Consider the following 55,153-nt stretch of genomic DNA (forward strand, 5'->3'; position numbering starts at 1 on the left):
GCTGGCGGAGAGAGAGGGATTCGAACCCTCGATACGGAGAAGACCCGTATACCGGATTTCGAGTCCGGCGCATTCGACCACTCTGCCATCTCTCCGCGGTCGAAAGCCCGCATTGTAGCAGGCGCCAGGCCGCCGACGGGCCCGCCAGAGGCACACCTCGCGCATCCCGTTGGCGGTGTCGGCGAGGACCCGTCGGCTCGCGCTACTGCCCATGCAGGGCCCGGACCGCAGCGGCGCGTCGATGGTGTCGGGGCCACCCGCGGTGTCGCGTTTGCTGAGGGTTTCAGTCTGCCTTGCGCAGCGCGGCCAGCGCGGCTTCGAGCGTGTCGGCGTCGGTGTGGGGGGTCACCTGAGGGTGCAGATCGGTGCAGGCAGCCCAGCCGTGGACCTTCAGGCGGGCCACCGCCTGGCCGGCTTCGCGCCCGCTGGCAAAGCCGTGGCTTTGCAGCAGCACGTGGCCCTTGGCGTCGGTGAGCTTGAAGTAAAAGCGCCCGTCGGTTTCCCGGTATTGCTTGAACAACGGGGGCGCGCTTGGGGCGCCGGTCACCGTTGAGGCGCTGGCCGGCGCGGGTAGCGTGTCCAGCGGGCGCAGGCCCACAGCATGGCGCAGCCGCGCCATGAACGGGGTGGCCAGCGCCCGCGCCTTGGCCGCCCCTTCACGCAGATACGCCTCCACGCGCTCGGGCTGCGCCATCAGCGCATCGTAGGTGGCGCGCAGCGGGGCGATTTCGCGGTCGATGCGCTCGAACAGGCGTTCTTTGGCCTCGCTCCAGGCGATGCCGGCGCCAAAGTCGCGCGCCAACGCTGCGGTTTCCTGTGCCGTGGCAAAGGCCTGATAGAGCTGAAAGACAGCTGAGCCGTCGGTGTCCTTGGGTTCGCCCGGTGCGCGTGAGTCGGTGACGATACCCATGATGAGCTTGCGCAACTGCTCGCGCGGCGCAAACAACGGGATGACGTTGTCGTAGCTCTTGCTCATCTTGCGCCCGTCCAGGCCAGGCAGGGTGGCCACCTGCTCGTCGATCACCGCTTCGGGCAGCGTAAAGTGCTCGCCGTAGAGGTGGTTGAAGCTGGCGCCCAGGTCGCGCGCCATTTCGATGTGCTGGATCTGGTCGCGCCCCACCGGCACGCGGTGCGCGTTGAACATCAGGATGTCGGCCGCCATCAGCACCGGGTACATGAACAGGCCCATGGTGACGCCGTCGTCGGGGTCGCGGCCATCGGCGGTATTTTTGTCCACTGCGGCCTTGTAGGCATGGGCGCGGTTGAGCAGACCCTTGCCACAGACGCACGCCAGCAGCCAGGTCAGCTCGGGGATTTCGGGGATGTCCGACTGGCGGTAGAAGGTGACGCGCTCGGGGTCCAGTCCGCAGGCGATCCAGGTGGCGGCAATTTCCAGTGTGGAGCGTTGCACGCGCGCCGGATCGCGCGTGGAGATGAGGGCGTGGTAGTCGGCCAGGAACAGGAAGCTGTCGATGCCGGGTTCGCGGCTGGCGCGCACCGTGGGCCGGATGGCGCCGACGTAGTTGCCCAGGTGCGGGGTACCAGAGGGTTTGATGCCGGTGAGGACGCGCAGAGCAGTCATGGTTGCACAGGGTAGCCGAAAGGATAGAAAAGTGGGATGATGTTTGGCGACACGGCCACAGCGTCAGGAGCCAGCGTCGGTGCGCGGTGCCGCGCGGCGCGCGAGCTGCCCCAGGGTGGTTCGGGCTTGCATGGGTGGGCCAGCCCGTGGGGGCGGGCAGCGAGTGCGCACTGCGGTCAGAACAGCAGCCAGCGCAGCGGCGCAAGCAGCCATTCGATGCCCTGGGCGGTCAGGCGCATCAGCGGCTGCAGCCACAGCGTGCTGACGATGCCGGTGAGCACCAGCGCCAGCACGATAAAAAACCCGTACGGCTCCACACGCGCCAGCGTCAGCGCCGGGCGCGGCGGCAGCAGGCCCACCAGGATGCGCCCACCATCGAGCGGCGGCAATGGAAACAGGTTGAAGACGAACATCACGATGTTGACCAAGACGCCAGCGCGCGCCATGCCATTGAAAAACGGCTCTTGAATGTCAGCGGCCACCAGCAGATAGCCCAGCGCTGCCCAGGCGATGGCCTGCGCCAGGTTGGCCGCCGGCCCGGCCAGCGCCACCCACACCATGTCGCGCTTGGGGTGGCGCAGGCGCCCGAAGTCCACCGGCACCGGCTTGGCGTAGCCGAACAGAAAGGCGCCGGCGGTGGCCACGTACAGCAACAGCGGCATGGCGATGGTGCCGATGGGGTCGATATGCCGCATCGGGTTGAGCGTGATGCGACCTAGCCGCTCGGCCGTGGGGTCGCCAAAGTGGCGCGCGGCGTAGCCGTGTGCGGCCTCGTGCACGGTGATGGCAAACAGCACCGGCAGCGCGTACAGGGCCACGGTCTGGATGATGTCGGCGATATCCATGGGGCGATTGTCGCAGGTGGCGCCGCCGTGCGCGGCTGGCCGGTGCCGTCAGAGGCCAAGCGGCGACAGCGGGCCGCGCCCGGCGCGTAGCACGGCCGGGGTGCCGCCGCTGCCCATTGGGGTCAGGTCCACCACCGTGGTGGGCTCGCGCGGGCAGGCACCGGCATCGATGACGATCGCCACCTCGTGCTGCAGGCGTTCGCGGATGGCGTCGGGGTCGTTCAGCGGCAAGTCGTCGCCGGGCAGTATCAGCGTGGTGCCCAGCAGCGGGGCGTCGTGCAGCGCCAGCAGCGCGCGCAGCACGTGGTGCTCGGGCACGCGCAGACCGATGGTTTTGCGCGACGGGTGACTGACGCGGCGTGGTACCTCTTTGGTGGCTTCCAAAATAAAGGTATAGGGTCCAGGGGTGGCGGCTTTGAGCAGCCGATACTGCCGATTGTCCACCCGCGCCAGCGTGGCCACCTCCGACAGGTCGCGGCACAGCAGCGTCAGGTGGTGGCGGTCGTCCACGCCGCGGATGCGGCGCAGCCGCTGCACGGCCGCCCTGTCGTCCAGATGGCAAACCAGCGCGTAGCTGGAGTCGGTGGGCACGGCCAGCACGGCGCCGTCTTGCAGCGCCTGCACGGCCTGCCGCAGCAGCCGGGGCTGGGGGTTGAGCGGATGGACTTCGAAGCGCTGCGCCACGGCCGCCGCTCAATGGATGATACGGTCGGCCAGCAGCTCCCACACCGGCGTCAGCCGCCCTTCCAGCAGCGGCAGGGCACCCAGATCGGTGTGTGATTCGTCGGGGCTGTGGAAATCGCTGCCGCGCGAGGCGGCCAACCCGAACTCCAGCGCCAGGTCGGCGTAGCGCAGTGCTTCGGCGGCGCTGTGGCTGCCGCTGACCACCTCCACCGCCTGCCCGCCGTGCGCTTTAAATTCGGCAAACAGCGCGTACTCGTGCGTCGGGCTGGGGTGGGCATAGCGCGCCGGATGGGCGATGACCGCTACCCCCCCGGCCTCACGGATCCATCGCACCGCATCGCCCAGCGCGGCCCAGCGGTGCGCCACGAAGCCGGGCTTGCCTTCGGTGAGGAAGCGACGAAATACGTCGTGCGTGTCATGGCAGATGCCCGCCTCGACCAGAAAGCGCGCAAAGTGGGTGCGGGAGATCAACTCCGGGTTGCCGACGTACTTCAGCGCGCCTTCGAAGGCGCCTGGTATGCCCACCGCGGCCAGCTGCTCGGCCATCTCGCGCGCGCGCTGCTCGCGCCCGCTGCGAGTGCGCGCCAGCCCGTCGCCCAGCTGTGCATCGTCGGGATCGATGCCCAGGCCCACGATGTGCACCGTCAGCCCGGCGAAGGTGACCGAGATCTCCACCCCGGTGAGATAAGGCAGACCGAGCGCGCGCGCCGCATGCAGGGCGCGCTGCTGACCGCCCAGTTCGTCATGGTCGGTCAGCGCCCACAGCTCCACCCCGTTGGCGTGCGCACGCGCCGCCAGTGCTTCGGGTTCCAGGGTGCCGTCGGAGACGGTGGAGTGGCAGTGCAGATCGGCGTTGAGGATGGCCATGACTCGCCCATTGTAGGCGCGCGGCTACACTCGTGCCGTGTCGCTGTTCAAATCCGCTTCGATCGTGTCGCTGCTGACGCTGGCGTCGCGCATCACCGGGCTGGTGCGCGAGCTGCTGATCGCCGCCACGTTCGGGGCCAGCGCCGTCACCGACGCCTTCAATGTCGCGTTTCGCATCCCGAACCTGCTGCGGCGCCTGTTTGCAGAAGGGGCGTTTTCGCAGGCCTTCGTGCCGGTGCTGGCGGCCACGCGCCAGCAGCAGGGTGATGCGGCCACGCGCGCGCTGATCGACCACGTGGCCACGGTGCTGACGGCCGCGCTGTTGCTGACCTGTGTGCTGGGCGTGGTAGGGGCGCCATTGCTGGTGTGGGCAATGGCCTCGGGCTTGCGCCAGACCCCGGGGGGGTTCGAGACGGCGGTGGCGCTGACGCGCTGGATGTTTCCCTACATCGGCTTCATGTCGCTGGTGGCGCTCAGCGCCGGGATTCTGAATACCTGGAGGCGCTATGCGGTGCCGGCGGCCACTCCGGTGTTGCTCAATGTGGCGATGATCGCCGCTGCGGCGTGGGGCGCCCCGGCGCTGGCGCGGCTGGGCGTCGAGCCGATTTACGCGCTGGCCGGCGGGGTGATGCTGGGCGGCGTGCTGCAGCTGGCGGTGCAGGCGCCGGCGCTGGCGCGCGTCGGCGCGCTGCCCAGGCTGCGGCTGACGGTGGCCGGCGTGCGCGCCGGCTGGCGCCACCCGGGCACGCAGCGCATCTTGGCGCTGATGGGGCCAGCGGTGCTGGGGGTGAGCGTTGCGCAGCTGTCGCTGCTGATCAACACGCAGATCGCCTCGCACCTAAGTCCGGGCAGTGTGTCGTGGCTGACCTACGCCGACCGGCTGATGGAGTTTCCAACCGCCCTGCTGGGGGTGGCGCTGGGCGTGGTGCTGCTGCCCCAGCTGGCCGCTGCCCAGGCGGCCGGGGACGAGGCGCGCTACAGCCAGCTGCTGGACTGGGGGCTGCGCTGGGTGGTGCTGCTGGCGGTGCCCAGTGCTCTGGCGCTGCTGACATTTGCGACTCCGCTGGTGGCGGTGCTGTACCACTACGGGGCCTTCACGGCCGCCGATGTGCGGCAGACGGCGCTGGCGCTGATGGGCTACGGGGTGGGCCTGCTGGGGCTGATCGGCGTCAAGGTGCTGGCGCCCGGCTTTTATGCACGGCAGGATATCCGCACCCCGGTGCGCATCGCCATCGTCGTGTTGGGCTTTACGCAGGTCATGAACGCGCTGCTGGTACCACACCTGGCGCATGCCGGGCTGGCACTGGCCATCGGGCTGGGGGCCTTGCTCAACGCAGGCTGGCTGCTGGTGGGGCTGCGGCGGCGCGGGGCCTATGCGCCGCAGCCCGGCTGGTGGCGCTTTGCGCGGCAGGTGGTGCTGGCCGCTGCGGTGATGACGGCCTGGCTGCTGGCGTGGGCGCTGGGCCTGGACTGGGTGGGGATGGAGCGGCCGTTGCGCGTGGCCGCGCTGGCAGGCGCGGCGCTGGGTGCCATCCTGCTGTACTTCGGGACGCTGTACGCGGCGGGTTTGCCGCTGCGCCAATTTGTGCGAAAGTAGCACCATGAAATGGGCCACGCGCGCGCCCTCGGCGCTCGACTACTTTGCCACCTTGGTGGGGCAGGACGAGGGTCTGCCTCTGCTGGAGGCGGTGGCAGCGGTGGCGCTGGATGACTACCCCGAGCTGGACGTACAGAGCGTGCTCGACGGCGTCGACCGCCTGCTGGAGCGGCTGCGTCGGCGTCTGCCAGCCGACGCCGCGCCGCTGCACCGACTGCGCCTACTCAACCACTTTTTCTTCCGCGAGCTGGGCTTTGGCGGCAACGTCAACGACTACTACGACCCGGACAACAGCTACTTGCACGCGGTGCTGCGCACGCGGCGCGGCATCCCCATCAGCTTGGCAGTGCTGTGGCTGGAGCTGGCGCAGGGCATCGGACTGCGCGCTGCGGGCGTCAACTTTCCCGGTCACTTCCTGGTGAAGGTGCAACTGGCGCGCGGGCAGGTGATCATCGACCCCTTCACCGGTCAGTCGCTCAGCCGCGAAGACCTCATCGAGCGGCTGGAGCCGTACAAGCGGCGTCAGGGCCTGGTGGATGAGTTCGACATTCCGGTGGAGCTGTTTCTGCAGCCGGCGGCGCCGCGCGAAATCGTGGCGCGCGTGCTGCGCAACCTCAAAGAGATCCATCGCGCGCAGCGCGACTGGGCGCGTTTGGTGGCGGTGCTGGACCGCCTGATCGTGCTGCAGCCCGACGCCTGGGATGAGGTGCGCGAGCGCGGTCTGGCGCTGGCCGAGTTGGGCCAGACGGCGCGCGCGTTGGCCGATTTAGAGGCCTATCTGGCCCACGCCGACGACCCGCTGCAGGTGCAGGCGGTGCAGCAGCGCGTGCGCGCGTTGCGCGCCGCGTAGGCGCGCCGTCGTGTGCAGCCCCGCGGGCGTGGCGAACGATTTAGACGAGGCGCACGGGTGCGCCGGCGCCGCGCGGCACGATGGCGCCGATACGGTGCACGGTCTCGCCCAGTTCGCGCAACGTGGCGGCCACCGCCTCGGCGTGCCCGGCCCCCACCACCACCACCATGCCGATGCCGTTGTTGAAGGTGCGGTTCATTTCATGGTCGTCGATGGCGGCGGTGCGCTGCAGCCAGGCGAACAGCTCGGATTGCGGCCAGCTGCCGCGCACCAGCTCGGCCGCCAGCCCGTGCGGCAGTACGCGCGGAATGTTTTCCAGCAGCCCGCCGCCGGTGATGTGCGCCAGCGCCTTGATGCCGTCGGCCTCGGCCGGGTGGCGCTGCAGCGCCGCAAGCACCGGGCGCACGTACAGGCGCGTCGGCGCCATCACCGCCGCTCGAAACGGTTGTCCGTCCAGCGTCGCCGGCAGGCTGGCGGCGGCGCGTTCGATGCACTTGCGCACCAGGCTGAAGCCGTTGGAGTGCACGCCGTTGGACGCCAGGCCCAGCACCACGTCGCCGGCCTGCACGGCCGCACCGGTGAGGATGCGCGACTTCTCGACCACACCGACGCAAAAGCCGGCCAGGTCATATTCGCCGGGCGGGTACATACCCGGCATCTCGGCGGTTTCGCCGCCGATGAGTGCGCAGCCCGAGGCCTCGCAGCCGCGCGCGATGCCCGCCACCACGCGCTCGGCGGTGTCCACATCCAGCTTGCCGCAGGCAAAGTAATCCAGGAAAAACAGCGGTTCGGCGCCCTGCACCAGCACGTCGTTGACGCTCATAGCCACCAGGTCGATGCCGACGGTGTCGTGCATGTTCCACTCGAAGGCCAGCTTGAGCTTGGTGCCGACGCCATCGGTGCCGCTGACCAGCACCGGTTCGCGGTAGCGCTTCGGGATCTCGAACAGCGCGCCGAAGCCGCCAATGCCGGCCAGCACCCCCTCGCGCAACGTGCGCCGCGCCAGTGGCTTGATGCGCTCGACCAGCGCGTCCCCGGCGTCGATGTCGACACCGGCATCTTTGTAGGAAAGGGCAGGCGTATTCATGGGCTCGATACAATGCCACCGATTGTACGGGGCCGCCCGCTGCCGTGCTGGCGGTGTCGGCCGCGGCTTGCGATTTTTCCGTGTTGTCTCCATGACTCTTACCGAATCCCAGCGACACGCGCTATTGTGGGCTGCGCTGGCGGTGCTGGGCTGGTGGGGGCTGGTGCAGCTGGCGCCGGTGCTGCTGCCGTTCGTGCTGGCGTTCGTGCTGGCCTACGCGCTGCAGCCGCTGGTGGCGTGGCTGGCGGCGCATCGCGTGCCGCGCTGGCTGGGGGCGGCGCTGGCGCTGGCGGCGCTGCTGGTGCTGCTGCTGGCCGTGGTGCTCATCATTTTGCCCGTGGTCACGCGCCAGTGGCCGCTGCTGCGCGAGCAAATTCCGGTGCTGCTGGAGCGGCTCAACGCCTGGATGCAGCCGCTGGCGCAGCGCTTCGGCCTGGTGCTGGCGGTGGACGTGGATGCGGTGCGCGATTTGCTGCGGCGTCTGATCAGTGGGCACGAAAGCGCCCTGCTGGCGGGTCTGCTGACGTCGCTGCACATCGGTGGCAGCGCCGTGTTGGCGTTGCTGGGCAACCTGATGCTGATGCCGGTGGTGGCCTACTATCTGCTGCTCGACTGGGGGCGCGTGGTGGCGCAGGCGCGCCGTCTGGTGCCGCCGCGCTGGCGCGAGCGGGTCGAGGACTTCGTGGGCGAAGCCGACGCCGTGCTGGGCCAGTACCTGCGTGGGCAGCTGCTGGTCATGGGGGTGCTGGCGGTGTATTACGCGGCGGCGCTGGCGTTGGTGGGGCTGGAGTTGGCGCTGCCCATTGGCGTCTTTACCGGACTGGCGGTGTTCGTGCCTTATTTGGGCTTCGGGCTGGGGCTGGCGCTGGCGCTGCTGGCGGCGTTGCTGCAGTTTCAGGCCCTGTGGGGTGTGCTGCTGGTGGCAGCCGTCTACGGGCTGGGGCAGGTGATCGAGAGCTTTTTCCTGACGCCGCGACTGGTGGGCGAGCGCATCGGCCTGCATCCGATCGCCGTCATTTTCGCGCTGATGGCGTTTGGGCATCTGCTGGGATTCGTGGGTGTGTTGATCGCGCTGCCGGTGTCGGCGGTGCTGCTGGTGGCGCTGCGGCGGCTGCAGCGGCTGTACGTGCACAGCCCGCTGTTTCGCCGTGCCGATGGCGCGGCTGCGCAGCGGGAGTGAGCATGCGGCAACTGGTGCTCGACCTGGGGCTGGCGCCGGCGCCGTCGCTGGATAATTTCGTGGTGCAGGGCAACGAGGCGGTGTGTGCCCACCTGCGCGCGTGGCTGCACGAGCGCCCCCGCTCGCCGCTGCCCGTCTACCTGTGGGGGCCAGCGGGCAGTGGCAAGACCCATCTGCTGCGCGCGCTGGCGCAAGCACTGGCCGACGCGGGCGAGGCCGTGGGCTGGCTGGATGCGCGCGTGGCGGCGCCGCAGCCGTTCGATGAGCGCTGGTCGGCGGTGTTGCTGGACGATGTGCATGCCTTCGGTGCGCCGCAGCAGGCCGCCGCCTTCAACTGGTTCGTCAACGCGCAGTCGCCCGTTGCTGGACCGCAGCGCGCGGTGCTGGCCACCGGCGACCGTCCGCCGGCCGATCTGCCGCTGCGCGATGATCTGCGCTCTCGGTTGGGCTGGGGGCTTGTGTTCCAATTGCAGCCGCTGAATGAAGCTGCGCGCCGCGCGGTGCTGCAGCGCGCCGCCGCCGCGCGCGGGCTGACGCTGTCCGAGGAGCTGGTCGAGTATCTGCTGGCGCGCTTTGCGCGCGACCTCTCCAGCCTGATGACGCTGCTTGAGCGGCTCGACGACTATGCGCTGCGCACCCAGCGCGCGCTCACCACGGCGTTGGTGCGGGACATGCTGTCCGAGGACTGAGGGCGGCTTGCCGCAGGACGCGATCACTGAGGAGGTTCATGGGCGTATCCGATTCTTCCGCTGTGCCTTTGTCGGCGATGGTCGCCGGGTCGGCCCCCCCCGAGGGCCGCATTGGCGTGACCCTGTTCGATCTCGATCACACGCTGCTGCCGCTGGACTCCGATCACGAGTGGGGCGTGTTCACCACCCGCATCGGCTGGACCGATGCCGAGGAGCACACGCGCCGCAACGACGCCTTCTATGCCGACTACCTGGCGGGGCGGCTCGACATCCATGCCTATGCGCGCTTTGCCATCGATGCCGTGCGCCAGCGCAGCCCCGAAGAGGCCGCCGCGGCGCACGCGCGCTTCATGGACGAGGTGATCCGCCCGGCGCTGCATCCGCAGGCCCTGGCGCTGGTGCGGGCGCATCAGGCTCGGGGGGACCGCGTCGCCATCGTCACCGCCACCAACGAGTTCATCACCCGACCGATTGCCGAGGCCTTTGGTGTGCCCGACCTGATCGCGGTGGAGCTGGAGCGTGACGCCAGCGGCTGGTTCACCGGGGCCATCCGCGGCGTGCCGTCGTACCGCGAGGGCAAGGTGGTGCGTGTGCGGCAGTGGTTGCAGGCCCAGGGGCTGGAGTGGGACGAGCGCGTGCACGTGACCGTCTACTCCGACTCGGACAACGACCTGCCGCTGCTGGAGCGCGCCGATGTGCCGGTGGCGACCAACCCTAGCGACAGTCTGCGCCAGCGAGCCCGGCAGCTCGGCTGGCGTATCCTCGACCTGTTCGAGCCACATCCATGATCAAGACCCTGATCACCAAGCTGCTGGACAAGGCGGTGCGACCGACGCTGCGGCGGCCGCGTTGGGGCAAGCGGGAGGACGTGCCGGTGAGCGTGCACGGCATCGACCCGGCGCTGGTCGACCCGCGTGCGGTGGAGGTGGTGCGCACCCTCAAGCGCGCCGGCTACGAGGCCTACATCGTGGGCGGCGCCGTGCGCGACCTGCTGCTGGGCCTGCGTCCGAAGGACTTCGACGTCGCCACCAACGCCACGCCTGAGCAGGTCAAGGCGCTGTTTCGGCGCGCCTTCATCATCGGGCGGCGCTTCCGCATCGTGCACGTGGTGTTCGGGCGCGGGCGCGAGCACGACGTCATCGAGGTGTCCACCTTCCGCGCCTACCTCGACTCCACGGCCGCCGAGCCGGTGGTGGGGGATGAGCGCTGCCGGCGTGCGCTGGCGGGGGTGGCGCTGGCGGTGGACGCCAGCGGCCGCGTGCTGCGCGACAACGTCTGGGGGCCGATCGAGCAAGACGCGGCACGGCGCGACTTCACCATCAACGCGATGTACTACGACCCGGAGACCGAAACCGTGGTCGATTTCCACCACGGCATCCGCGACGCGCGCCGACGGGTGCTGCGCATGATCGGTGATCCGGCGACCCGCTACCGTGAAGACCCGGTGCGCGTCATCCGCGCGGTGCGTTTCGCGGCCAAGCTCAGCGGGCTGGGCTTCAAGCTCGATGACAAGACCCGCGCGCCGATGGCAGCCGCCTTGCCCCTGCTGGCCGACGTGCCGCCCAGCCGCCTGTTCGACGAGATGCTCAAGCTGCTGCAGACCGGGCACGCGCTGGCCAGTCTGCAGGCGCTCAAGGCCAATGGGCTGGCGCGCGGTATCTACCCGCTGCTGGACGTGGTGGTGGAGCGCGGCGACGACCCGTTCGTGCGCATGGCGCTGCAGGACACCGACCGGCGCGTGGCCGAAGGCAAGCCGGTGGCGCCCAGCTTTTTGCTGGCCTGCGTGCTGTGGCAGGACGTGCGCAGCGCCTGGCAGCGGCGGCTGGGCGACGGCGTGCCGCCGTTTCCGGCGCTGGCCGAGGCGGTCGATGAGGTGTTCGACGCGCGCGTCGGCGACGTCTCGGGCCGGGGCAAGCTCGGCGCGGACATGCGCGAGATCTGGATGATGCAGCCGCGTTTTGACAAGCGCACCGGCCAGGGACCGTTCACGCTGGTGGAGCAGCCGCGCTTTCGTGCCGGCTTCGACTTTCTGCGCCTGCGCGCGCAGGTGGGCGAGGTGGAGGAAGAGCTGGCGCACTGGTGGGAGACATTCAGTCTGGCGGGCGAGGCGGTGCGGCGCGACATGATCGAGGCCGTGCGCCTGGAGCAGCAGCGCGCCAAGTCGGCGGGCAAGGCGCCGCGCAGCCGCCGGCGCCACCCGGACGGCAACGGCGGCTCGCCGCCTGAGGCCGCCGCACCGGCTGTCCCGGCAGCGCCCGAGGCGGCAACAGTGGCGCCAGACGGCGCAGCCGATGCACCGGCTGCCCCACGCAAGCGCCGCCGGCGCCGCCGCAAGCCCGCTGCCGGGGACAACAGCGGCACCCCGGCCGACGGTGGTGCAGCCGATGCGTGAGGCCGTCACCGCCTACATCGGCGTCGGCGCCAACCTGGGCGACGCGGCGGCGCAGGTGCGCGCGGCACTGCAGTGGCTCAACGACTTGCCCCAGACGCAGCGCCTGTCCGCTTCCAGCCTGTGGCGCAGCGCGCCGGTGGACGCCGACGGACCGGACTACTGCAACGCGGTGGCGGCGCTGTCCACCCGGCTGACCGCGCCCGTGTTGCTGCAGGCGCTGCAGGGGCTGGAGACCCGCGCCGGGCGCCAGCGCCCCTACCACAACGCCCCGCGCACGCTCGACCTGGACTTGCTGCTTTACGGCAGTGCGCGCATTCAGTCGCCGCTGCTGACCGTGCCGCACCCGCGGCTGTGGGAGCGGGCGTTCGTGCTGGTGCCGCTGAACGAAGTGGCGCCGACGCTGGTCGACGCAGCGGCGCTGCAGGCGGTGGCCGGTCAGCGCATCGAGCGTCTGGAGGCTGTCCCGCTGCCGGCCTAACCGCAGTCGCGCCGCGCCTACGGGGCCAGCCGTTCACGGATCCAGCGACCATCGGCCAGTCGGTAGCGCAGCCGGTCGTGCAGTCGGCTCTTGCGACCTTGCCAGAACTCCCACGTATCCGGCTTGAGGCGGTAGCCCCCCCAGTGCGGCGGGCGGGGCGGATTCATCAGAAATTGCGCGGCGTATTTGGCGGCGTTGGCCAACAGCACGCTGCGGCTGTCGATCACCTGGCTTTGCGGGCTGGCCCAGGCGCCGATGCGGTGGTCCAGCGGTCGGCTGGCGAAGTAGGCGTCGCTTTCGGCGGCGCTGACTTTTTCCACTACCCCTTCGATGCGCACCACCCGCTCCAGTTCCACCCAGTGAAACTGCAGCGCCGCGTAGGGGTTGCCCGCCAGTTCGCGGCCCTTGCGGCTGTCGTAGTTGGTGTACCAGACGATGCCACGCTCGTCATAGCCCTTGATCAGCACCACGCGGGTGCTGGGGCGCAGGTCGCTGCCCACGGTGGCCAGCGTCATCGCGTTGGGCTCGGGCAGCTCCGCGCGGATGGCCTCGTGCAGCCACTGGTCGAACTGCTGCAGCGGATCGGCGTGCGAGGCTTCCTCGCTCAACTCGGCCTTTTCGTAGCTCTTGCGCAAATCGGCGATGGACGACTTCATGGGCGCAGTATGGCACGCCGGCTTGGTCGGATAATTGCCCCATGGCTTTGCACCCCCCCACCCCCGCCTCCATCGAATGGATCGACCTCGAGGCGCTGGCGCGCCAGGCGACGGCGCTCAGCGGCACCTATGGGCTGGCGCAGCTGCCGCGGGTGCTGATCGACGCTCCGCCGCTGGCTGGGCAGGACGAGGCCACGGTGCAGTGGACGGTGCAGGCCGAGTGGCGCGACCCGCCGCCCGCCGTTCAGGCGGCCTGGCGTGCGCTGGGCCAGGGGCGGGTCGTGCCGCGTCAGCTCTGGCTGCGCCTGCAGGTGCACGGTGCGTTGCCGCTGGTGTGCCAGCGCTGCCTGGAGCCCTACTGGCAGCCGCTGTCGCTGGATCGCTGGTTTCGCTTCGTGGCCGACGAGGCCACCGCGCTGGCCGAGGACGATGCCTGCGAGGAGGATTTGCTGGTGTACACGGGCACCCGCTTTCACCTGCGTGAGCTGGTGGAGGACGAGCTGCTGCTGGCCGCGCCCCTGGTGCCGCGCCACGACGCGGCCTGCCCGCATCCGTTGCCGCTGGCGGCTGGCGATGTGCTGCGGCCCAAGGCCGAGCCGCTCGCAACCGCCAACGACGACGAGCCGCAGACCCGCCGGCAGCCCTTTGCCGCGCTGGCGGCGCTCAAGCACCCCAGGGGATGAGGGGGACGCGACGTCGGCGGGCTGTGCGCTGTGGGTGGGTTGGCTGTGCAACGCGGCCTGCGCCATCGCGCGCAGCCGACTATAATGCGGAGTTTTCGTCTGATCCGCTTACCAGGAACCGATCATGGCCGTTCAGCAAAATAAAAAGTCGCCGTCGAAGCGCGGCATGCACCGTTCGCATCAGGCGCTGTCGGTGCCGGGCATTGCCGTGGAGCCGACGACCGGCGAGACGCATCTGCGCCACCACATCAGCCCCAACGGCTTCTACCGCGGCCGTCAGGTGCTCAAGAGCAAGTCCGGGGCGTAATCGCTGCGCTGGTCAGGGCGGCTCGGCGGCGCCGGGCCTGTGCTTGCGCGTCGCGTGTCCGTGATCCGCATTGCCGTCGATTGCATGGGGGGCGACTTCGGCCCTCCGGTAACCTTGCCGGCCTGTGCCGCATTCGCGGCGGCCTGTCCGCAGGCCGAGCTGCTGCTGGTGGGGCATCCGGATGCCCTGGCGTCGCTGCCTGCGCCGCTGGCGTCAGCGCGCTGCCGCGTGGTGCCCGCCGCCGAAGTGGTGGCGATGGACGACCCGGTGGAAGTGGCGCTGCGGCGTAAAAAAGACTCGTCGATGCGCGTGGCTATCGCGCAAGTCAAGGACGGCGCGGCCGACGTGGCGGTGTCGGCGGGCAACACCGGCGCGCTGATGGCGATTGCCCGCTTCGTACTCAAGACGCTGGACGGGATCGACCGCCCGGCGATCGCCACCCAGCTGCCCAACGCCACGGGCGGCGCCACCACGGTGCTCGACCTGGGGGCTAATGTCGACTGCGAGGCCGAGCACCTGCTGCAGTTTGCGCTGATGGGGTCGGCGCTGGTGGCCGCTGCCGGCCGCGACAGCCCCAGCGTCGGTCTGCTCAACGTCGGCGAGGAAATCATCAAGGGCAACGACGTCATCAAGCGCGCTGGGCAGCTGCTGCGCGAGGCGGCGGCGCGCGGGCTGCTCAACTTCCACGGTAACGTGGAAGGCAACGACATCTTCAAGGGCACAACAGACATCGTGGTGTGCGATGGCTTTGTCGGCAACGTGGCGCTGAAGACCAGCGAGGGACTGGCCGCCATGATCGGCAGCTTTTTGCGCGAGGAGTTCAGCCGCGGCTGGTATGCGCGGCTGGCTGCCGCGGCGGCGTGGCCGGTGCTGATGCGGCTCAAGCGTCGCCTCGATCACCGACGCTACAACGGTGCTGCGTTGCTGGGCCTGCGCGGTTTGGTGTTTAAAAGCCACGGTTCGGCGGACGCGTTGGCGTTCGAGCACGCGCTGCGGCGCGCGTATGATGCGGCCCAAGCGGGGCTGCTCGACCGGGTGCAGCGCCGCATCGCGCAGACCACGGCGTGGCTTGAGTCCGCCGCGTCGTCTGCGTCGTCCCCTGCACCGACCTGAAGGGCGCTTGCGCCCCGCTGCGACCGAAAGAACGATTGCCGATGAGCCTGTACGCCCGCATCACGGGAACCGGCAGCGCGCTGCCGCCCAAACGCCTGACCAACGACGACATGGTGACGCTGCTGGCAGCACGCGGGCTGCAGACCAGCGACGCCTGGATCGTCGAGCGCACCGGCATCCGCGCGCGCCACTTCGTCGAGCCCGGCACCGACGCCAGTGATCTGGCGGTGCAGGCCAGCCTGCGCGCGTTGCAGGCTGCCGGTCGCCAGCCGCACGAGGTGGACCTGATCGTGGTGGCCACCTCTACCCCCGACATGGTGTTTCCCTCTACCGCCAGCATCGTGCAGCGCAAGCTGCACGAGGCAGCGCAGGCCCAGGGGGATCAAGGCCCGATTGGTGCCCCCGCGTTCGATGTGCAGGCGGTGTGCACCGGCTTCATCTACGCGCTGACGGTGGCCGACGCGCTGCTGCGCACGGGCACCGCGCGTTGCGCGCTGGTGGTGGGGGCGGAGGTGTTTTCGCGCCTGCTCAATTTCGACGACCGCACCACCTGTGTCTTGTTCGGCGACGGGGCGGGGGCCGTGGTGCTGGAAGCGGCCGAGCACGACGGCAGCGGAGCCGGCATCCTGGCCAGCGACATCCACGCCGATGGGCGCCACACCGGCATTTTGTGCGTGCCGGGAACGGTGACCGGCGGGCAGGTGTTGGGCGATCCGCTGCTGCGCATGGACGGCCAGGCCGTGTTCAAGCTCGCCGTCGGAGTGCTGGAGGAAACCGCCCGTGCCACGCTGGCCAAGGCCGGCAAGACCGAGGCAGACATCGACTGGCTGATTCCGCACCAGGCCAACATCCGCATCATGCAGAGCACGGCGCGCAAGCTGCGCCTGCCCATGGAGCGCGTGGTGGTGACGGTGGACCGGCACGGCAACACGTCGGCGGCGTCCATCCCGCTGGCGCTGGACGACGCGGTGCGCACCGGGCAGGTGCGCCCGGGGCAGCTGCTGCTGCTGGAGGGCGTGGGCGGCGGGTTTACGTGGGGCTCGGTGCTGGTGCGGTACTGAGTGGGCAGTGCCGGGAGGACGCCTGCGCATGGCGCGGTGCGCGTGACCCGGAGTAGGCAACGGGACACAGAGATGACGACATTCGCTTTCGTTTTTCCTGGACAGGGATCGCAGTCGGTGGGCATGCTCGACGCCTGGGGCGACCATCCGGCGGTGCGCGCCACGCTGCAGGAGGCGTCGGACGCGCTGGGCGAGGACGTGGGCTGTCTGATCCACGACGGCCCCAAGGAGGCGTTGGCGCTGACCACCAACACGCAGCCGGTGATGCTGGTGGCCGGGGTGGCCGCGTGGCGCGTGTGGAAAGCCGAAGGCGGCGCCGACCCGGTGGCGCTGGCCGGGCACTCGCTGGGCGAGTACAGCGCCCTGGTGGCGGCGGGTGCGCTGACGCTGGCCGAGGCCGCGCCGCTGGTGCGTTTCCGCGCCCAGGCCATGCAGCAGGCGGTGCCGGTGGGCGCGGGGGCGATGGCAGCTATCCTAGGGCTCGATGCCGACGCCGTGCGCGCGGGTTGTGCCCAGGCGCAGGCGCAGTTTGCGCCCGGCAGTGGCGAGGTGGTGGAAGCGGTCAACTTCAACGACCCGGCGCAGACGGTGATCGCCGGCACCAGGGCCGCGGTGGAGCGGGCGTGCGATCTGCTCAAGGCGCGCGGTGCCAAGCGCGCGCTGCCGCTGCCGGTGTCGGCACCGTTTCACTCCAGCCTGATGCAGCCGGCGGCCGAGGCGCTGCGCGAGCGGCTGGCCGCGGTCAACCTCAAGGCGCCGGCCATCCCGGTGATCAACAACATCGACGTGGCGGTGGAGAGCGACCCGGCGCGCATCCGCGACGCGCTGGTGCGGCAGGCCGCTGGCCCCGTGCGCTGGGTGGAGTGCGTGCAGGCGCTGCGCGCGCGCGGTGTGCAGACGCTGGTGGAATGTGGCCCCGGCAAGGTGCTGACGGGGCTCACCAAGCGTATCGATCCGGCCCTGCAGGCGCTGGCGCTGTACGATCCGGCTACACTGGCTGAGGTGCGCGCCGCACTGGCTGAATGACAACGAGACGCGACCTGCCACGGGTTGCGGCTGCGCTGCGCGGCCTGTTTCCAATAAGCCGGGTGCGCAGCGGGCATGATGGAGGGAAAGCAAGCAATGTCTGAACAGGCATGGGAAGGGCAGGTGGCGCTGGTGACCGGCGCCACGCGGGGCATCGGCGCGGCGATTGCGCGCGAGCTGGCGGCGCGCGGCGTGCGTGTGGTGGGCACCGCCACCAGTGAGGACGGTGCGCAACGCATCACCCAGGCGCTGGCGGCCTACCCCCAATGCCAGGGGGTGCGACTGGACGTCAACGACGGCCCAGCGGCCGAGGCGTTGGTGGAGTCCATCGTCAAAGAGCGTGGCGCGCTGCACATCCTCGTCAACAATGCGGGTATCACGCGCGATATGCTGGCGATGCGCCTGAAGGATGAGGACTGGGATGCGGTGCTCGACACCAACCTGAAGGCGGTGTTCCGTCTGTGTCGCGCCGCCATCCGGCCGATGATGAAGCAGCGCTACGGGCGCATCGTCAACATCACCAGCGTGGTGGGCGCCGCGGGCAACCCCGGTCAGGCCAATTACGCGGCGGCCAAGGCCGGGGTGGCGGGCATGACCCGCGCACTGGCGCGCGAACTCGGCAGCCGACGCATCACCGCCAACTGCGTGGCACCAGGCTTCATCGAGACCGACATGACCGCCAGCCTGCCGGCCGAGCAGCAGCAGGCCCTGCTGGCCCAGATTCCGCTTGGCCACCTGGGCAAGCCCGCCGACGTGGCGCACGCGGTGGCGTTTCTGGCCAGTCCGCTGGCGGGCTACATCACCGGGCAGGAGCTGCACGTCAACGGCGGCATGTTCATGGCCTGAGTGTCAGCCGGCGCGTGGTGGCCGGGCCGGTTGTCGGGGCCGCTACAATGCCGGGGCTGTTTTCAACCACCCCATGAGGGCACTATGAGCGACATCGAAGCACGCGTCAAGAAGATCATCGCCGAGCAGCTCGGCGTCGAGGAGAGCCAGGTCACTCCCGAGAAGGCGTTCGTGGCCGACTTGGGTGCCGACTCGCTCGACACCGTCGAGTTGGTGATGGCGCTCGAGGACGAGTTCGGCATCGAGATTCCGGACGAAGACGCCGAGAAGATCACCACCGTGCAGCAGGCGATCGACTACGCTAAGGCGCACTACAAGGCGTAACTGCGCATGAGCCGCCGCCGTGTCGTCGTGACCGGCCTGGGCTGCGTCAGTCCCGTGGGCAACACGGTGGAGGCGGCCTGGGCCAACCTGCTCGCAGGCCGCTCCGGCATCGACCGCATCACCAAGTTCGATGCCAGTGCCTTTGCCTGCCAGATCGCGGGTGAGGTGCGTGATTTCGCGCTCGACGCCTACCTCCCGCCGAAGGAGGCACGCACCATGGACACCTTCATCCACTACGGCATCGCCGCTGCGGCACAGGCGGTGGCCGATGCCGCACTGCCGGTGGGGGAGGCACTGTCCGAGGAGGAGGCGTGCCGCGTCGGCTGCGTGATCGGCTCCGGCATCGGCGGTCTGCCGCTGATCGAGGCCACGCACACGGAGCTCACCCAACGCGGGCCGCGCCGCATCTCGCCCTTTTTCGTGCCGGCGTCCATCATCAACATGGTCTCCGGGCACGTGTCGATGCGCTATGGCTTCAAGGGGCCGAACCTGGCGGTGGTGACGGCTTGCACCACCGGGCTGCACTGCATCGGCGAAGGCGCGCGCCTGATCGAATACGGGGACGCCGACGTCGTCATCGCTGGCGGCACCGAGGCTACGGTGTCGCCGCTGGGTATCGGGGGCTTTGCCGCGATGCGCGCGCTGTCCACCCGCAACGACGAGCCGCAGGCCGCGTCGCGCCCGTTCGACAAGGACCGCGACGGCTTCGTGCTCGGCGAAGGCGCGGGCGTGCTGGTGCTGGAGGAATACGAGCACGCCAAGGCACGCGGGGCGCGCATCTACGCCGAAATCGCTGGCTATGGCATGAGCGCCGACGCCGGACACATGACGGCCCCCAACATGGATGGTCCGCGGCGCGCGATGCTGCAGGCGCTGCGCAACGCCGGCCTCAACCCCGATCAGGTCGATTACGTCAACGCCCACGGCACCTCCACGCCGCTGGGTGACGTCAACGAGACCAACGCCATCAAGGCGGCGCTGGGTGAGCATGCGCGGCGCGTGGTGGTCAGCTCCACCAAGTCGATGACCGGCCACCTGCTGGGCGGCGCTGGCGGCCTGGAGAGTGTGTTCACCGTGCTGGCCGTCTATCACCAGCAGATCCCGCCGACCATCAATCTGCACCAGCCCGATCCGGAGTGCGATCTGGACTACTGCGCCAACACGGCGCGCGACGCGCGCATCGACGTCGCACTGAAGAACAACTTCGGCTTCGGCGGCACCAACGGCAGCCTGGTGTTCAAGCGCGTCTGATGGCTGGCGGCCTTGGGCCCGATGACGGCATCGTGGTGCCCATTGGCGCGCCGGTGTGGGTGCGGCGCCTGCGCGCCGTGGCGGTGGCCGCCGTGCTGCTGCTCGGGGTCGTGGCGGCAACGCTGACGCCGGGCACGCTGCGTGGTACGTGGGCATGGCCTGCGCTGGCGGTAGCCGCTCTGGTGGGCTGGTCCGCATGGGCCGCCCGCCGCCCCGACTGGACGGCGTTGTGGCTGCCCGAAGCGGCGTCGCACCGCGTTGGTGGCCACACGCGCGGCGCTGCACCGACGGCCCCGGTGGCGCTGGGGCCCGCCTGGCCGCGCGGCGTGCCGTTGCGCGCGCTGCGCGTGGTGTGGGACGGCGGCGATACGCTGCTGCTGTCAGCCGTTACGGGCGATGGGCGCACGCTGTGGGGCTGGGCATGGCCAGGCGCGCTGACCGACGCTTGCGCCGTGCAGTGGCGGCGCGTGCGCCAGTGCCTTGTCACGGGCGGCGCGTTTCGATCGGCTATATTCGATAGCCCCGCCGCAGCGCCATGAGCGACAACGACCGCCGCCTCTCCGATGCCGACGCCGCGCTGGTGCAGCGCGCCGCTGCCGGGGATGCGCGCGCATTTGAATTGCTGGTTGTCAAATACCAGCGCCGAGTCGAGCGCCTGATCGCGCGGCTGGTGCGTGACGCCGACTTGGTGCCGGACCTGGCGCAGGAAACCTTCATCCGCGCCTGGCGTGCCTTGGGGCAGTTTCGCGGCGACTCTCAGTTTTACACTTGGCTGTACCGCATCGCGGTCAACACCGCTAAGAAGGCGCTGCAGGAACGCAAGCGCGACCCGCTGGTGCCGATGAGCGCGCTGCACGACGGCGAGGACGGCGACGAAACTTCCGCGTTGGAGCAGGAACTAACGGCGCAGGTGGCGGACACCGAAACCCCCGACGCCGTACTGGCCAGCAAAGAAATCGCGCTGGCGGTGCAAGCGGCGGTGGAGGCATTGCCCACCGAATTGGCGCAGGCCATCACGCTGCGGGAAATCGACGGCTTGAGTTATGAGGAAATCGCGCAGGCGCTCGACTGCCCGATCGGTACCGTGCGCTCGCGCATTTTTCGGGCGCGCGAGGCGATTTCGGCGCGGATCAAACCGTTGCTGGAGCGGCAGTCGGGCAAGCGGTGGTGAAGGGGCGCGTTGGCGGCTTGCCAGAGGATGGTGAAATATGAACGCTGACAGGGTATCGAATCCGACGTGCGGCGCCGATACGGCGCGGCGCGAGTGGCTGTCCGCCCTTCTCGACGGGGAGGCGCAAGCGGTGCCCGGCGGTGCGCTAGACGCCGACGACGACCTCACCTGGGATGCCTACCACTGCATCGGCGAGGCGCTGCGCGCCCAGGCCGCCGCGCAGACGCAGGCGGCCGACCCGGCGTTCGTGCGGGCGGTGATGGCCCGCATCGCGCAGGAGCCGCCGGCGGCGAATCCGGTATCCGCGCTGCCGACGGCGCCGACTGCCGATGTGCGGCGAACGCCACGGCCGGCTGCCAACGACGCCGTCTTCCGCTGGAAAATGGTGGCAGGGGTGGCGACCCTGGCGGCCGTGTTGACGCTGGCTTGGCAGGCGGGAGCGCTGGTGGGCGCACCCGCGGGAGACGCGCAGCTGGCGCAGACATCCCCGCTGTCGGCAGTCGTGGCGCCGACGGCGGCGGTGACTGTCCCGACGGCTGCGGCGATGGCGCGCCCAGCGGGGCTACCGACGGCCACGCGCGACCCGCAGCTCGATGAGCTGCTGGCGGCCCATCGCCAGTGGGGCGGCGCGTCGGCCCTGCAATCCAGCGCCGGCTTTTTGCGTACTGCCAGCGTCGAGGCGCCTGCGCGCTGAACGCCGGGGGTAGGGCGCGATGAGGTGGTCTGGCCATATGGGACGCGTGCCAAGCGGGTGGGCGCGGCGGGCGGCGCTGGCGCTGGGCACCGCGGTTTTGGCGTTGGCGGCGTCGCAGCTGCCGGCGGCCACCGGCGCGCCGCCCGCCGACATCCAGGCGTGGATCCAGCGCCTGCACGATGCCACGCGCGAGCGCGCTTACAGCGGCACGTTCGTCGTCACGCGCGGCAGCGACATCACGACCGCACGGGTGGTGCACGTCTGTGACGGTCGTCAGCAGATCGAGCGCATCGAGGTGCTCAACGGCCCGGCGCGGGTGACGTGGCGGCGCGACGACGAGGTGCTGACCCTGCTGCCGGACAAGCAATGGGGGGTGCGTGACCGGCGCGAGGTGCTGCGCGCGTTTCCCGGGCCGCTGGCGTTGGCCGGTTTCGACGTGGCGCAGCACTACCAGGCCGAGCTGCGTGGCGGCGAGCGGTTGGCTGGGCGGGATGCGTGGGTGGTCGAGTTTCGGCCCCGTGACGACTGGCGCTACGGCTACCGCATCTGGTCGGAAAAGACGTCGGGCCTGGTGCTGAAGCAGCAGATCCTCGGCGCCGACGGGGCGGTGCTGGAGCAGATGGCGTTTACCGAGCTGCAGCTGGACGTGCCGCTGCGGCTGCAGACACTGGCGCGGCAGATGGAGGAGACGCGCGGCTATCGTATCGAACGGCCGACGCTGCGCAAGACCACGCTGGAGGCCGAGGGGTGGCGGCTGAAGTCGGCCGTCCCGGGCTTTCGGGCGGTCTCCTGCTGGGTGCGCGACGACGCGGGTGCCCGGCAGCCGCTGCACTGCGTATTCTCCGATGGGTTGGCGTCGCTGTCGCTGTTTTTCGGTGCCGGCGACGGTCTGCCGGGCGCACGCACCGCCAGCGGTGCTACGCACGTGCTGGCGCAGCGGGTTGGGGCCCACGCCATCACGGCGCTGGGCGAGGTGCCGCCCAGGACCCTGGAGCGTTTTATGGCGGCCGTCGAGCGCGCGCGCTAAGGCTGGCGGGCGGGCTGCCCATACCAAGGAACGAGGAAGACACGATGGCATACGAAAGCGATGGCGGGACGCAGACCGCGCGAACACGTCGCCTGCGCCCCTGGCTGTGGGGCGCGGCGTCGGTGTTGGCGGTGGCCACCCTGGCCGGGGTGGGGGTGGGGGCGCAACGGGTGGTCGGGGCCCAGCCGGTGACGTCGAAGGCGCCTTCGGCAGCCGTGCCGACACCGTCGGCGCCGCTGGTCACCGGACTGCCCGACTTCACCGTGCTGGTGGACACCGTCGGGCCGTCGGTGGTCAACATCCGCACCGTAGAGCGCGTGGCGCCCACCCCGCTGCCCGACGCCGACGAGCAGATGCGCGAATTCTTTCGGCGCTTCGGCATCCCGTTGCCGCCCGGCGTGGCCCCGCGCGGGCCGCGCAATCCGCGTGGCGAGCCCGAGCAGATTCAGCGCGGTGTCGGCTCGGGCTTCGTTTATAGCGCCGATGGCTACATCCTGACCAACGCGCACGTGGTCGATGGCGCCGATGAGGTCATCGTCACCCTCAGCGACAAACGCGAGTTCAAGGCGCGCGTGGTCGGTGCCGACCGGCGCACCGACGTGGCGCTGGTCAAGATCGACGCCAACGGCCTGCGGCCGGTGCGCATCGGCGACGTCGATCGGCTGCGCGTGGGGGAATGGGTGGTGGCGATCGGCTCGCCGTTCGGGCTGGACAATACCGTCACCGCCGGCATCGTCAGCGCCAAGCAGCGCGAAACGGGCGATTTCCTGCCCTTCATCCAAACCGACGTCGCGATCAACCCCGGCAACTCCGGCGGTCCGCTGATCAATATGCGGGGTGAGGTGGTGGGCATCAACAGCCAGATCTATTCCCGCTCCGGCGGCTTCATGGGCATCAGCTTTGCCATTCCGATCGACGAGGCGGTGCAGGTGGCCGAGCAGCTGCGGCAATTCGGCAAGGTCACGCGCGGGCGCATCGGCGTGGCGATCGAGCCGGTCACCAAAGAGGTGGCCGAGGCCGTCGGGCTCGGGGGAACTCGCGGCGCGCTGGTGCGTGGCGTCGAAAATGGCTCTCCGGCGGCTAAGGCCGGTATCGAGCCCGGGGACGTGATTCTGCGCTTCGACGGTAAGGTGGTGGACAAGTCGGTCGATCTGCCGCGCATCGTGGGGGCGACCAAGCCCGGCTCGCGCGTGCCGGTGGAGATCTGGCGGCGCGGCGCGACGCGCACCGTCACCGTCACGGTGGGCGCGCTGGAGGAGGAGCCGGTGGTGACGGCGCAGACTCCGGGCGGTGCGCAGGCGACACCGCTGGGCCTGACCGTGCGCGAGCTCAGCGCCGCCGAGCGCCGCGAGCTCAAGGTCGAAGGTGGTGTGCGGGTCACCGAAGTCAGTGGCGCAGCCGCCAGTGCCGGCATCCAGCCGGGCGACGTGGTGGTGGGTGTGGGCAATCAGCCGGTGGGCAGTGTGCGTGATCTCGAGCGCGCCCTGGCCGATGCGCCCAAGGGTCGTGCCATCGGGCTGCTCATTCGCCGCGGCGACTGGGCGCAGTGGGTGCTGGTGCGGCCCTAAACCCGGGCGGCAACCGGTCGTTGGGCGGGGATGCCGCCCCCGGGGTTGATCCCGCATAAAATCAAGAGTTTGCCTGCAACACGGGCGCGCCCGCCGCCGGCGCGCCCTTTTTCTGTGGCCATGAAGCACATCCGCAACTTTTCCATCATCGCGCACATCGACCACGGCAAGAGCACGCTGGCCGACCGGCTGATCGCGCGCTGCGGGGGGTTGAGCGAGCGCGAAATGACCGAGCAGGTGCTCGACTCCATGGAACTGGAGAAGGAGCGCGGCATCACCATCAAGGCCCAGACCGCCGCCCTGCAGTACACCGCTCGCGACGGACAGACCTACAACCTCAACCTCATCGACACACCGGGGCACGTCGACTTCTCGTACGAGGTCAGCCGCTCGCTGTCGGCCTGCGAGGGTGCGCTGCTGGTGGTGGACGCCAGCCAGGGCGTGGAGGCGCAGACGGTGGCCAACTGCTACACCGCGCTCGATCTCGGGGTGGAGGTGCTGCCGGTGCTCAACAAGATGGATCTGCCGCAGGCCGACCCCGAACGCGCCAAGCAAGAAATCGAAGACGTCATTGGCCTGGATGCGTCGGAGGCGATTCCGTGCTCGGCCAAGACCGGCCTGGGTATCGACGACATCTTGGAGGCGATCGTGGCCAAGGTGCCGCCGCCGCGCGGCAACCCCGACGGTCCGCTGCGCGCGATGATCATTGACTCCTGGTTCGACAACTATGTCGGCGTGGTGATGCTGGTGCGCGTGGTCGACGGCAGCCTCAACCGCGGCGACCGCATCCGCCTGATGGCCACCGGGGCGCAGTACCAGACCGAAAAGCTGGGCGTATTCACCCCCGCCAACCAGCCGCGCGAGGCGCTGCGCGCCGGCGAAGTGGGCTACGTGATTGCGGGCATCAAGGAGCTCAAGGCCGCGCGCGTGGGCGACACCGTCACCTCGTTCAAGACCGCCAGCGGTGCCAACCTGGAGCCGGCCAGCGAGCCACTGCCCGGCTTCAAGGAGGTGCAGCCGATGGTGTTTGCCGGCCTGTACCCCACCGAAGCGAGCGAGTACGACGCGCTGCGCGACGCGCTGGAAAAACTCAAGCTCAACGACGCCTCACTGCATTTCGAGCCCGAGGTGTCGCAGGCGCTGGGTTTTGGCTTTCGCTGCGGGTTTCTGGGCCTGCTGCACATGGAGATCGTGCAGGAGCGGCTGGAACGCGAGTTCGACCAAGACCTCATCACCACCGCCCCGAGCGTGGTCTATCAGGTGGTCAAGGGTGACGGCCAAGTCATCGAGGTCGAAAACCCCTCCAAGATGCCCGACCCGGGGCGCATTCAGGAAATCCGCGAACCGATCGTGACGGTGCATATCTATGTGCCGCAGGACTACGTAGGGCCGGTGATGACGCTGTGCAACCAAAAGCGCGGCGTGCAGTTGAACATGGCCTACCACGGCAAACAGGTGCTGCTGACGTACGACCTGCCGCTGGCCGAAATCGTGCTGGACTTCTTCGACAAGCTCAAATCCGTCTCGCGTGGCTACGCGTCGATGGACTACGAGTTTAAGGAGTACCGACCGTCAGACGTCGTCAAGGTTGACATCCTGCTCAACGGCGACAAGGTTGATGCGCTGTCCATCATCGTGCACCGCAGTCAGGCGCAATACCGGGCGCGCGCCGTGGTGCAAAAGATGCGTGAAATCATCAGCCGCCAGCAGTTCGATGTGGCCATCCAGGCCGCCATTGGTTCGCAGATCATCGCGCGCGAAACCGTCAAGGCGTTACGCAAGAACGTGCTGGCCAAGTGCTACGGCGGCGACATCACGCGCAAGCGCAAGCTGCTGGAAAAGCAAAAGGCCGGCAAGAAGCGCATGAAGCAAATTGGCACCGTGGAGGTGCCGCAGGAGGCATTCTTGGCCATCCTGCAGGTGGAGGACGTATGAACGATCAGACCATGAGTGCGCTGACCGGTGTGGTGCTGGCGGCGTTTGTCGGCTACGGGGTGGCGTGGTATGCCGGCTTCATCGACGGCAATTTTTCGCTGCTGCTGTTGCTGGCGGTCGTGGTGACCGGGACTTACTGGATTGCCGAGCGCTGGGTATTTTTGCCGCGGCGTCGCGCCGCGGCTGAGGCAGCGGTGGCAGAAATGCAGCGGCGCCAGCGCGAGTGCGCCGCGCTGGGCATTGCTGCCGAGCTCACCGATGCAGACGCGTTGCGCCGGCGGCTGCTGGCGCAGCCGTGGTGGCTGGACTGGACCGCCGGGCTGTTTCCAGTCATTCTGGCGGTCTTTGTGCTGCGCTCGTTCCTGTTCGAACCGTTTAAGATTCCGTCTGGCTCGATGCTGCCGACGCTGCACATCGGCGACCTGATTCTGGTCAACAAGTATCACTACGGCGTGCGGCTGCCGGTGGTCAACACCAAGGTCACTGCCGGCCAAGCGCCGCAGCGCGGCGACGTCATCGTCTTTCGCTATCCGCCGCAGCCCAGTCTGGACTACATCAAGCGGGTGGTTGGCGTGCCGGGCGACGAGGTGGCCTACCTGAATAAGCGGCTGTTTATCAATGGCGAGGCGGTGCCGCGCGAGGCGGTGCACGACTTCTACGACGCCGAGGCGATGCGCTACCGTCCTCAGTTCATCGAGACGATTGGTGGCAGGCGGGTGCGCACCCTGATCGACGATGAGCGGCCCGCGTTCATTCCGGTGGCCACCGAATTTGCCTTCCGCGACCAGTGCCGCTACACGGTCGAGGGGGTGACCTGCCGTGTGCCGCCTGGGCACTATTTCGTGATGGGTGACAACCGCGACAATTCGCTCGACTCGCGCTACTGGGGTTTCGTGCCGGACAGCCACATCGTCGGCAAGGCGGTGTTTGTGTGGATGAACTTCGGCGACCTCAGCCGCATCGGTCGGTTTGAATGAGGCGATGTGCGGACGCCGCCGCGTCTGCCCGCGGGGCGGCTTTGCCGTTATGATTGACCGCAGACGGCGGCGATTGAGGGTTTCCGCCCGTGACCGAACGGGGGTGGCGACGATGCGACAGCGCGGGGTGTCCCTGGTGGGACTGGTGTTCGTGGGGGTGGTGGTGGCCATGCTGTTGGTGCTGGCGGCCAAAGTCGTGCCCACGGTCACCGAATATATGGCCATCCAGAGGGCGGTCAACCGCGCGGCGCAAAGCGGCACCACCGTCACCGAAATCCGCAACGCTTTCGAGCGCGCCAAGACCGCTGATTACTTCGAGGCCGTCAGCGGCCGCGATCTGGTAATCAGCAAGGATGGCGACAAGATCGTCGTCGAATTTGCCTACGACAAGGAAGTGCATCTGTTCGGTCCGGCGTATCTGCTGCTCAAGTACCGAGGACGCAGCCAATGACTCATGACGGCCAGTGATACTCCCGGCTTGCAGGCGCTGCAGACGCGCCTGGGTCACACCTTCCGGCGCCCGGAGCTGTTGCAGCGCGCGCTCACCCATCGCAGCTTCGGGGCCGATCATTACGAGCGGCTCGAATTTCTGGGCGATGCGGTGCTGGGACTGGTGGTGGCGACGCTGCTGGTGCAGCGGCTGCCACAGCAGACCGAAGGCGAACTGTCGCGTGTGCGGGCCAGCCTGGTGCGGCAGGATGCCCTGCACCGCATCGCGCTCGACCTCGGTCTGCCGGCGCTGCTGCGCTTGGGTGACGGGGAGCAACGCTCGGGCGGGCGGCAGCGCCCCTCGATACTGGCCGACGCCGTAGAGGCGGTGTTGGGTGCCATTTACCTGGACGCGGGCTTCGAGGTGGCGCAGGCAGTGGCCCGCCGCTGGTACGACGGGGTGTCGCTGGAGCCGGCGCTGGACAAGGATGCCAAGACGGCCTTGCAGGAGTGGCTGCAGGGGCGACGCCGTCCGCTGCCCCAGTACGAGGTGCTGGCCATCCTGGGGGAGGCGCACGCCCAGACCTTCGAGGTGGCGTGCCGCGTCGACGGGGTCGAGCCGGCCATCGGGCGTGGGGCGTCGCGGCGCGCTGCCGAGCAGGCGGCCGCGGCGTCGATGTTGCAACGTCTGCAGGGGTTTTCCCCCACCGTGCGTCCGTGATGAACGAAACCTCCCCTTCGGCTTCCGTGCCCCAACCGTCCGAGGATCTCGAGGGCATGCTGGCCCGGACCCTGGGACGCCAGCCGCCCGCCATCGGTGCGCCCGCCGCTGAAACGGCCGTGCCCGCCGCCGCTGCGCCGGCACCCGTTGCCCCGCAGGAGCAGCGCTGCGGCTTCATCGCCATCGTCGGCAAACCCAACGTGGGCAAGTCCACCCTGCTCAATGCGCTGGTCGGGCACAAGATCAGCATCACCTCGCGCAAGGCACAGACCACGCGCCATCGCATTACCGGCATTCGTACCGAGGGGGCGTCCCAGTTCGTCTTCGTGGATACGCCCGGCTTTCAGACCCGGCACGGCAACGCCCTCAACCGCGCGCTGAACAAAACCGTGCTGGGGGCGGTGACCGACGTCGATCTGATCCTGTTCGTCGTCGAGGCCGGCCGGTTCGACTTGGCCGATGCCAAGGTGCTGGCGCTGCTGCCCGCCGGCGTGCCGGTGATCCTGGTGGCCAACAAGCTCGACCGCGTGCACCGCCGCGTCGAGATCGCCCCCTGGCTGCGCAGCATGCAGGATCGGCACCCGTTTGCCGAGTTCTTTCCGATGAGCGCCAAACAGCCGCGCGACGTGCAGCGGCTGCTGCCGCTGTGCGAGCGCTATCTGCCGCAGCAGCCCTGGCTGTACGAGCCGGACGATCTTACCGACCGCAGTGAGCGCTTTCTGGCGGGCGAGCTGGTACGGGAGAAGCTGTTCCGGCTCACTGGCGACGAGCTCCCCTACACCTCCACCGTCATCGTTGACCGTTTCGAGCACGACGGTGATCTGCGCCGCATCGCCGCCACCATCATCGTCGAGCGCGACAGCCACAAGGGCATGGTCATTGGCGAAGGCGGCGAGCGCCTCAAGCGCATCGGCACCGAGGCGCGCCAGGAGCTGGAGCGTCTGTGGGGCGGCAAGGTGTTTTTGGAGCTGTGGGTCAAAGTGCGCTCGGGCTGGTCGGACGACGAAGCGCGCGTGCGCGCCTACGGGTACGAGTGAGGTGGCGACACGGCGGCGCGCGCGGGTGCACGACGAGCCCGCCTATGTTTTGCATCAGCACGACTGGAGCGAGTCGAGCCTGATCCTGGAGGTGTTTAGCCGCCACCATGGCCGCGTAGTGCTGGTCGGCAAAGGGGTCAAGCGTCCGACATCGCAATTTCGCGCCGTGCTGCTGCCGCTGGTGCCGCTGCGGCTGGACTGGTCTGGCGACGCCGAAGTGCGCACGCTCAAGGCCGCCCACTACGCCGGGGCGCAGGTGCTGCCGGCGGGCGACGCGCTGCTGGCTGGCTACTATCTGAACGAGCTGCTGCTGCGGCTGCTGATGCGCGACGATCCCCACCCGGCGCTGTTCGACCATTACGCGGCGGCGTTGGCGGTGCTGCCGCAGGCCGAGCAGCGGACGCAGGCGCTGCGGGCGTTCGAGCTGCTGTTGCTGCGCGCGCTGGGCTGGCTGCCGGATCTGGGGCTGGAGGGGGTGCGGCTGCTGCCGCTGCAGCCGACGCAGCGCTACCGGCTGCAGCCCGAGGCCGGACTGCTGCCGACTGCGGACGACGACGCCGGCGCCCTGTCCGGGGAGCATTGGCAGCGGCTGCAGCGGGCCTTGCAGGCGCGCGAGCCCTGGGCCGCGCTGCGGGCATGCCCCGAGACGCTGGCGCAGTCCGGGTTGCGCCAGGGGCTGGCGGCGCTGCTGCACTACCATAGCGGCGTGGCGCGTTTTCGCACGCGCGAACTGCTGCAGGCGGTGCGCCGCCTGGCGGCGCCGGTGACGTCCGCGCAGCCCGCGGGCCGATCCGCCTTTCCCGAGTCCTGATCATGAACGCATCGGTGCCCACTGCCCTTTCCGTCAACGTCAACAAGGTGGCCTTGCTGCGCAACAGCCGCCACTTGGGCATACCCAGCGTGGTGCGGGCGGCTACGCTGTGCCTGCAGGCCGGCGCGCACGGCATCACCGTACATCCACGCCCCGACGAGCGTCACATCCGACCTGGCGACGTGTTCGACATCGGCACCCTGCTGCGCGACTGGCCCGGGCGCGAATTCAACATCGAGGGCAACCCCTTTCACAACCTGCTGGACGTGGCGCGCGCGGTGGTGCAGCGGGGATTGCCGCTGCACCAACTGACCTTCGTGCCGGACGCCGTCGGGCAGTTCACCAGCGACCACGGCTGGCGTTTTCCCGACGACGCCGAGCGCCTGCGGCCCGTGATCGCCCAGGCCCGGGCACTGGGCGCGCGCGTGAGCCTGTTCATGGACCCCGAACCCGACCAAATGGCGGCAGCGCGCGCGGTGGGCGCCGACCGGGTGGAGCTCTACACCGAACCCTACGCCGCCGCCTGGTCCGATGTCGCCGCGCGCCGCGCACAGCTGCAGCGCTACCGCGCCGCGGCCGCAGCGGCGCATGCCGCCGGTCTGGCGGTCAACGCTGGGCACGACCTCAACCGCGACAATCTGACTGCGTTTTTGCGCGCTGTGCCGGGGGTGGCGGAGGTCTCGATCGGGCACGCGCTGATCGCGGACGCGCTGGAACTGGGGTATGCGGCTACGGTGCAGGCGTACCTGCGCTGCATCGCCGCTGCGGACGCGGTGCCCGTCCCAGGCTCGCAGGAGTTCGCGTGATCGTTGGCATCGGCACCGATCTGTGTGACGTGCGCCGCATCGCGGCGGCGCTGCAGCGGCACGGTGTGCGCTTTGCGGCGCGCATCCTTGGGCCGCAGGAGCAGGCGGTGTGGATGCAGCGCAGCCAGCGCTGGCCCGAGCGCGGGGTGCGCTATCTGGGCACACGCTTCGCCGCTAAGGAAGCGTTCAGCAAGGCCATCGGGCTGGGGATGCGCAGCCCGATGACCTGGCGTGACTGCGAGATCGTCAACCGGCCCGGTGGCCAACCTAGCGTGGTACTGCACGGGGCGCTGCGGCGCTGGTGCGACGAGCGCGGCTGGCGCGCCCACGTCAGCGTCAGCGACGAGGGTGATTTCGTGGCCGCGTTCGTCGTCGTCGAGCGCGACGGCGCGGTGGCCCCGGCGCTGCGTTGGCCTGCAGCGGTGCCGGCGGACGAGGTGTGAGAAGATGTGCGGCTTGCCCCTGTCGGCCTAGCGCAGTCCCGCCGCTGGACCGCCCGACGCCATACCCACCCCACCTATCCAGTCGCCGAGTGACTGCGGACCGATGCCATGACCTTTCAAGCCCCCCTCATCATCGACATCGCCGGCACCCGTCTGACCGACGCCGACCGTGCCCGCCTGAGTCATCCGCTGGTCGGCGGCGTGATTCTGTTTGCCCGCAACTGGCGCGACCGCGCGCAACTGCAGCGTCTGTGCCGCCAGATCAAGCGTGTGCGCAGCGACCTGCTCATCGCTGTCGACCACGAAGGCGGACGCGTGCAGCGTTTTCGCAGCGACGGCTTCACGCATTTGCCGCCGATGCGTGCGTTCGGCCGCCTGTGGCGCGAGGCGCCCGAGACGCGGCCCGGCGAGGCCGCGCTGGCCGCCTGTAACGCGGCCACAGCGGCGGGCTACGTGCTGGGGGCCGAGCTGCGCGCGTGCGGTGTCGATTTCAGTTTTACCCCGGTGCTGGACTTGGACCATGGGCGCAGCGAGGTGATCGGCGACCGTGCCTTTGATGGCGACGCGCGTGTGGTGACGCTGCTGGCGCAGGCATTGATGCACGGCCTGCGTTTGGCGGGCATGGCCCACTGCGGCAAGCACTTTCCCGGTCACGGCTGGGCCGAGGCCGACTCGCACACCGAGCTGCCGGTGGACGGGCGGCCCCTGCAGACCATCCTTAACGAGGATGCGGCGCCCTATGGCTGGCTGAGCGCAGCGCTGACGGCGGTGATGCCGGCACACGTCGTCTATCCCCAGGTGGATGCGCGGCCAGCGGGATTTTCGCGCCGCTGGTTGCATGACATTCTGCGCGCAGAACTGGGCTTTACCGGTGCCATCATCAGCGACGACTTGGCGATGGCGGCAGCACGCGTGCTCGATGGCCGCGAGGTGAGCCCGACCGAGGCGGCGCTGGCTGCGTTGCAGGCCGGCTGCGATTTGGTGCTGCTGTGCAATCAAAGCACCGTGGACGATGGCGAGCCGATCGACGACCTGATCGAGGGCCTGAGCCGCGCGCTGTTCGAGGGCCGCTGGGTACCCGACGAGACCGCTGAGGGGCGCCGCCGTGCCCTGCTGCCGCAGGGCGAAGCTCTCGACTGGGATGCATTGATGGCCGATGCGCGTTACCAGCGCGCGCTGGAGCTGCTGCCTTGAGCGTGGCGCGGTGAGCCCGCGCCGCAGTCGTGATAACCACCAGCCCCAGAGCGTCACTGCCCAGTCACCCATAAGCCTGGGCCAGCAGCTCCAGGACCCGTGCGGCGACGTCTATGACACCGTCTTCCAGCAGGTACCCCAGGCCGAGGGCGATCGGGTTCATCCTGGCAGCACGCTGTTGACGTCCCGTTGCAGCCGTTTGACAGCCGGGCCGTCGCATCGGCCCAGCAGCGGCGGAGATGGCCGCTTCGAGCCGGTACGGCCCACTGCCGCCCCGGGTCTGGCTGTTGCCACGCCGCCGCGTCAGGCCACGGCGTCGGCGCTGTGGCGCTGCAACATGGCCAGCACATTGGCCACGGTGCTGCGCAGCTCGCGCCGGTCGCAGATGAAGTCGATGGCGCCTTTTTGCAGCAAAAACTCGGCGCGCTGGAAACCCTCGGGCAGCTTGACGCGCACGGTATTTTCGATCACGCGCGGGCCGGCAAAGCCAATCAGCGCCCCGGGCTCGGCGATCACCACGTCACCCATGAACGCAAAACCGGCCGACACACCGCCCATCGTGGGGTCGGTCAGCACACTGATGTAGGGCAGGCGTTGCCGCGCCAGGCGGGTCAGTGCCGCGTTGGTCTTGGCCATCTGCATCAGCGACAGCAGCCCTTCTTGCATGCGCGCGCCACCGGAGGCGGTAAAGCAAATGAAGGGCACGCGCTGCTCGATGGCGTTGTCCACGCCGCGGACGAAGCGCTCGCCTACCACCGACCCCATGGAGCCACCCATGAAATCGAACTCGAAGCATGCTGCCACCACCGGCAGCGTGTGCACCGCACCGCCCATGACGACAAGCGCGTCGGTTTCTCCAGTGGCTTCCAGCGCCTCCTTCAGGCGCTCGGGATACTTGCGGCTGTCCTTGAACTTGAGCGCATCGACGGGCAGCACCTCCTGCCCGATTTCATAGCGGCCTTCGGCGTCCAGAAAGGCGTCGAGCCGGGCGCGTGCGCCGATGCGGTGGTGGTGCGCGCAGTGCGGGCAGACGTAGAGGTTTTTCTCCAGGTCGGTCTTGTACAGCACCGCCTCGCAGCCGGCACACTTGATCCACAGGCCCTCCGGGATGCTGCGGCGCGGGGTACCTTCGGACTTGATGCGCGGCGGCAGCAGTTTTTCCAGCCAGGACATGGCATCTCCTTGTGGAGCATAAGCGCGGGCGCGAGACGGCCCACGCCCGGCTCCAGTATGACACGACGCGTGATTATGCGTCACCGCCGCGGGCGGTGCTGCCCCAGGCGCTGGCAGGCCGACGCCCGCGCGCCGCGTCCCGGCCTGGGGACCTGGGGCAGATACGGGATACCGGCCCCGCGGGGCACCGCCAGGGGCAGGCTGCCAGTCTCAGGGGGCGGGCGCGTCGCCGCGGGGAGGCAGGGCGTCCAGCGCGGCCCGGATGTCGCGCACAAAAGCGCCCAGCACCGCCGCCTCTTGGCCCGCCGGCGCCTGCTCCAGCAGCTCAATGATGCGGGTGCCGATGACCACCGCATCGGCCGCGCGCCCCACGGCCTGTGCACTGGCCGCATCCCGAATGCCAAAGCCCACACCGACCGGCACCCGCACGTGGCGGCGAATGTGCGGCAGCATCGCTTGTACCGCCGTCGCGTCCAGGTGGGCCGCTCCGGTGACGCCAGTCAGCGACACGTAGTACACGTAGCCGCTGGCCAGCTGTCCCACCAGCGCCATGCGCGCCTCGGTGCTGGTGGGTGCCAGCAGGAAGATCAGGTCCAGACCGTGCGCGCGCAGCGCGGCGGCGAACGCCTCGCTTTCTTCCGGCGGGTAGTCCACCACCAGCACGCCGTCCACGCCGGCTGCCGCGGCGTCGCGTGCGAACCGGCCCGCGCCATGGCGCAGCTCCCACGCTTCGATCGGGTTGGCGTAGCCCATCAGCACCACTGGCGTGGTGCGGTCACGGGTACGGAAGTCCCGCACCATCTGCAGCACCTGCGCCAAGCCCACGCCCGCGGCCAGCGCCCGCTCGCTGGCGCGCTGGATCACCGGGCCGTCGGCCATCGGATCGGAAAACGGCACGCCCAGCTCGATGATGTCGGCGCCGGCATCGACCATGGCGTGCATCAGCGACGGGGTGAGGTCGGGTTGCGGAAACCCGGCGGTGACAAAGGGGATGAGCGCGCGCCGTCCCTGGGTGCCCAGTCGCTCGAAGGTGGTGGCCAGACGCGTCGCGCTCATCGGAGGGCCTCCGCAGTGACGGCGACAGGGTTCGCGGTCTTGACCACCTCGCCACGGCAACTGGGGCGGCAGTAGAAGTCGGCGCCGCTGAGGTCGGCCACGGTGCCGATATCCTTGTCGCCACGGCCTGATAGATTGACCAGCAGCGTCTGCTCAGGCCGCAGCGTCGGCGCCAGTTTTATCGCGTAGGCCAGCGCATGGCTGGATTCGAGCGCCGGGATGATGCCCTCGGTGCGGCAGAGGCGGTGAAAGGCGGCCAGCGCCTCATCGTCGGTGATGCCCACGTATTCGGCGCGCCCACTGTCCTTGAGCCAGGCGTGCTCGGGGCCGACGCCCGGGTAGTCCAGTCCGGCGCTGATGCTGTGCGTCTCTGCAATCTGGCCGTCGGCGTTTTGCAGCACGTAAGTGCGGTTGCCGTGCAGTACGCCGGGCACACCGCGTTGCAGCGACGCCGCGTGGTGGCCGCTGTCCAGACCGCCGCCAGCGGCTTCGACGCCGATCAGCCGCACACCCTCGTACGGGATGTAGGGGTAGAAGATGCCCATGGCGTTGCTGCCGCCGCCTACGCACGCAATCACGGCGTCCGGCAGCCCGGCCCCATGCAGTCCCGGCAAACCCAGCTCAGCCAGCAGCGCGGGCACCTGTTGCAGGCACTCCTGACCGATGACGCTTTGGAAGTCGCGCACCATCATCGGGTAAGGGTGCGGGCCGGCCACGGTGCCGATGATGTAGAAGGTGTTTTCGACGTGGGTTACCCAGTCGCGCAGGGCCTCGTTGAGCGCGTCCTTCAGCGTGCGGCTGCCTGACTCCACGGGCACCACGGTGGCACCCAGCAGCTTCATTCGATAGACGTTGGGGCTTTGGCGCTTGACGTCCTCGGCACCCATGTAGACGACACATTCCAGCCCGTAGCGGGCGCAGATGGTGGCGGTGGCCACGCCGTGCTGACCGGCACCGGTTTCGGCGATGACGCGCGGTTTGCCCATGCGCCGCGCCAGCATCGCCTGCCCAATGACGTTGTTGATCTTGTGCGCGCCAGTGTGATTGAGGTCTTCGCGCTTGAGCAGGATCTGCGCGCCGCCGAGCTCGCGGCTGAGGCGCGCGGCGTGATAGATAGGGGAAGGACGCCCGACGAACTGCGCCAGTTCCTGGCGGAACTCGCGCTGAAAGTCGGGGTCGTCGCGGTAGCGTTCGTAGGCGGCGCGCAGCTCGGCGATGGCGTGCGTGAGCGTTTCGCTGACGAAGCTGCCGCCATAGGGGCCGAAGTGGCCGCGGGCGTCGGGATAGTCGTAGCGGATCATGGGCCGAACCGATCGAAGGACGGGCGCGCTGCGCAAGCCGCCGCAGCGGCGCGGTCAAGCGCGGCAGGGGAGGGTGGCATCGGCGCGCCGCACGGCGGCGACGAAGGCGGCCATGCGCTGCGCATCCTTGATGCCCTTGGCCGATTCGACGCCGGAGGAGACGTCAACCGCCCAGGGCCGCACCAAACGCACGCCATCGGTCACATTTTCGGGTGTGAGTCCACCAGATAAAACGACCCGATCGGCGGCGCGAAGTCGAGGGTGTGACCACGGAATCGCTGTCCAATCGAAAGGCTGGCCGCCGCCCCCGTAGCCCGCCACGTGGGCATCGACCACGATGGCGCGCGCGGCGGCAAACCGCTGCGCGTATTCTAGGAGATCGAAGCCGGTCGCGCCAGCGTCCACCGGTACGCGCGCGGCGCGCAGCCAGGGCCGTGCTCCGGCCAGCGCGGCGCACTGCGTCGGCGTCTCGTCGCCATGGAACTGCAGCACCGCATGCGGCACCACGGCCACCGCTGCGGCTACCGCATCGGCATCGGCGTTGACGAACAGCAGCACGGGCGTGATGAATGGCGGCAGCAACGCGGCCAGGGCCGCCGCGCGCTGCGCGGTCACGGCCCGCGGGCTGTGCGGGTACAGCACGAAGCCGACAGCGTCGATGTCCAGCGCGGCCGCGGCGCGCACGTCCACCTCGCGCGTCAGGCCGCAGATCTTGATGCGGGTGCGGTGCATGGGAGCCTCGTCACAGGGGCAGCCAGTCGAAGGCCGGGGAGCGCTCGGGCAGACCGAGCGCGGCATCGTACAGCGGCCCCAGAAAATAGAGGCCGTCCGGTGCGAAAGTGGGCGCGGCGCGTTCGCGCGAGCGGCTGTCGCGCACCTCGGCCACCCAGTCGGGCGGTCGCAGTCCCTGGCCGACGGCGATCAGACAGCCCATCAGGTTGCGGATCATGTGGTGCAGGAACGCGTCGGCCTCGAAGTCGAAACGCCAGTAAGCGCCGCGACGGCGGATGTCGAGGCGGCGCAGCGTCTTCACCGGCGAGCGGGCCTGGCACTGGGCGGCGCGGAAGGCGCTGAAGTCGTGCGTGCCGATGAGGTGTCGGGCCGCCTCCTGCATGGGTGCCTCATGCAGAGGTCGAAATACCCAGCCGACCCGTCCGGCCTCGACGCTGGGCCGCACCGGCGACTCCAGCAGCACGTAGGCGTAGCGCCGCGCGCGCGCGCTGTTGCGGGCGTGAAAGTCGGCGGGCACCACGCGCGCCCATTGCACGGCGATGTCGGGCGGCAGATAGCGGTTGACACCACGCACCCAGGACTGCAGCGGCCGCTGTACGGGCGTCTCGAAGTGCACCACCTGGTTCAACCCGTGCACCCCAGCGTCGGTGCGGCCGGCGCACAGGGTGGTGATGGCGGGCACGTCGGCAAAGCGGGCCAGGGCGTGCTCCAGCTGGTCTTGCACCGTCTGGCCGTGTGGCTGGCTCTGCCAGCCGGTGTAGGCCGCGCCCAGGTAGCTGACGCCCAGCGCAATGCGCATCACCACCGCAGCCCCGGCCCGTTCAGGCCAGCTGCGCCAGGAAGGCGCGCGCGCGCTCCTGCAGCTCGCCGCTGGCTTCGGCCACCACTTCCTCGGCCAACGTGCGCGCCCCGTCGATGTCGCCGATGGCCTCGAACTCGCGGGCCAGTGACAGCTTGGTCTCCAGCGGGTCGGCTTCGTTGCTGCCCTCGCTGATTTGGAGGTTGGACAGATCGTCCGCCGCTGTCGCGGCAGGGGCGGGGCTTGGGGTCTGAGGCAGGTCGGTGGGCAGGTCGAGCGACAGGTCGGCCAGTTCAGGGGGGAGCCCGGGCGCCGTGCTGGGGCCTGTCGCCGCGCCCGCGGGCGGCGGGGCGGGCGATTCGAGCTCGAGATCGAAATCGAGCCCGGCGGGCGCCTCGGCCTGCGCCGCGGCAGCGGCAGGTGCATCCCCCTGCGGCAGATCGAGCTCAAAGTCCAGCCCGGTAGAGGCCACCTCGGGCGGTTCGCTCAGTCGCTCGGCAGTTTCGTCCGAGCCGCTGCCGCTGCCGTCCGCCGCCGACGGTACCGCCGCGTCGCTGGATGTTGAATTCGGGCTGTCGAGCGCTAGGTCGAGATCGAAGTCCAGATCCGCTTCGGCCGCTATCGCGGCGTCAGGCGCGGTGCCGGTTGAGCCGTCTACGGGCGCAGACTCTGGCGGCGCGGTGCCCAGTGCCGTGGCGGCGGCCGCTGCCGTGGCAGCCGCGGCCGACGTGGCCGGGGTCGGCCGGTACAGGAGGTTGTCGGGGTCGATGCGACGTCCCCACTCGCAGGCCTGATTCCATTCGGCGCCGTGACCACCGGTGAGCGCCTGCAACTCGCGCGCCGCCGTTTCGAAGCGCGCGGGATCGGGCCGCTGGGCATAGATTTCGAGCAGCTTCATCCGCACCGGCAACCGCTCCGGATGCAGCCGCAGCGCTTCCAGCAGTATTTCCTCGGCCTGCTGCTCGCGCCCATACGCCAGGTAGATCTCGGCCTCGGCCACCGGATCGACGTCGCCGCCTGCGTCGAGCTGGCTGGGCGAGTACATCATCGACGACTCGGGCGCTGCCTCGGCCGCGGCCTGTTCCTGCAACACGGGTTCGGCCCGTGCCTGCTCCTGGGCACGCCGACGGCGCAGCCGCCACCACGCGAAAGCCAGCATCAGGGCGGCGGCTCCGGCCGCCGCCGGAACGGCGGCAGGGCTGGCGAGCAGAGCCCCCATGGGTTCAGTCGGCGCCGGGGCCGCGGGCGCCGGGGGAGTGGCGGGGGGCAGCGGTGTGGTGACGGTGGGGGCTGGCGGTGGCGCGGTCGGCGGGGGCGCAGGCGGCGCGACAGGCTCAGCAGGTGCCGCTGCGGGCACACCCGCTGTCGCGTCGGTGGGCGCAGGCGTGGCAGCCGCCGCCGGTGCCGGGCTGGAGGGGCCGGCCGCGGCATTGGCACTCTGGCGCAGCTGCTCGAGCTCCTGCAGATTGCGGTTGAGCTCGGCCACTCGCTGTTCGGTTTCGCTGCGCTGGCGTTGCTCGGCCAGTCGGGCCTCGGCGTCGGCCGAAGTGCCGGACTTGGACAGCGTCAGTCGGTCGGTGGCGGCGGCCTGCGGCTTGTCTTCGACCACTGCAGCTTGTACCGTGCCGGTGGCGGAGCGTGACGCTGTCGGCGTTTCCTGGGTGGGAGCCGCGGTGGCCAGACGACGCCGGTAGTCGTTGAAGTCGCGCGTCTGCGCCGCCACGATACGGCGCGCCTCCTGCGCGTCAACGGCTGCGGCCTGGGCGGCATCCGGCAGGTCGATGACGGCGCCGGCCCGCACCAGGTTGACGTTGCCGCGGATGAACGCCTGGGGATTGGTCCGCAACAGCGCCACCAACATCTGTTCCAGCGTCACATCGGCGGGCCGGTGTACGGCGGCGATGCGGCCCGCGGTGTCGCCGGGCTGCACCGTCACGCGCTGGGTCCGCTGTGCCGCCGCGGGGGCAGTGGCGGCCTGCCGCGGGGCCGGCGCGACGACCGGTTGCGGGGGACGAACATCGGTTACCCGCGGTGGCTCGACTGGGACGCTGAGGGCCGGAGCCACCGGATTGGGAACCGACAGGTTGGGGGGGTCGAACAGCAGCGTGTAGCCGCGCAGCAGCTCGCCGCCCGCCCAGCGTGCCTGCACCACCAGATCGAGAAACGGTTCGCTCACCGAGCGCTGGCTGCGCAGCACGATGACGGTGCGACCGTCTGCGCGACGCTGCAGCTCCAGCATGACGTCCTGCAGCAGCGGGTTGAACTCGAGATTGGCGGCAGAAAAGCGCTCGGGCGCGGCGATGCGAACCTGTAGCGTGGCTGCTTCGGCCTCGGTGATGGCGGGCACATCGATTTCGGCCCGCAGCGGCTCACCCAGCTGCGACTGTACCGACACCCGCCCGAGGGCCAGCGCCCAGGCCTGACTGCCCAACAGGCCCGAGGCAAGCACCGCTGCCGCCGCGATACGTTGCCAGCGTAGGGGCACGAAAGGCGGTGCCGCAGGTGCGGCGGCGGGGCACAGGGGCGACGACACCGGTTCGGGGCGACGGCTTTTCGGCACAGAGTTCCCTCGGAATCAGATCGGAATACGGCTCTGTGCCACCTTAGCACCAAAGTGGGGTGGCGACAAGCCGACAGACGGCACGCGCGGTACGGGCAGGGTCGGCAGCACCGACCGTACGATGCTGGCGTTGTGACCAAGCAACGTGGTCGATTCCGGGACAGGTCACTGCCCGCGGGCAGACTATACCGTCTCAGGCGCCGAGCAGGATGCGCAGCATGCGGCGCAGCGGCTCGGCCGCGCCCCACAGCAGCTGGTCGCCGATCACAAAGGCCGAGACATATTCCGGTCCCATGTTGAGCTTGCGCACCCGCCCCACGCCCACCTGCAGCGTGCCGGTGATGGCAGCCGGGGTGAGTTCCTTGACGGTGACGGCCCGCTCGTTGGGTACCCACTTCACCCACGGGTTGCCGCTGCGGATGATGGCCTCGATCTCCTCCAGCGGTAGGTCGCGCTTGAGCTTGAGGGTGAGCGCCAGGCTGTGGCAGCGCATGGCGCCGATGCGCACGCACAGACCATCGACCGGGATCGGTTGCGCGGTGCCCAGGATCTTGTTGACCTCGGCTTGACCCTTCCATTCCTCTTTCGATTGGCCATTGGGCAGCTGCACGTCGATCCATGGGATCAGGCTACCGGCCAGCGGTGCGCCGAAAAATTCGGTTGGCACGTCCTGGCGAATGGCCTGTGCCACCTTGCGATCGATCTCCAAAATGGCGCAGGCCGGATTGGCCAGTTCATCGGCCACCGCGGCATGGATGACGCCCATGCCCTGGAGGAGCTCGCGCATGTTGTTGGCGCCGGCACCGCTGGCGGCCTGGTAGGTCATGGAGCTGACCCACTCGACCAGGTTTTCGCGGAACAGCCCACCCAGCCCCATCAGCAGGATGGAGTTGGTGCAGTTGCCGCCGATCCAGTTTCTACCCCCGGCGGTCAGCGCGCGGCGGATGACGTGCTCGTTGACCGGGTCGAGGATGATGACCGCGTCCGACTCCATGCGCAGGGCGCTGGCGGCGTCGATCCAGTGGCCCTGCCAGCCCGCCGCGCGCAACTTCGGAAACACGGCCTTGGTGTAGTCGCCCCCCTGGCAGGTGATGAGGATGTCACACTGGGCCAGAGCGGCGATGTCGTGGGCATCGTGCAGCGTGCGGTGTGCCTTGGCTTGCGCAGGCGCGGGACCGCCGGCGTTGGAGGTGGAGAAGAAAACCGGTTCGATCAGGTCGAAGTCGCCTTCGGCGACCATACGGTCCATCAGAACCGACCCGACCATGCCGCGCCAGCCGATGAGGCCAACCCGATTGCCAACAGTGCTCATGGCGTGTGCCCTTTCAGAGGAGGTGGTAGTGGTGGAAAACCTTCTGCTGTCCGGCTCGTCTGGCCGGAGAGGGCGCACGACGAACCCGACGGTGTTCAGTCCGTAATGGGGGTCGTGGTTTGGGTGGTTGCCCACGCCGCTCCCGGCGCCGACACCGCAGCGGCGACGCAGGCAGGGGAAAACAGGCGGGCAGCAAACATGTCAGCTACCATTGTAGTCCAGTGACCTGAGACGAAGCTGACGTCGCGCCGGGCCACGTCGCGCCAGCAGGGCATGTCGAGCGGCGTGTTCCGCGCGCCGTCGCGCAGTCTTTGCCCGATCCCACCCATGGAAACCGAACCGCCCACCGTTGCCGATCAGTCCCCCGCCGGGATCGTGGTACTGCTGACCACGGTATCCGACCGTCAGCAGGCCCAGACGCTGGCGTGCGCGCTGGTGCAACAGCGCCTGGTGGCGTGTGCGCAGATCGACGCCATCGAGAGTGTGTACGTCTGGGAGGACGCGCTGCAGCGCGAGCCCGAATGCCGTCTGTGGCTCAAGACCACGGTTGAGCGGCAGTCGGCGGCCATCGCAGCCCTGCGTGCCCTGCACCCGTACACGCTGCCGCAGATCGTGATTCTGCCCGCGCAGGCCAGTGCCGACTACGCGCGCTGGGTACGGACGGCGGTGAGGGCCTGAAACCGACCGGCTGGCCTGTCGAGGGTGCCGCACGGCCGCACGACCGATGCTTGGCGGCGCCGCGCGAGGTTGGCCGTGCTGGCGCTTAGCGTCGCAGCGCACGCACCACCGCGTCGCCCATTTCGGCGGTGCCAACGCGGCGCGTGCCGTCGCTGAGGATATCCGGCGTGCGCAGGCCCTCGGCCAGCACGTGGCGCACGGCGTCCTCGATCCGTGTCGCGGCGTCCGGCCGTTGCAGCGAGTAGCGCAGCATCATTGCCGCTGACAGGATGGTGGCCAGCGGGTTGGCGATACCCTGGCCGGCGATGTCGGGGGCGCTGCCATGGCTGGGTTCATACAGCCCCTGGCCGCGCGCGTTCAGGCTGGCCGAAGGCAGCATGCCGATAGAGCCCGTCAGCATCGCCGCTTCGTCGGAGAGGATGTCGCCAAACAGGTTGCCGGTGACGATGACGTCGAACTGCTTAGGTGCCTTGACCAGCTGCATGGCCGCGTTGTCCACATACAGGTGCTCCAGCGTCACGTCGGGGTAGTCGCGCTGCACCTCGGTGACGACCTCGCGCCACAGCTGGGAGGTTTCGAGCACGTTGGCCTTGTCGACGCTGGTGACCTTGCCGCCGCGCCCGCCGTGGCGCTGACGCGCCGCCTCGAACGCCACGCGCGCGATGCGCTCGATCTCGGGGCGGCTGTAGCGCATGGTGTCAAACCCTTCGTCGGCACCTGCAAAGGCGCCATCGGGGGCAGTGCGGCGACCGCGCGGCTGGCCGAAGTAGATATCGCCGGTGAGCTCGCGCACGATCAGGATGTCGAGTCCTTCGACCAGTTCCGGCTTGAGGCTGGAGGCGTGCGTCAGCGGCGCGTGGCAGATGGCCGGGCGCAGGTTGGCGAACAGCCCCAGCGCCTGACGCAGTCCCAGGATCGCCTGCTCGGGACGCAGGTGGCGCGGCAGCTGGTCGTAGCGCCAATCGCCCACGGCGCCGAACAGCACGGCGTCGGCCTCCCGCGCCAGTGCCAGGGTGGACTCGGGCAGCGGGTGGCCGCTGGCGGCGTAGGCGGCGCCACCAACGGGCGCGGTGGCCATCTCCAGCGGCAGCTCAAGCGCGTTGAGAACCTTGACGGCTTCGGCGATGATTTCTGGACCGATGCCGTCACCGGGCAGGATGGCGATTTTCATGGGGCAGCAAAGCGAAGGGTTGCTGGGTGGGAGGGACAGGCGGCGCCGACGCACACCCGGCGCGAGCGCCACTGTGGTCAGCCCGCAAAGGTGCGCGCCAGCCAGGGGTAGCGTGCCAGCCGCTCGGCTTCGAAGGCCCGAATCTTGTCGGCGTGGCGCAGCGTCAGGCCGATGTCGTCGAGCCCGTTGAGCAGGCAGTAGCGGCGAAAGGCGTCGACCGCGAACGGGATCTCCGCACCCTGCGGCTCGATGATCACCTGCCGCTGCAGGTCGATGGTCAGCTCGTAGCCGGGGAAGGCCTGCACCTCGTGAAACAGCCGGTCCACGGTGGACTCGGGCAGCACGATCGGCAACAGGCCGTTCTTGAAGCAGTTGTTGAAAAAGATGTCCGCAAAGCTTGGGGCGATCAGTGCCCGAAAGCCGTATTGCTCGATGGCCCAGGGCGCATGCTCGCGGCTGGAGCCGCAGCCGAAATTCTTGCGCGCCAGCAGGATGCTGGCCCCCTGGTAGCGTGGCTGGTTGAGTACGAAGTCGGGGTTGGGCTGCCGGGTGGCGGGGTCTTTCCCCGGCCAGCCCGGATCCAGATAGCGCCATTCGTCGAACAGGTGCGGCCCAAAGCCCGTTTTGCGAATCGACTTCAGGAACTGCTTCGGGATGATGGCGTCGGTGTCGACGTTTTCGCGGTCGATCGGGGCGACGATCCCCGTGTGGATGATAAACGGCTGCATGGCGATTTACTTCTTGGCGGCATCCTGCAGAACCTGGCCGCCCTTCTGGATGTCCTTGCCCAGACCGGCGACGGTGTTGCAGCCCGCCAGCGCGACGCTAAGCCCCAGCAGGCACGCGCTCAACAGACGGATCATGGTCTTGACCTCCGTGGAAAAAGCCTGCAGGCCTTCAGGCATAGGCCCGCACATCGACGAAATGCCCGTGGATGGCGGCGGCGGCGGCCATGGCCGGGCTGACCAGATGCGTGCGCCCGCCCGCGCCCTGGCGACCCTCGAAGTTGCGGTTGCTGGTCGAGGCGCAACGCTCACCCGGCTCCAGCCGGTCGGCGTTCATGGCCAGGCACATCGAGCAGCCGGGCTCGCGCCACTCAAAACCCGCCGCGCGAAAGATTTCGTGCAGGCCCTCGCGTTCGGCCTGCTCCTTGACCAACCCCGAGCCGGGCACCACCATGGCCAGTTTGACGTTACGCGCCACTTTCTGCCCGAGTTTGCGCACCACGGCGGCCGCTTCGCGCAGGTCTTCGATGCGGCTGTTGGTGCACGAGCCGATGAACACCTTGTCGATGGCGATGTCGGTGACGGGCTTGCCCGGCTGCAGGGCCATGTACTGCAGCGCACGCTCCATGGCGTTGCGCTTGACCGGGTCGCGTTCGCGTTCGGGATCGGGCACGCGCGCCGTCACCGGCACCACCATCTCAGGCGAGGTGCCCCAGGTGACCTGCGGCTCGATCTGGCGGGCGTCGATCTCCACCACCGCGTCCCAGTGCGCGTCGGGGTCGGAATGCAGTGTGCGCCAGTAGGCCACTGCCTGATCCCATTCGGCCCCGCTGGGTGCCATCGGACGGCCGCGCAGGTACTCCAGCGTGGTGTCGTCCACCGCCACCAGCCCGGCGCGGGCGCCGGCCTCGATGGCCATGTTGCACACCGTCATGCGGCCTTCCATCGACAGGGCACGGATGGCGCTGCCGGCGAATTCAATGGTATACCCGGTGCCGCCGGCGGTGCCGATGCGGCCGATGATCGCCAGCACGATATCCTTGGCGGTGCAGCCACGCGGCAGCTGACCCTCGACCCGGATCAACATGTTCTTCGCCTTGCGCGCCAGCAGCGTCTGCGTGGCCAGCACATGCTCGACCTCGCTGGTGCCGATGCCGTGCGCCAGCGCGCCAAACGCCCCATGCGTGCTGGTGTGGCTGTCGCCGCAGACGATGGTCATGCCGGGCAGGGTAGCGCCGTTTTCCGGGCCGATCACGTGTACGATGCCCTGCCGCTTGCTCAAAAACGGAAAGTACGCGGCAGCACCATACTCACGGATATTGGCGTCCAGCGTGATGATCTGCTCACGGCTGATGGGGTCGGCAATGCCGTCGTAGCCGTGCTCCCAGCCGGTGGTGGGGGTGTTGTGGTCGGCGGTGGCCACGATCGACGACACCCGCCACGGACGGCGGCCTGCCACGCGCAGCCCCTCGAAAGCCTGAGGGCTGGTCACCTCGTGCACCAGGTGGCGGTCGATGTAGAGGATGGTGGTGCCATCCTCCTCCGTGTGGACGACATGTTCGTCCCAGATTTTGTCGTAGAGCGTGCGACCCATGGATCGAGGCGAAGCGTTGGCGATGATGGCATTGTAGGCCGCCCGGCGGCACGGCGCTGCCATCGCCCCGCCGCCGGCGGCGCCCGCTCGCGCGGGCGTCAGCGCTGCTCGATTGGCAGCACGTCGCGCCGCGCGGCGCCGGTGTAGAGCTGGCGCGGGCGGCCGATTTTGTACTCGGGGTCGGCCAGCATTTCGTTGAGCTGGGCGATCCAGCCCACGGTGCGGGCCAGCGCGAAGATGCCGGTGAACAGGCTTACCGGGATGCCGATGGCGCGCTGCACGATGCCGGAGTAGAAGTCCACGTTCGGGTAGAGCTTGCGCTGCACGAAATAGTCGTCTTCCAGCGCGATCTGCTCCAACTTCTTGGCCAGCGCGAACAGCGGATCGTTTTCCAGACCCAGCTCGCCCAGCACCTCGTTGCAGGTTTCCTGCATCAGCTTGGCGCGCGGGTCGTAGTTCTTGTAGACGCGGTGGCCAAAGCCCATCAGCCGCACCCCAGAGGACTTGTCCTTGACCTTGGCGATGAACTCACCGATCTTGGCGACACCCCCCATGGCCTGGATGTCTTCCAGCATATTCAGGCACGCCTCGTTGGCGCCGCCGTGCGCCGGGCCCCACAGGCACGCGACGCCAGCGGCAATGGCGGCAAACGGGTTGGTGCCGGAGCTGCCGCACAGCCGCACCGTCGAGGTGGAGGCGTTTTGCTCGTGGTCGGCATGCAGCGTGAAGATGCGGTCCATCGCGCGCTCCAGCACCGGGTTGACCTGGTACTCCTCACACGGCGTGGCAAACATCATGCGCAGGAAGTTACCGGCGTAGCTCAGATCGTTGCGCGGGTAAATGTAGGGCTGGCCGATGCCGTACTTGTAGGCCATCGCCACCAGGGTCGGCATCTTCGCGATCAGGCGGATCGCTGCAATCTCGCGGTGTTGCGGGTTGTTGATGTCGGTGCTGTCGTGGTAGAAGGCCGACATCGCGCCCACCAGGCCGGTCAGCACCGCCATCGGGTGCGCGTCGCGCCGGAAGCCGCGCAGGAAGAACTGCATCTGCTCGTGCACCATCGTGTGCAGCGTGACGCGGCGGGTGAAGTCGACCTTCTGCGCGGCGTTGGGCAGCTCCCCGTACAACAGCAGGTAGCAGGTTTCCAGGTAGTCGCATTGGGTGGCCAGCTGCTCGATCGGGTAGCCGCGGTACAGCAACTCGCCCTTGTCGCCGTCGATGTAGGTGATGGAGGATTGACACGACGCCGTGGACAGAAACCCCGGGTCGTAGGTGAACATGCCGGTTTGCGCGTACAGCTTGCGGATGTCGATCACGTCCGGGCCTACGGTGCCCGAGTAGATCGGCAGCTCGACGCTGGGCGCGCCATTGGAGAACGACAGCGTAGCTTTGTGTTCTTGCAGTTTCATGGGGATTCCTGTTTCGTGGCGGTGGGGGACGAAGAGGGGGCGGAAGGCACGGGGGTGCGCAGCAGCGCCAGCACGTCGAGCACCTCGGGCGTGGCCAGCGTGCCGTTCGGTTCACGGCGACGCAGCAGCAAATCCAGCAGGTCGTTGTCGCTGAGGTCCATCAGCGCCTGCAGGCCGCGCGCCTGCCGCTGGGTCAGTGCCGCGCCGTGGCGTGCGAAGAAGCGCTCGATGAACAGGTCGTTCTCGAGCAGCCCGCGGCGGCAGCGCCAGCGCAGGCGCTCGCGCTCGCGTTCGTCCAGGGGCTGCGCATCATCCATAGTCGCCGGGGCACGATGCGCGGCTCAGACCGCGCGGCGCACCATCAATTCCTTGATCTTGCCGATCGCCTTGGTCGGATTGAGGCTCTTGGGGCAGACGTCGACGCAGTTCATGATGGTGTGGCAGCGGAACAGCCGGTACGGGTCCTCCAGGTTGTCCAGCCGCTCGCTGGTGGCCTGGTCGCGGCTGTCGGCGATGAAGCGGTAGGCCTGCAGCAGGCCGGCCGGGCCGACGAACTTGTCCGGGTTCCACCAGAAGCTCGGGCACGAGGTGCTGCAGCTCGCGCACAGGATGCACTCGTACAGGCCGTTGAGCTCCTCGCGCTCCTCGGGTGACTGCAGGCGCTCTTTTTCGGGGGGCGGCGTGTCGTTGATCAGGTAGGGCTTGATCGAGTGGTACTGCTTGAAGAACAGCGTCATGTCCACGATCAGGTCGCGGATCACTGGCAGCCCCGGCAGCGGCTTGAGCACGATGGTGTCGGGCAGCGTGCGCAGGTTGGTCAGGCACGCCAGCCCGTTCTTGCCGTTGATGTTCATCGCGTCGGAGCCGCACACGCCTTCGCGGCACGAGCGGCGAAAGCTCAGCGTCGGATCGAGCTCCTTGAGCTTGATGAGAGCATCGAGCAGCATGCGCTCGGTGGTCAGCTCCACCTCCAGCGTCTGCATGTAGGGCTTGGCGTCCTTGTCGGGGTCGTAGCGGTAGATCTTGAAGGTGCGTTTGGCCATGGCGGAAACCTCCGGCAGGGGGACGTCAGAACGTGCGAACCTTGGGCGGAATCGACTCCACCGTCAGCGGCTTGAGGTTGACCGGCTTGTATTCGAGCCGGTTGCCGTCGCTGAACCACAGGGTGTGCTTCATCCACTCCCTGTCGTTGCGGCCCAGCGGGCATTCGGGGTCGTCGGCCGGGCGCTCGTAGTCCTTGACGGTGTGGGCGCCGCGGCACTCCTTGCGCGCCGCCGCCGACGTCATCGTGGCTTGGGCGACCTCGATCAGGTTTTCCACCTCCAGCGCTTCGATGCGGGCGGTGTTGAACACCTTGGATTTGTCCTTCAGCACGATGGCGCCGACCCGTTCACGAATTGCGGCGATCTTGCGCACCCCCTCGTCCATGCTGGCCTGGGTGCGGAAGACGCCGGCGTGCTGCTGCATGGTGGTGCGGATATCGTTGGCCACCGCCTGCGCGTACTCGCCACTGGTGCGCGCCTCCAGGCGGCTGAGGCGCTCCAGCGTGTGGTCGGCCGCGTCGCGCGGCAGTGGCTTGTGCTCGCGTCCGCGGTCCAGGTGGGCGACGATGTGGTTGCCGGCGGCGCGACCGAACACCAGCAGGTCCAGCAGCGAGTTGGTGCCCAGGCGGTTGGCGCCGTGCACCGACACGCACGAGCATTCCCCCACCGCATATAGCCCGTTGACCACCTTTTGGCCGCCGTGGCCGTCGGGCACCACCACCTGTCCGTTGATGTTGGTGGGGATGCCCCCCATCTGGTAGTGAATGGTGGGCACCACCGGGATCGGTTCCTTGGTGATGTCAACGTTGGCAAAGTTGATGCCAATTTCGTACACCGAGGGCAGCCGCTTGTGGATGGTCTCCGGTCCCAGATGGTCGAGTTTGAGCAGGATGTAGTCCTTGTTGGGGCCGCAACCGCGCCCTTCCTTGATTTCCTGATCCATGCAGCGGCTGACGAAGTCGCGCGGCGCCAGATCCTTCAACGTCGGCGCGTAGCGCTCCATGAAGCGCTCGCCATTGCTGTTGAGCAGGATGGCGCCTTCGCCGCGGCAGCCTTCGGTCAGCAGCACGCCAGCGCCGGCCACACCGGTCGGGTGGAACTGCCAGAACTCCATGTCCTGCAGCGGGATGCCGGCGCGGGCGGCCATGCCGAGGCCGTCGCCGGTGTTGATGAAGGCGTTGGTGCTGGCGGCGTAGATGCGCCCGGCGCCGCCGGTGGCCAGCAGCGTGGCCTTGGCTTGCAGAATGTAGATGTCGCCGGTCTCCATCTCCAGCGCCGTCACTCCCACCACGTCGCCGTCGGCGTCACGGATCAGGTCCAGCGCCATCCACTCGACGAAGAAGGTAGTTCGGGCGGCAACGTTTTGCTGGTACAGCGTGTGCAGCATCGCATGGCCGGTACGGTCGGCGGCGGCGCAGGCCCGTTGCACGGGCTTTTCGCCGTAGTTGGCGGTGTGGCCGCCGAACGGACGCTGATAGATGGTGCCATCCGGGTTGCGGTCGAACGGCATGCCCATGTGCTCCAGCTCGTAGACCACCTTCGGCGCTTCGCGGCACATGAACTCGATGGCGTCCTGGTCGCCCAGCCAGTCGGAGCCCTTGACCGTGTCGTAGAAGTGGTAGTGCCAGTTGTCCTCGGACATATTGCCCAGCGCCGCGCCGATGCCGCCCTGGGCGGCCACCGTGTGCGAGCGGGTGGGGAAGACCTTGGACAGCACGGCCACGTTCAGGCCGGCGCGCGCCAGCTGCAGCGAGGCACGCATGCCGGAGCCGCCGGCGCCGACGATGACGACATCGAAACGGCGGCGGGGAAGTTGGTTCGACAGAGTCATGGCTTACAGCCTCCAGAGCACTTGAAACGCCCAGCCCGTGCAACCGACCAGCCAGACGAGGGTCAACACATGCAGCGCCAGGCGCAGGCCAACGGGCTTGATGTAGTCCATCCAGATGTCGCGCACGCCCACCCACGTGTGCCAGGTCAGCGCGACGACGACCGCGAACGTCAAAAACTTCATCCAGGGTGCAGCGAAGATGCCCGCCCAGCCCTCGTAGCCCAGCGGGCCGCTGGTCAGTAGCACCTGCGCCAGCAAAACGACGGTAAACAGCGCCATGAGGACGGCGGTGACGCGTTGCACGAGCCAGTCGCGCAGACCGTAGTGCGCGCCGGTGACGACGCGCTTGGAGCCGTAGTTGACAGCCATGGATAGACTCCTCACCCGATTCTTCAGTACAGGCCAAACAGCTTGGCACCCAGCACGGCCGTCAGCCCCAGGCTGACGACCAGCGTGACGATGGCGCTGGAGCGTCCAAATGCTTTGTCCACCTTGTGCGTGGCGTCCATGATGAGGTGACGCACACCGGCGCAGAAGTGGTGGAGGTAAGCCCAAATGAGTGCCAGCACCACCAGCTTCAGGAACCAACCCGGCACGAAACCGACACCGGCATCGAAGGTCGCCACGAACGCACCGTAGGAGATCTCGCTCGACAGCGAGGCATCCATCATCCACACCACGAACGGCAGCAGCAAAAACATAAGGCCGCCGCTGGCGCGGTGCAGGATGGACACCCAACCGGCCGCGGGCAACCGGTAGGTGGTGAGGTCCCGGAAGGCGTTGATGTTGCGGAACTCGGGTCGCGCGGTACGCGAGGTCGACATAATGGTTCTCCTGGGGGATCAGAAGGCGTCGTGGGTGGCCGCCTGGCTCGGGGACGGCGGCACCAGAGCGGGGCGGCTATCGTCCGCCATGGGGCTGACACTGAGCTGTCGCATTCTATTGCAATGCACCATTTTTGACTTCGTCGCGGGTGTCAGCTCAGTTCGTTGCGGTAGTGGTGCCTGTCGGTGCGGTACAGACCGCGCCGTAGCTCCATCGGCACGCCGTTGTAGGTGTAGGCCAGGCGCTCGACACTGAGCAGCGGCGTGCCGGGGGGCACCTGCAGCCGTTCGGCCGCCAGCGCGCTGGCGGCCACCGCCTTCAGGCGCTCTTCGGCGCGCACCATGCGCACGCCAAACTGCGTCTCGAACAGCGCGTACATCGGCCCCGGGTGGGCCGACAGCGTCTCGGGTGTCAAGCCGCGAAACGCCTGTCCGGGCAGCCACAGGTCTTCCAAAATCGTGGGCACGCCCTGAAACGCCAGTACGCGGCTGACCTGCACCACCGGCTCGCCGGCGCGCAGCCGCAAGGCGGCGGCAACCTCCGCACTGGCGCGCACGCGCCGGCAACCTAGGATGGTGCGCTGAGCCGGCCCTTCACTGTCGAGTGTGCCGACGTCGGGGTGCAGACGCAGGAAGCGGTACTGGATGTGCTGCTCGGCATGGGTGGCGACGAACGTGCCCTTGCCCTGGCGCCGCACCAGCAGGTTATCGGCAGCCAGTTCGTCGATGGCCTTGCGCACCGTGCCCTGGCTGACGCGGTAACGCGCCGCCAGTTCGACCTCGCTGGGGATCAGGTCGCCCGGCTTCCACTCGCCAGCCTGCAGGCTTTGCAGGATCAGCGCCTTGATTTGCTGGTACAGCGGGCTAAACGCCGGCGTGGGCGCGCTGGCCGCGGCTGCACCCTCGCCGCCGGCGGCGGAGGGCGCGGCGCGGACGGTGGCGGGGGTGTCGTCTGGCTTCATGGTGCGCAATGATATCTTATATAAGACATAAGACAAATTGACGCCCCCGGTTGGCCGCAGTACACTCGCGGGCGTTTTTTCCATCCACTGCACGGAGTCCATCCATGAACAAGAAGCCCGTCCGCGTGGCCGTCACCGGTGCCGCTGGCCAGATCGGTTATGCCCTGCTGTTTCGTATCGCCTCGGGCGAAATGCTGGGCAAGGACCAGCCCGTCATCCTGCAACTGCTGGAGATTCCCGACGAGAAGGCGCAAAAAGCCCTCAAAGGCGTGATGATGGAGTTGGAAGACTGCGCCTTCCCTCTGCTGGCGGGCATGGAGGCGCACAGCGACCCGAAGGCCGCATTCCGCGACACCGACTACGCGCTGCTGGTGGGCGCGCGGCCGCGCGGTCCGGGCATGGAGCGCAAGGACCTGCTGTCGGCCAACGCGCAGATCTTCACTGCTCAGGGGCGAGCGCTCAACGAGGCAGCCAGCCGCAACGTCAAGGTGCTGGTGGTGGGCAACCCGGCCAACACCAACGCCTACATCGCGATGAAGTCGGCCCCCGATCTGCCGGCGAAGAACTTCACCGCCATGCTGCGCTTGGACCACAACCGCGCGCTGTCGCAGATCGCGGCCAAAACGGGCAAGCCGGTATCCAGCATCGAGAAACTGTGCGTGTGGGGCAATCACTCGCCCACCATGTACGCCGACTACCGCTTCGCCACCATCGACGGCCAGTCGGTCAAGGCCATGATCAACGACGAGGACTGGAACCGTAACGTCTTCTTGCCCACGGTGGGCAAGCGCGGTGCAGCCATCATCGAGGCGCGCGGGCTGTCCTCGGCCGCGTCGGCTGCCAACGCGGCCATCGACCACATGCGCGACTGGGCGCTGGGCACCAACGGCCGCTGGGTGACCATGGGCATTCCGTCGCAGGGTTGGTACGGCATTCCGCAGGACGTGATGTTCGGCTTCCCGGTGACCTGCGCCAACGGTGAGTACACCGTGGTCGAGGGGCTGCCGATCGACGAGTTCAGCCAGCAGTGCCTGAACAAGACCCTGGCCGAGTTGGAAGAAGAGCGCCAGGGTGTGGCGCACCTGATCTGAGGCGGCGGTCCTGATGAGCGCAGGCGTGTCCCGTCATCCGCGCGCGGTTCTGTTGGGCGCACAGGCGGCCTGGGCTGGTCTGCCGGCATGTGACCACTACGCAGGCGTGGAAGCGCGCATGCGCAAAAGTCTGGCCCTGCAGGCCGAGTGGTCGGCGCGCCACGGGACCTGTCTGTTCGACGTTACGCTGGACTGCGAAGACGGCGCCCCGGTGGGTGGCGAGGCCGAGCACGCGGCGCTGGTGGCGGCGTTGGTGCAGTCGCTGGACTGGTCCGCTACCGTACCGCCGCGGGTGGCGGTGCGCGTGCACCCGGTCGATCATCCCGCGTTTGCGGGGGACATCGCCACCATCGTCGGGGCCGTCGGGGCGCGGCTGACCCATGTCATGCTACCCAAGGTCGAATCGGTGGCGGACGTCGAGCGAGCGTCCTCCGCGCTGGACGCAGCAGGCGCGCCGCAATTGCCGCTGCACGCGCTCATCGAGTCCCCCGCCGCGGTGCAGCAAGCGTTCGACATCGCCGCCCACCCGCGGGTGCAGTCGCTCAGCTTCGGGTTGATGGATTTCGTCTCCGCCCACGGCGGGGCGATTCCCGCCTCTGCCATGACCTTGCACGGTCAGTTCGAGCACCCGCTGGTGCGGCGCGCGAAGCTGGAAATCGCCAGCGCCGCGCATGCGCACGGCAAGGTGCCGTCGCACTGCGTGGTGACCGAATTCCGCGACCGCGACGCGGTGCGGCTGGCGGCGCAGCGCGCCGCGCGCGAGTTCGGCTATACGCGGATGTGGAGCATCCACCCCGACCAGATCGAGTCCATCGTGCAGGCCATGGCGCCGCAGGCGGCCGAGGTCGAGCGCGCCGCCGACATCATCGAACGGGCGCTGGCAGCCGACTGGGCGCCGATTGCTTACGCCGGCCAGCTGCACGACCGTGCGTCCTACCGCTATTACTGGCAAGTGCTGGAGCGGGCACACGCCACCGCGCAGCCACTGCCGGCATCCGTGCAACCCCTGTTTGTCTGAACCCCTCCCCACGCGCACCGCACGCACGGTGCCTTTCCGAATTTCAGGAGCCCCTACCATGTTGCAAGCCTACCGCCAACACGTCGCCGAGCGCGCCGCGCTGGGCATTCCGCCGCTGCCGCTGTCGGCACAGCAGACCGCCGAGCTGATCGAGCTGATCAAAAACCCGCCGGCGGGCGAAGACCCACAGTTCCTGCTGGAGTTACTGACCCACCGCGTGCCCCCGGGTGTGGACGATGCCGCCAAGGTCAAGGCGTCGTTCCTGGCCGCGGTGGCCCACGGCGACATCGCCGTGCCGCTGATCAGCAAGGCGCGCGCCACCGAACTGTTGGGCACGATGGTGGGCGGCTACAACGTCAAGCCGCTGATCGACCTGCTCGACGACGCCGAGGTGGCACCCATCGCCGCCGAGGGACTGAAGAAAACCCTGCTGATGTTTGACGCCTTCCACGACGTGGCCGAGAAGGTGCAAGCCGGCAACGCGCATGCGCGCGCCGTGATGCAGAGCTGGGCCGATGCCGAGTGGTTTTTGTCCCGCCCCGAGGTGCCGCAGAAAATCACCGTCACGGCGTTCAAGGTGCCGGGCGAGACCAACACCGACGACCTGTCGCCGGCGCCTGACGCCTGGAGCCGACCGGACATTCCGCTGCACGCGCTGGCGATGCTGAAGAACAAGCGGCCCGATGCCCCGTTCGAGCCCGACGAAGACGGCAAGCGCGGCCCGATCAGTGTGCTGCAAAAGCTCAAAGAACAAGGGCATCTGGTGGCCTACGTCGGTGACGTGGTGGGTACCGGCTCCAGCCGCAAGTCGGCCACTAACAGCGTCATCTGGTGGACTGGCTACGACATCCCCTTCGTGCCCAACAAGCGCTTCGGCGGTGTGACGCTGGGCGGCAAGATCGCCCCCATCTTCTTCAACACGCAGGAAGACTCCGGCTCGCTGCCGATCGAAGTCGACGTCAGCCAGATCGAATTTGGCGACGTCATCGACATTTACCCCTACGAGGGCAAGATCGAGAAGAACGGGCAGGTCATCGCCACCTTTGCGCTCAAGAGCGAGGTGCTGCTGGATGAGGTGCGCGCTGGTGGCCGCATCAACCTGATCATCGGCCGCGGGCTCACCGGCAAGGCGCGCGAGTTCCTAGGCCTGCCGCCATCGACCGTTTTCCGTCTGCCCAAGGCGCCGCAGGACAGTGGCAAGGGCTACACGCTGGCGCAGAAGATCGTGGGCCGCGCCTGTGGCCTGCCGGAAGGCAAGGGCATCCGCCCCGGCACCTACTGCGAACCGAAGATAACCACCGTCGGCAGCCAGGACACCACCGGCCCGATGACGCGCGACGAGCTCAAAGACCTGGCCTGCCTGGGCTTTTCGGCCGACCTGGTGATGCAGTCGTTCTGCCACACTGCGGCCTATCCGAAACCAGTGGACGTCAAGATGCACCGCGAGCTGCCGACCTTCATTAGCAGCCGCGGCGGCGTCAGCCTGCGCCCAGGCGACGGCGTGATCCACTCGTGGCTCAACCGCATGCTGCTGCCCGACACC

General features: G+C 68.8%; 57 protein-coding genes and 1 tRNA gene (1 of these 58 cut by a window edge). 33 read left to right on the plus strand and 25 right to left on the minus strand.

Annotated features, from left to right (window positions below; all coding sequences use genetic code 11):
- Window positions 1-2: 2 nt before the first annotated feature.
- The 5 genes from V7Z54_RS00710 to V7Z54_RS00730 all read right to left on the minus strand — a co-directional run bounded on the left by V7Z54_RS00710 (window position 3) and on the right by V7Z54_RS00730 (window position 3,978).
- A tRNA-Ser gene (locus tag V7Z54_RS00710) sits at window positions 3-95 on the minus strand.
- A 188-nt stretch (window positions 96-283) separates the two neighbouring features.
- On the minus strand, window positions 284-1,582 hold the full coding sequence (locus tag V7Z54_RS00715) for a tryptophan--tRNA ligase (RefSeq protein ID WP_334133598.1): 1,299 nt from the start codon (window positions 1,580-1,582) through the stop codon (window positions 284-286).
- Between the two features lie 176 nt (window positions 1,583-1,758).
- Window positions 1,759-2,427: a site-2 protease family protein gene (locus V7Z54_RS00720; RefSeq protein WP_334133600.1), complete on the minus strand. Its 669-nt coding sequence runs from the start codon at window positions 2,425-2,427 to the stop codon at window positions 1,759-1,761.
- Between the two features lie 48 nt (window positions 2,428-2,475).
- Window positions 2,476-3,111 carry an L-threonylcarbamoyladenylate synthase gene (locus tag V7Z54_RS00725; RefSeq protein ID WP_334133602.1) on the minus strand — a complete coding sequence of 212 codons (636 nt, stop codon included), beginning with the start codon at window positions 3,109-3,111 and terminating at the stop codon, window positions 2,476-2,478.
- Between the two features lie 9 nt (window positions 3,112-3,120).
- Window positions 3,121-3,978: a 3',5'-nucleoside bisphosphate phosphatase gene (locus tag V7Z54_RS00730; protein ID WP_334133603.1), complete on the minus strand. Its 858-nt coding sequence runs from the start codon at window positions 3,976-3,978 to the stop codon at window positions 3,121-3,123.
- Window positions 3,979-4,015: 37 nt separating this feature from the next.
- Here V7Z54_RS00730 and murJ point away from each other — a divergent pair, with 37 nt between their 5' ends.
- Window positions 4,016-5,575, plus strand: coding sequence for a murein biosynthesis integral membrane protein MurJ (murJ, locus tag V7Z54_RS00735; protein ID WP_334133604.1), 1,560 nt, complete (start codon window positions 4,016-4,018; stop codon window positions 5,573-5,575).
- Between the two features lie 4 nt (window positions 5,576-5,579).
- On the plus strand, window positions 5,580-6,425 hold the full coding sequence (locus V7Z54_RS00740; RefSeq protein WP_334133605.1) for a SirB1 family protein: 846 nt from the start codon (window positions 5,580-5,582) through the stop codon (window positions 6,423-6,425).
- A 40-nt stretch (window positions 6,426-6,465) separates the two neighbouring features.
- Here the strand turns inward: V7Z54_RS00740 and purM are convergent, their stop codons facing one another.
- Entirely contained in the window at window positions 6,466-7,512 is a 1,047-nt protein-coding gene (purM, locus tag V7Z54_RS00745) for a phosphoribosylformylglycinamidine cyclo-ligase (protein WP_334133607.1), read from the minus strand.
- Window positions 7,513-7,603: 91 nt separating this feature from the next.
- Between purM and V7Z54_RS00750 the strand changes: the two genes are divergently transcribed.
- The 5 genes from V7Z54_RS00750 to folK all read left to right on the plus strand — a co-directional run bounded on the left by V7Z54_RS00750 (window position 7,604) and on the right by folK (window position 12,251).
- Entirely contained in the window at window positions 7,604-8,692 is a 1,089-nt protein-coding gene (locus V7Z54_RS00750; RefSeq protein WP_334133608.1) for an AI-2E family transporter, read from the plus strand.
- Window positions 8,693-8,694: 2 nt separating this feature from the next.
- Window positions 8,695-9,381, plus strand: coding sequence for a DnaA regulatory inactivator Hda (gene hda / locus V7Z54_RS00755; RefSeq protein WP_334133609.1), 687 nt, complete (start codon window positions 8,695-8,697; stop codon window positions 9,379-9,381).
- A gap of 77 nt (window positions 9,382-9,458) precedes the next feature.
- On the plus strand, window positions 9,459-10,169 hold the full coding sequence (locus tag V7Z54_RS00760; RefSeq protein WP_334133676.1) for an HAD family hydrolase: 711 nt from the start codon (window positions 9,459-9,461) through the stop codon (window positions 10,167-10,169).
- Window positions 10,166-11,773 (plus strand): polynucleotide adenylyltransferase PcnB, encoded by a 1,608-nt coding sequence (gene pcnB, locus V7Z54_RS00765; RefSeq protein WP_334133610.1) that lies wholly within the window; start codon window positions 10,166-10,168, stop codon window positions 11,771-11,773. Before V7Z54_RS00760 ends, pcnB begins: the two co-directional genes overlap by 4 nt.
- Complete coding sequence (gene folK, locus V7Z54_RS00770) at window positions 11,766-12,251, plus strand: 2-amino-4-hydroxy-6-hydroxymethyldihydropteridine diphosphokinase (protein WP_334133612.1); 486 nt, start codon at window positions 11,766-11,768, stop codon at window positions 12,249-12,251. The genes pcnB and folK overlap by 8 nt, the downstream gene beginning before the upstream one ends.
- Window positions 12,252-12,268: 17 nt before the next feature.
- On the opposite strand, the gene pdxH is transcribed toward folK, so the two are convergent.
- On the minus strand, window positions 12,269-12,907 hold the full coding sequence (gene pdxH / locus V7Z54_RS00775) for a pyridoxamine 5'-phosphate oxidase (protein ID WP_334133614.1): 639 nt from the start codon (window positions 12,905-12,907) through the stop codon (window positions 12,269-12,271).
- A 41-nt stretch (window positions 12,908-12,948) separates the two neighbouring features.
- On the opposite strand from pdxH, the gene V7Z54_RS00780 reads away from it, so the two are divergent.
- From V7Z54_RS00780 to nagZ, 22 genes are all read left to right on the plus strand, one after another.
- Complete coding sequence (locus V7Z54_RS00780) at window positions 12,949-13,590, plus strand: YceD family protein (RefSeq protein ID WP_334133615.1); 642 nt, start codon at window positions 12,949-12,951, stop codon at window positions 13,588-13,590.
- A gap of 124 nt (window positions 13,591-13,714) precedes the next feature.
- Window positions 13,715-13,897, plus strand: a complete 183-nt coding sequence (gene rpmF, locus V7Z54_RS00785; protein ID WP_334133616.1) for a 50S ribosomal protein L32 — start codon at window positions 13,715-13,717, stop codon at window positions 13,895-13,897.
- Window positions 13,898-13,957: 60 nt separating this feature from the next.
- Complete coding sequence (gene plsX / locus V7Z54_RS00790; protein ID WP_334133617.1) at window positions 13,958-15,010, plus strand: phosphate acyltransferase PlsX; 1,053 nt, start codon at window positions 13,958-13,960, stop codon at window positions 15,008-15,010.
- Between the two features lie 41 nt (window positions 15,011-15,051).
- The gene (locus V7Z54_RS00795) at window positions 15,052-16,071 is read left to right on the plus strand and encodes a beta-ketoacyl-ACP synthase III (RefSeq protein WP_334133618.1); all 1,020 of its coding nucleotides are present in this window, start codon (window positions 15,052-15,054) and stop codon (window positions 16,069-16,071) included.
- Window positions 16,072-16,143: 72 nt separating this feature from the next.
- Complete coding sequence (fabD, locus tag V7Z54_RS00800) at window positions 16,144-17,097, plus strand: ACP S-malonyltransferase (RefSeq protein WP_334133619.1); 954 nt, start codon at window positions 16,144-16,146, stop codon at window positions 17,095-17,097.
- A gap of 96 nt (window positions 17,098-17,193) precedes the next feature.
- A complete protein-coding gene (gene fabG, locus V7Z54_RS00805) occupies window positions 17,194-17,943 on the plus strand; it encodes a 3-oxoacyl-ACP reductase FabG (protein ID WP_334133621.1) in 750 nt (249 codons plus the stop codon).
- 84 nt (window positions 17,944-18,027) lie between these two features.
- A complete protein-coding gene (gene acpP, locus V7Z54_RS00810; protein ID WP_334133623.1) occupies window positions 18,028-18,267 on the plus strand; it encodes an acyl carrier protein in 240 nt (79 codons plus the stop codon).
- A 6-nt stretch (window positions 18,268-18,273) separates the two neighbouring features.
- Window positions 18,274-19,518: a beta-ketoacyl-ACP synthase II gene (gene fabF / locus V7Z54_RS00815; protein ID WP_334133625.1), complete on the plus strand. Its 1,245-nt coding sequence runs from the start codon at window positions 18,274-18,276 to the stop codon at window positions 19,516-19,518.
- Complete coding sequence (locus V7Z54_RS00820; RefSeq protein ID WP_334133627.1) at window positions 19,518-20,057, plus strand: hypothetical protein; 540 nt, start codon at window positions 19,518-19,520, stop codon at window positions 20,055-20,057. Before fabF ends, V7Z54_RS00820 begins: the two co-directional genes overlap by 1 nt.
- Window positions 20,054-20,689, plus strand: a complete 636-nt coding sequence (gene rpoE, locus V7Z54_RS00825) for an RNA polymerase sigma factor RpoE (protein ID WP_334133628.1) — start codon at window positions 20,054-20,056, stop codon at window positions 20,687-20,689. The genes V7Z54_RS00820 and rpoE overlap by 4 nt, the downstream gene beginning before the upstream one ends.
- Before the next feature lie 37 nt (window positions 20,690-20,726).
- Entirely contained in the window at window positions 20,727-21,383 is a 657-nt protein-coding gene (locus tag V7Z54_RS00830; protein WP_334133629.1) for an RseA family anti-sigma factor, read from the plus strand.
- A 37-nt stretch (window positions 21,384-21,420) separates the two neighbouring features.
- On the plus strand, window positions 21,421-22,410 hold the full coding sequence (locus V7Z54_RS00835; RefSeq protein WP_334133631.1) for a MucB/RseB C-terminal domain-containing protein: 990 nt from the start codon (window positions 21,421-21,423) through the stop codon (window positions 22,408-22,410).
- Window positions 22,411-22,454: 44 nt separating this feature from the next.
- Window positions 22,455-23,978 carry a DegQ family serine endoprotease gene (locus V7Z54_RS00840; RefSeq protein WP_334133632.1) on the plus strand — a complete coding sequence of 508 codons (1,524 nt, stop codon included), beginning with the start codon at window positions 22,455-22,457 and terminating at the stop codon, window positions 23,976-23,978.
- A 120-nt stretch (window positions 23,979-24,098) separates the two neighbouring features.
- Window positions 24,099-25,913, plus strand: a complete 1,815-nt coding sequence (gene lepA / locus V7Z54_RS00845; protein WP_334133633.1) for a translation elongation factor 4 — start codon at window positions 24,099-24,101, stop codon at window positions 25,911-25,913.
- The gene (lepB, locus tag V7Z54_RS00850) at window positions 25,910-26,890 is read left to right on the plus strand and encodes a signal peptidase I (protein WP_443082397.1); all 981 of its coding nucleotides are present in this window, start codon (window positions 25,910-25,912) and stop codon (window positions 26,888-26,890) included. Before lepA ends, lepB begins: the two co-directional genes overlap by 4 nt.
- Window positions 26,891-27,017: 127 nt before the next feature.
- Window positions 27,018-27,341: a DUF4845 domain-containing protein gene (locus V7Z54_RS00855; protein WP_334133634.1), complete on the plus strand. Its 324-nt coding sequence runs from the start codon at window positions 27,018-27,020 to the stop codon at window positions 27,339-27,341.
- A gap of 3 nt (window positions 27,342-27,344) precedes the next feature.
- Window positions 27,345-28,040, plus strand: a complete 696-nt coding sequence (gene rnc, locus V7Z54_RS00860) for a ribonuclease III (RefSeq protein ID WP_334133635.1) — start codon at window positions 27,345-27,347, stop codon at window positions 28,038-28,040.
- The gene (gene era / locus V7Z54_RS00865; protein ID WP_334133637.1) at window positions 28,040-29,077 is read left to right on the plus strand and encodes a GTPase Era; all 1,038 of its coding nucleotides are present in this window, start codon (window positions 28,040-28,042) and stop codon (window positions 29,075-29,077) included. Before rnc ends, era begins: the two co-directional genes overlap by 1 nt.
- 1 nt (window position 29,078) lies before the next feature.
- The gene (gene recO / locus V7Z54_RS00870; RefSeq protein WP_334133640.1) at window positions 29,079-29,888 is read left to right on the plus strand and encodes a DNA repair protein RecO; all 810 of its coding nucleotides are present in this window, start codon (window positions 29,079-29,081) and stop codon (window positions 29,886-29,888) included.
- Between the two features lie 2 nt (window positions 29,889-29,890).
- Entirely contained in the window at window positions 29,891-30,694 is an 804-nt protein-coding gene (locus V7Z54_RS00875; RefSeq protein ID WP_334133641.1) for a pyridoxine 5'-phosphate synthase, read from the plus strand.
- Window positions 30,691-31,137: a holo-ACP synthase gene (acpS, locus tag V7Z54_RS00880; RefSeq protein WP_334133643.1), complete on the plus strand. Its 447-nt coding sequence runs from the start codon at window positions 30,691-30,693 to the stop codon at window positions 31,135-31,137. The genes V7Z54_RS00875 and acpS overlap by 4 nt, the downstream gene beginning before the upstream one ends.
- 108 nt (window positions 31,138-31,245) lie before the next feature.
- On the plus strand, window positions 31,246-32,331 hold the full coding sequence (gene nagZ / locus V7Z54_RS00885; RefSeq protein ID WP_334133644.1) for a beta-N-acetylhexosaminidase: 1,086 nt from the start codon (window positions 31,246-31,248) through the stop codon (window positions 32,329-32,331).
- Between the two features lie 303 nt (window positions 32,332-32,634).
- Here nagZ and accD read toward each other — a convergent pair whose 3' ends face one another.
- The 7 genes from accD to asd form a co-directional block, all read right to left on the minus strand.
- A complete protein-coding gene (accD, locus tag V7Z54_RS00890; protein WP_334133645.1) occupies window positions 32,635-33,504 on the minus strand; it encodes an acetyl-CoA carboxylase, carboxyltransferase subunit beta in 870 nt (289 codons plus the stop codon).
- A 210-nt stretch (window positions 33,505-33,714) separates the two neighbouring features.
- Window positions 33,715-34,560 (minus strand): tryptophan synthase subunit alpha, encoded by an 846-nt coding sequence (gene trpA, locus V7Z54_RS00895; RefSeq protein WP_334133648.1) that lies wholly within the window; start codon window positions 34,558-34,560, stop codon window positions 33,715-33,717.
- The gene (gene trpB, locus V7Z54_RS00900) at window positions 34,557-35,861 is read right to left on the minus strand and encodes a tryptophan synthase subunit beta (protein WP_334133650.1); all 1,305 of its coding nucleotides are present in this window, start codon (window positions 35,859-35,861) and stop codon (window positions 34,557-34,559) included. The genes trpA and trpB overlap by 4 nt, the downstream gene beginning before the upstream one ends.
- 54 nt (window positions 35,862-35,915) lie before the next feature.
- Entirely contained in the window at window positions 35,916-36,593 is a 678-nt protein-coding gene (locus V7Z54_RS00905) for a phosphoribosylanthranilate isomerase (RefSeq protein ID WP_334133652.1), read from the minus strand.
- 10 nt (window positions 36,594-36,603) lie between these two features.
- Window positions 36,604-37,392, minus strand: coding sequence for a tRNA pseudouridine(38-40) synthase TruA (gene truA, locus V7Z54_RS00910; RefSeq protein ID WP_334133679.1), 789 nt, complete (start codon window positions 37,390-37,392; stop codon window positions 36,604-36,606).
- Between the two features lie 22 nt (window positions 37,393-37,414).
- Window positions 37,415-39,952, minus strand: coding sequence for a FimV/HubP family polar landmark protein (locus V7Z54_RS00915; RefSeq protein ID WP_334133653.1), 2,538 nt, complete (start codon window positions 39,950-39,952; stop codon window positions 37,415-37,417).
- Between the two features lie 193 nt (window positions 39,953-40,145).
- Window positions 40,146-41,264 carry an aspartate-semialdehyde dehydrogenase gene (gene asd, locus V7Z54_RS00920; RefSeq protein ID WP_334133654.1) on the minus strand — a complete coding sequence of 373 codons (1,119 nt, stop codon included), beginning with the start codon at window positions 41,262-41,264 and terminating at the stop codon, window positions 40,146-40,148.
- Between the two features lie 327 nt (window positions 41,265-41,591).
- Here asd and cutA point away from each other — a divergent pair, with 327 nt between their 5' ends.
- On the plus strand, window positions 41,592-41,942 hold the full coding sequence (cutA, locus tag V7Z54_RS00925; protein WP_334133656.1) for a divalent-cation tolerance protein CutA: 351 nt from the start codon (window positions 41,592-41,594) through the stop codon (window positions 41,940-41,942).
- A gap of 85 nt (window positions 41,943-42,027) precedes the next feature.
- Here the strand turns inward: cutA and leuB are convergent, their stop codons facing one another.
- The 11 genes from leuB to V7Z54_RS00980 all read right to left on the minus strand — a co-directional run bounded on the left by leuB (window position 42,028) and on the right by V7Z54_RS00980 (window position 51,501).
- On the minus strand, window positions 42,028-43,113 hold the full coding sequence (leuB, locus tag V7Z54_RS00930; RefSeq protein WP_334133657.1) for a 3-isopropylmalate dehydrogenase: 1,086 nt from the start codon (window positions 43,111-43,113) through the stop codon (window positions 42,028-42,030).
- 77 nt (window positions 43,114-43,190) lie between these two features.
- Entirely contained in the window at window positions 43,191-43,841 is a 651-nt protein-coding gene (gene leuD, locus V7Z54_RS00935) for a 3-isopropylmalate dehydratase small subunit (protein ID WP_334133658.1), read from the minus strand.
- A gap of 6 nt (window positions 43,842-43,847) precedes the next feature.
- On the minus strand, window positions 43,848-43,976 hold the full coding sequence (locus tag V7Z54_RS00940) for an entericidin A/B family lipoprotein (protein WP_334133660.1): 129 nt from the start codon (window positions 43,974-43,976) through the stop codon (window positions 43,848-43,850).
- Between the two features lie 34 nt (window positions 43,977-44,010).
- The gene (gene leuC / locus V7Z54_RS00945; protein WP_334133662.1) at window positions 44,011-45,432 is read right to left on the minus strand and encodes a 3-isopropylmalate dehydratase large subunit; all 1,422 of its coding nucleotides are present in this window, start codon (window positions 45,430-45,432) and stop codon (window positions 44,011-44,013) included.
- A gap of 98 nt (window positions 45,433-45,530) precedes the next feature.
- Window positions 45,531-46,841, minus strand: coding sequence for a citrate synthase (gltA, locus tag V7Z54_RS00950; RefSeq protein WP_334133663.1), 1,311 nt, complete (start codon window positions 46,839-46,841; stop codon window positions 45,531-45,533).
- Window positions 46,838-47,158 (minus strand): succinate dehydrogenase assembly factor 2, encoded by a 321-nt coding sequence (locus V7Z54_RS00955; protein ID WP_334133665.1) that lies wholly within the window; start codon window positions 47,156-47,158, stop codon window positions 46,838-46,840. The genes gltA and V7Z54_RS00955 overlap by 4 nt, the downstream gene beginning before the upstream one ends.
- Before the next feature lie 24 nt (window positions 47,159-47,182).
- Window positions 47,183-47,884, minus strand: a complete 702-nt coding sequence (locus V7Z54_RS00960) for a succinate dehydrogenase iron-sulfur subunit (protein ID WP_334133667.1) — start codon at window positions 47,882-47,884, stop codon at window positions 47,183-47,185.
- Between the two features lie 25 nt (window positions 47,885-47,909).
- Window positions 47,910-49,715, minus strand: coding sequence for a succinate dehydrogenase flavoprotein subunit (gene sdhA / locus V7Z54_RS00965; RefSeq protein WP_334133669.1), 1,806 nt, complete (start codon window positions 49,713-49,715; stop codon window positions 47,910-47,912).
- A gap of 3 nt (window positions 49,716-49,718) precedes the next feature.
- Window positions 49,719-50,084: a succinate dehydrogenase, hydrophobic membrane anchor protein gene (gene sdhD / locus V7Z54_RS00970; RefSeq protein WP_334133670.1), complete on the minus strand. Its 366-nt coding sequence runs from the start codon at window positions 50,082-50,084 to the stop codon at window positions 49,719-49,721.
- A 23-nt stretch (window positions 50,085-50,107) separates the two neighbouring features.
- Complete coding sequence (gene sdhC, locus V7Z54_RS00975) at window positions 50,108-50,539, minus strand: succinate dehydrogenase, cytochrome b556 subunit (RefSeq protein ID WP_334133671.1); 432 nt, start codon at window positions 50,537-50,539, stop codon at window positions 50,108-50,110.
- Window positions 50,540-50,691: 152 nt separating this feature from the next.
- Window positions 50,692-51,501 carry a GntR family transcriptional regulator gene (locus V7Z54_RS00980; RefSeq protein ID WP_334133672.1) on the minus strand — a complete coding sequence of 270 codons (810 nt, stop codon included), beginning with the start codon at window positions 51,499-51,501 and terminating at the stop codon, window positions 50,692-50,694.
- 104 nt (window positions 51,502-51,605) lie between these two features.
- On the opposite strand from V7Z54_RS00980, the gene V7Z54_RS00985 reads away from it, so the two are divergent.
- The 3 genes in view from V7Z54_RS00985 to acnB are tightly spaced (at most 58 nt apart) and all read left to right on the plus strand, a layout consistent with a single transcriptional unit that may run on beyond the window.
- Window positions 51,606-52,592: a malate dehydrogenase gene (locus tag V7Z54_RS00985; RefSeq protein WP_334133673.1), complete on the plus strand. Its 987-nt coding sequence runs from the start codon at window positions 51,606-51,608 to the stop codon at window positions 52,590-52,592.
- 13 nt (window positions 52,593-52,605) lie between these two features.
- Window positions 52,606-53,610: an HpcH/HpaI aldolase/citrate lyase family protein gene (locus tag V7Z54_RS00990; protein WP_334133674.1), complete on the plus strand. Its 1,005-nt coding sequence runs from the start codon at window positions 52,606-52,608 to the stop codon at window positions 53,608-53,610.
- 58 nt (window positions 53,611-53,668) lie between these two features.
- Window positions 53,669-55,153 carry the 5' portion of a bifunctional aconitate hydratase 2/2-methylisocitrate dehydratase gene (gene acnB, locus V7Z54_RS00995; protein ID WP_334133675.1) on the plus strand. 1,110 nt of this gene lie beyond the right edge of the window, so only the first 1,485 of its 2,595 coding nucleotides appear in the window; it begins with the start codon at window positions 53,669-53,671; its stop codon lies off the right edge, out of view.

This window comes from Tepidimonas sp. (assembly GCF_036824975.1).
Classification (GTDB): domain Bacteria; phylum Pseudomonadota; class Gammaproteobacteria; order Burkholderiales; family Burkholderiaceae_C; genus Tepidimonas.

Bases quoted from the DNA above. Each gene is read 5' to 3' on its own strand.
- V7Z54_RS00715 (WP_334133598.1), bottom strand. From the start codon at position 1,582: ATGACTGCTCTGCGCGTCCTCACCGGCATCAAACCCTCTGGTACCCCG.
- V7Z54_RS00720 (WP_334133600.1), bottom strand. From the start codon at position 2,427: ATGGATATCGCCGACATCATCCAGACCGTGGCCCTGTACGCGCTGCCG.
- V7Z54_RS00730 (WP_334133603.1), bottom strand. From the start codon at position 3,978: ATGGCCATCCTCAACGCCGATCTGCACTGCCACTCCACCGTCTCCGAC.
- V7Z54_RS00740 (WP_334133605.1), top strand. From the start codon at position 5,580: ATGAAATGGGCCACGCGCGCGCCCTCGGCGCTCGACTACTTTGCCACC.
- purM (WP_334133607.1), bottom strand. From the start codon at position 7,512: ATGAATACGCCTGCCCTTTCCTACAAAGATGCCGGTGTCGACATCGAC.
- V7Z54_RS00750 (WP_334133608.1), top strand. From the start codon at position 7,604: ATGACTCTTACCGAATCCCAGCGACACGCGCTATTGTGGGCTGCGCTG.
- hda (WP_334133609.1), top strand. From the start codon at position 8,695: ATGCGGCAACTGGTGCTCGACCTGGGGCTGGCGCCGGCGCCGTCGCTG.
- V7Z54_RS00760 (WP_334133676.1), top strand. From the start codon at position 9,459: ATGGTCGCCGGGTCGGCCCCCCCCGAGGGCCGCATTGGCGTGACCCTG.
- pcnB (WP_334133610.1), top strand. From the start codon at position 10,166: ATGATCAAGACCCTGATCACCAAGCTGCTGGACAAGGCGGTGCGACCG.
- folK (WP_334133612.1), top strand. From the start codon at position 11,766: ATGCGTGAGGCCGTCACCGCCTACATCGGCGTCGGCGCCAACCTGGGC.
- pdxH (WP_334133614.1), bottom strand. From the start codon at position 12,907: ATGAAGTCGTCCATCGCCGATTTGCGCAAGAGCTACGAAAAGGCCGAG.
- V7Z54_RS00780 (WP_334133615.1), top strand. From the start codon at position 12,949: ATGGCTTTGCACCCCCCCACCCCCGCCTCCATCGAATGGATCGACCTC.
- rpmF (WP_334133616.1), top strand. From the start codon at position 13,715: ATGGCCGTTCAGCAAAATAAAAAGTCGCCGTCGAAGCGCGGCATGCAC.
- V7Z54_RS00795 (WP_334133618.1), top strand. From the start codon at position 15,052: ATGAGCCTGTACGCCCGCATCACGGGAACCGGCAGCGCGCTGCCGCCC.
- fabD (WP_334133619.1), top strand. From the start codon at position 16,144: ATGACGACATTCGCTTTCGTTTTTCCTGGACAGGGATCGCAGTCGGTG.
- fabG (WP_334133621.1), top strand. From the start codon at position 17,194: ATGTCTGAACAGGCATGGGAAGGGCAGGTGGCGCTGGTGACCGGCGCC.
- acpP (WP_334133623.1), top strand. From the start codon at position 18,028: ATGAGCGACATCGAAGCACGCGTCAAGAAGATCATCGCCGAGCAGCTC.
- fabF (WP_334133625.1), top strand. From the start codon at position 18,274: ATGAGCCGCCGCCGTGTCGTCGTGACCGGCCTGGGCTGCGTCAGTCCC.
- V7Z54_RS00820 (WP_334133627.1), top strand. From the start codon at position 19,518: ATGGCTGGCGGCCTTGGGCCCGATGACGGCATCGTGGTGCCCATTGGC.
- rpoE (WP_334133628.1), top strand. From the start codon at position 20,054: ATGAGCGACAACGACCGCCGCCTCTCCGATGCCGACGCCGCGCTGGTG.
- V7Z54_RS00830 (WP_334133629.1), top strand. From the start codon at position 20,727: ATGAACGCTGACAGGGTATCGAATCCGACGTGCGGCGCCGATACGGCG.
- V7Z54_RS00835 (WP_334133631.1), top strand. From the start codon at position 21,421: ATGGGACGCGTGCCAAGCGGGTGGGCGCGGCGGGCGGCGCTGGCGCTG.
- V7Z54_RS00840 (WP_334133632.1), top strand. From the start codon at position 22,455: ATGGCATACGAAAGCGATGGCGGGACGCAGACCGCGCGAACACGTCGC.
- lepA (WP_334133633.1), top strand. From the start codon at position 24,099: ATGAAGCACATCCGCAACTTTTCCATCATCGCGCACATCGACCACGGC.
- lepB (WP_443082397.1), top strand. From the start codon at position 25,910: ATGAACGATCAGACCATGAGTGCGCTGACCGGTGTGGTGCTGGCGGCG.
- rnc (WP_334133635.1), top strand. From the start codon at position 27,345: ATGACGGCCAGTGATACTCCCGGCTTGCAGGCGCTGCAGACGCGCCTG.
- era (WP_334133637.1), top strand. From the start codon at position 28,040: ATGAACGAAACCTCCCCTTCGGCTTCCGTGCCCCAACCGTCCGAGGAT.
- V7Z54_RS00875 (WP_334133641.1), top strand. From the start codon at position 29,891: ATGAACGCATCGGTGCCCACTGCCCTTTCCGTCAACGTCAACAAGGTG.
- nagZ (WP_334133644.1), top strand. From the start codon at position 31,246: ATGACCTTTCAAGCCCCCCTCATCATCGACATCGCCGGCACCCGTCTG.
- accD (WP_334133645.1), bottom strand. From the start codon at position 33,504: ATGTCCTGGCTGGAAAAACTGCTGCCGCCGCGCATCAAGTCCGAAGGT.
- trpA (WP_334133648.1), bottom strand. From the start codon at position 34,560: ATGAGCGCGACGCGTCTGGCCACCACCTTCGAGCGACTGGGCACCCAG.
- trpB (WP_334133650.1), bottom strand. From the start codon at position 35,861: ATGATCCGCTACGACTATCCCGACGCCCGCGGCCACTTCGGCCCCTAT.
- V7Z54_RS00905 (WP_334133652.1), bottom strand. From the start codon at position 36,593: ATGCACCGCACCCGCATCAAGATCTGCGGCCTGACGCGCGAGGTGGAC.
- truA (WP_334133679.1), bottom strand. From the start codon at position 37,392: ATGCGCATTGCGCTGGGCGTCAGCTACCTGGGCGCGGCCTACACCGGC.
- asd (WP_334133654.1), bottom strand. From the start codon at position 41,264: ATGAGCACTGTTGGCAATCGGGTTGGCCTCATCGGCTGGCGCGGCATG.
- cutA (WP_334133656.1), top strand. From the start codon at position 41,592: ATGGAAACCGAACCGCCCACCGTTGCCGATCAGTCCCCCGCCGGGATC.
- leuB (WP_334133657.1), bottom strand. From the start codon at position 43,113: ATGAAAATCGCCATCCTGCCCGGTGACGGCATCGGTCCAGAAATCATC.
- leuD (WP_334133658.1), bottom strand. From the start codon at position 43,841: ATGCAGCCGTTTATCATCCACACGGGGATCGTCGCCCCGATCGACCGC.
- V7Z54_RS00940 (WP_334133660.1), bottom strand. From the start codon at position 43,976: ATGATCCGTCTGTTGAGCGCGTGCCTGCTGGGGCTTAGCGTCGCGCTG.
- leuC (WP_334133662.1), bottom strand. From the start codon at position 45,432: ATGGGTCGCACGCTCTACGACAAAATCTGGGACGAACATGTCGTCCAC.
- gltA (WP_334133663.1), bottom strand. From the start codon at position 46,841: ATGAAACTGCAAGAACACAAAGCTACGCTGTCGTTCTCCAATGGCGCG.
- V7Z54_RS00955 (WP_334133665.1), bottom strand. From the start codon at position 47,158: ATGGATGATGCGCAGCCCCTGGACGAACGCGAGCGCGAGCGCCTGCGC.
- V7Z54_RS00960 (WP_334133667.1), bottom strand. From the start codon at position 47,884: ATGGCCAAACGCACCTTCAAGATCTACCGCTACGACCCCGACAAGGAC.
- sdhA (WP_334133669.1), bottom strand. From the start codon at position 49,715: ATGACTCTGTCGAACCAACTTCCCCGCCGCCGTTTCGATGTCGTCATC.
- sdhD (WP_334133670.1), bottom strand. From the start codon at position 50,084: ATGGCTGTCAACTACGGCTCCAAGCGCGTCGTCACCGGCGCGCACTAC.
- sdhC (WP_334133671.1), bottom strand. From the start codon at position 50,539: ATGTCGACCTCGCGTACCGCGCGACCCGAGTTCCGCAACATCAACGCC.
- V7Z54_RS00980 (WP_334133672.1), bottom strand. From the start codon at position 51,501: ATGAAGCCAGACGACACCCCCGCCACCGTCCGCGCCGCGCCCTCCGCC.
- V7Z54_RS00985 (WP_334133673.1), top strand. From the start codon at position 51,606: ATGAACAAGAAGCCCGTCCGCGTGGCCGTCACCGGTGCCGCTGGCCAG.
- V7Z54_RS00990 (WP_334133674.1), top strand. From the start codon at position 52,606: ATGAGCGCAGGCGTGTCCCGTCATCCGCGCGCGGTTCTGTTGGGCGCA.